Origin of the sequence: Microlunatus aurantiacus, assembly GCF_039536605.1 — a bacterium.
Classification (GTDB): Bacteria; Actinomycetota; Actinomycetes; order Propionibacteriales; family Propionibacteriaceae; genus Microlunatus; species Microlunatus aurantiacus.
Genome location: NZ_BAAAYX010000005.1, coordinates 55,795 through 113,465 on the forward strand (window position 1 = coordinate 55,795; position 57,671 = coordinate 113,465).

Genomic DNA, 57,671 nt, shown 5'->3' on the forward strand with positions numbered 1-57,671 from the left:
GCGCCAGCGGCGGTTGGTGAGGTTCAGCTCCTTCACCGCGTACGAGCCCTCGTCGGTGTCGAGCCGGTAGACCCGGTTGGCGAACCCGCCGTGGATCCGGGTCGGTGGCCGGAGCGGCGTGCCGAGCACGGACAGGTCCACGCCCGGCAATCTACGACGATCCTGGCCGCCGAGGGAGGGGTCGGAAGCCGCCACTGGTCGGAACATGGGCTGCCGTGGCGGCACGAGCGGGTGCGCAAGCCGCCCGTGGTCGGAAAGTCCCACCGGCCGCCGGCGGTTCGGCTGCGACCTGAGCCGTGAGCGCTCAGGGTGGAATAGTCCGGGTGGAGCCAGGGTTGAGTCAGGTACGCTCATGTACTAGGTTGAGCGTCACAGACTCAAGGAAACCCACTTCCACACCGGAGGATTGAAGAACTATGGCTCGTGCAGTCGGTATCGACCTCGGGACGACCAACTCGGTCGTCGCCGTCCTCGAGGGTGGAGAGCCCACCGTCATCCCCAACGCCGAGGGATCTCGCACCACGCCCTCGGTCGTCGCGTTCGCCAAGGGCGGCGAGGTGCTGGTCGGCGAGGTCGCCAAGCGCCAGGCCGTGACCAACGTGGACCGCACCATCCGCTCCGTCAAGCGCCACATGGGCACGGACTGGAAGGTCAAGATCGACGACAAGGACTACCGTCCCCAGCAGATCAGCGCCTTCGTGCTGCAGAAGCTGAAGCGCGACGCGGAGGCCTACCTCGGCGAGCAGGTCACCAACGCGGTCATCACCGTCCCGGCGTACTTCTCCGACGCCGAGCGGCAGGCCACCAAGGAGGCCGGCGAGATCGCCGGTCTGACCGTGGACCGGATCATCAACGAGCCGACCGCCGCCGCGCTGGCGTACGGGCTGGACAAGGGCGACACCGAGCAGACCATCCTGGTCTTCGACCTCGGTGGCGGCACCTTCGACGTGTCCCTGCTGGAGATCGGTGACGGCGTCTTCGAGGTGAAGGCCACCAAGGGCGACAACCGCCTCGGCGGCGACGACTGGGACTCCCGGGTCGTCGACTGGCTGGTCAAGCAGTTCAAGAACAAGAACGGCACCGACCTGAGCCAGGACAAGATCGCCCGTCAGCGTCTGCAGGAGGCCGCGGAGAAGGCGAAGATCGAGCTGTCGAGCGCGAGCGAGACCTCGATCAACCTGCCGTACATCACCCTCGGTGAGTCCGGCCCGCTGCACCTGGAGGAGAAGCTGACCCGGTCGCAGTTCCAGCAGCTCACCTCCGATCTGCTCGACCGCTGCCGCACCCCGTTCAACGCGGTCGTCTCGGACGCCAAGATCAGCGTCGGCAAGATCGACCACGTGATCCTGGTCGGCGGCTCCACCCGGATGCCGGCCGTCGTCGAGCTCGTCAAGGAGCTGACCGGCGGCAAGGAGCCCAACAAGGGCGTCAACCCGGACGAGGTCGTCGCTCTGGGCGCCAGCCTGCAGGCCGGCGTGCTGAAGGGTGAGGTCAAGGACGTCCTGCTGCTCGACGTCACCCCGTTGAGCCTCGGCATCGAGACCAAGGGCGGCGTGATGACCAAGATCATCGAGCGGAACACCACCATCCCGACCAAGCGGTCGGAGGTGTTCACCACCGCCGACGACAACCAGCCGTCGGTGATGATCCAGGTCTACCAGGGCGAGCGTGACTTCGCCCGGGACAACAAGTCCCTCGGCAACTTCGAGCTGACCGGCCTGCCGCCGGCCCCGCGCGGTGTGCCGCAGATCGAGGTCGCCTTCGACATCGACGCCAACGGCATCGTCCACGTCCACGCCAAGGACCTGGCCACGAGCAAGGAGCAGTCGATGACCGTGACCGGCGGGTCGGCCCTGAACAAGGACGACATCGCCTCCATGGTCAAGGACGCCGAGGCGCACGCCGAGGAGGACAAGAAGCGGCGTGAGTCGGTCGAGCTGCGCAACGAGGCCGACAACCTGGTCTTCCGGACCGAGAAGCTCCTCAGCGAGAACGGCGACAAGATCGGCGACGACGTGAAGACGCCGGTCGAGGAGTCGCTGGCCGAGCTGAAGACCGCGCTGGAGGGTGAGGACATCGACGCCGTCAAGGCGGCCGTCGACAAGGTCAACACCACCAGTGCGGCGGTGGGCCAGGCGATGTACGCCGCGGCTCAGGCGCAGAGCGCGTCCGAGGCTCCGGCGGCCGACGGTGAGACCACCGGTGGCGCCGACAGCACCAACGGTGCCGACGACGACGTTGTCGACGCCGAGATCGTGGACGACGACCAGAACACGGGGACCAAGTGACCGACCCAGCTTCGGAGACCGAGAACACCGGACCGACCATCCGGGACCGACGTCGGATCGATCCGGACACCTACCAGGTCCGGGAGCCGCAGTCCGCAGCGGCCCCCGGCCCCGGGGGTCCGGCCGACCCGGCGGGCGCGGACACCTCGGTGAGCAACGAGGAGGTCGCTCGGCTCACCCAGGCCCTGGCCGACCGCACCGGCGACCTGCAGCGTCTGCAGGCCGAGTACGTCAACTACAAGCGCCGGGTCGACCGTGACCGGGACGTCGCCCGCAAGAGCGGTGTCGAGGCCGTGCTCAAGGACCTCATGTCGGTGCTGGACGACGTCCGTTCGGCGCGTGAGCACGGTGAGCTCAGCGGCGGCTTCAAGGCCGTCGCCGACGAGGTCGAGCGGGTCACCGCCCGCTACGGCCTGGAGGCGTACGGCACCAAGGGCGATCCCTTCGACCCGCACATCCACGAGGCGCTGCTGCACGCGCACGCCGAGGGGATCGACGGACCGACCTGCGTGGAGATCCTGCAGCCGGGCTACCGGATCGGCGACCGCGTGGTGCGGCCGGCCCGGGTCGCCGTGGCGGAGCCGGACCCGAACGCACCGGCGGCCGGTGCCGCCTCGCCCGAGGCTGCGGCGGAAGCAGCCGATGTCCCGTCCGACGACGAGCAGCGCTGACGAGAGGGTGTCGGGTGGCCTCCACGCCGCCCGACACCCGACCATGGAGACGACGATGACCAGGACCGGGTCCACCGGTTCCGAGACCTTCGGGAGGAGGCGTCCGTGAGCACCAAGGACTGGTTGGAGAAGGACTACTACAAGGTCCTCGGGGTGGCGAAGGACGCCAAGTCCGACGAGATCAAGAAGGCCTACCGCAAGCTGGCGCGGGAGAACCACCCCGACCAGAACCCCGGTAACCCGGCGGCGGAGAAGCGGTTCAAAGAGGTCTCCGAGGCCAATGACGTGTTGTCGGACACCAAGAAGCGCAAGGAGTACGACGACGCCCGCAAGCTGTTCGGCGGTGGTGGGTTCCGCTTCCCCGGCGGTGGTGGTGCCCCCGGCGGCCAGGGTGGTCCCTCGGTGGACGACCTGTTCCGCAACGCGTCCGACAACGGCTTCTCCGACCTGTTCGGCGGCCTGTTCAACGGCGGCCAGACCCGGACCCAGCGCTACTCGACCGCGCGCGGTCCGCGCCGCGGCAGCGACGTCGAGGGTGAGGTGACCGTCGACTTCGTCGACGCCATCGCGGGTGTCACGGTGGGGATGCAGATGATCTCCGACGCGCCGTGCGAGGCGTGCCACGGGACCGGGGCGAAGGCCGGCACCGTGCCACACGTCTGTGCCACCTGCCAGGGCTCCGGCATGCAGACCTCCACCTCGGGTGGGGTGTTCGCGATGACCGAGCCCTGCAAGGACTGTCACGGGCGCGGCATGGTCGTGGACGATCCCTGCCCGGTCTGTCACGGCTCCGGTCGTGGTCGGTCGACCAAGACCATGCAGGTGCGGATCCCCGCCGGGGTCACCGACGGGCAGCGGATCAGGCTGAAGGGCAAGGGCGGCGCCGGCGAGAACGGTGGCGCGGCCGGCGACCTCTACGTCATCGTCCACGTCCGTCCCCACCCGGTGTTCGGCCGGACGGGCGACAACCTCACCCTGACCGCGCCGGTCACCTTCCACGAGGCGGCCGTCGGGGGCGAGATCGAGGTCCCCACGCTGGGCGGTCCGCCGGTCAAGCTGCGGCTGCCCGCCGGCACGCCCAACGGGCGCACCCTGCGGGTCCGCGGCAAGGGCGTGGCCCGTCGGGACGGGAGCAAGGGCGACCTGCTCGTGTCCGTCGACGTGGTCGTGCCGGCGACGCTGAGCGCCGAGGCCCGGCAGGCCCTCGACTCGTACGCCGAAGCCGAGGGAACCCAGAACCCGCGGGCGAAGCTGTTCGCCACCGGTTCGTGAGGGAGTAGGCGATGAGCGGAGCTGGTTTACCTCAGCAGATCGACTCCGACGCGCCTGTCTTCGTCATCTCGGTGGCGGCCCAGCTGGCCGGGATGCACCCGCAGACGCTGCGCACGTACGACCGGATGGGGCTCGTGGTCCCGCGGCGGCTGGCGAAGCGCGGCCGCCGCTACTCGGCCCGCGACATCGCCCGCCTCCGGCTGGTGCAGCGGCTGAGCCAGGACGAGGGCATCAACCTGGAGGGGATCCGTCGGATCCTGTCCATGCAGGACGAGCTGGACGGGCTCCGCCGCCAGCTGGAGGACATGGCGGCGCTGCTGGCGGCCGTGCACCAGGCCCCCGCCGGGTCGCGGGTCTTCACCGCCGACGGCACCGGCGGGGTGCACCTGGGCGGCGCCGGTGTCCGGCGCCCCCGGGGCGTCCTGGCGCTGCCGGCCCGGGAGAGATAGCTCCGAGTCGGTTCGCCGGGCTGCCCGCGCCCGTCGCCCGCCCTGTCAGGGCTGGCGGGACAAGCCCCTCAAGTGCCGGGACTGCGGCGGGCGCGAGCGCGCCGCTTGCCCTCGTGCATGGCCTGCACGCGGGCGATCGGGATCTCGTGGCCCTCAGCCACCAGATCCGCGGGGAGCGTCTGCGGTGCCGGCATCGAGGACCGCCAGGGGTCGCCCTCCAGCCGCGCCGCGGCGGTGGTCAGGGTGAAGTCCTTCGGACTGATCCGGTCCAGGTCGCTCCACGAGACCGGGAACGACACCGGCACCCCCGGCCGCGCCCGCGGGCTGTACGCCGCCACGACGGTCGCCCCACCCGACCGCGTCGAGTCGAGGAACACCTTGCCGGCGCGGTCGTCCTTGACGTACGCGGTGGTGGCCAGCGCAGGATCGAGGCGCTCCGACCGCGCCGCCAGCGCGCGACACGCGGCCGCCGCGTCGCTCGCGGCCGTACCCGCCGCCAGCGGCACGAACACGTGCACCCCCTTGGCGCCGCTCGTCTTCACCGCGCCCTCCAGCCCCAGCTCGGTCAGCGCGGTCCGCACCAGCTGGGCAGCGGCCACCACGGCGGCGAAGTCCGAGCCTTCCGGTGGATCGAGATCCATCACGAGGAAGTCGGGCTCGGCCGGCACCGCCAGCCGGAAGAGCGTGACGTGGTACTCGACCGCTCGCTGGTTGGCGAACCACAGCAGCGTCCGGAGGTCGTCGACCACCGGGTAGGAGATCTCCCGGTGGGAGGCCTCGGCCCAGATCGGGGTGCGTGACACCCAGTCCGGCGTGTACGTCGGCAGGTTCTTCTGCATGAACGCAGGCTGGCCCGGTCGGACCCTGATCACCGACAGCGGACGGTCGGCCAGCACCGAGAGGATCCGGTCGGCGACGGTCTCCAGGTAGTCGACGAGGTCCCGCTTGGTCGCGCCGGCACCGTCGAACAGCTCCTGGTCGAGGTGGCTGAAGGAGACACCGTGGCGTTCCTCGTCCGACACAGCGCTCTCCTCTCCCGGCGGTGAGATCACCCTACGGCCGGCGTCGCCCACGCCGTCCTCGATCCGCGCTGCGCCCCGCTGGATCAACAGCCCAGCGGGGCGCACGGACTCGGCGTGCTCGGGTCGCCGATCGCTGACGTGCGAAGAGCCGGCGTCAGAAGCCCTTGACGGCGATCATCTTGCGGACCTCGTCACGGAAGTCCGGCATCGGCATCAAGAACTTGGGATCGATCTTGTTGGTGACGCTCGTCTCCTTGTGTCCGCGGACGTAGCGGTAGCCATGTCCGAGCCGGGTGACGATGGCGGCGGCAGCCACGATCGACGCCGTCTTCTGGATGCTGCTCGGATTCTGGTTGAAGCTGCCGTCCGGGTTGACGCGGTAGTCGATCTCGATGCCGACGTACAGCGCGTTGCCGTCGCTGGTGGCCGGCAACGGCCCGCTGGCCCTGGCCGCTCCGGCGTTGTTCGTCCGACCGGCCGCGACGACCCAGCAGACGCCGTTGTAGTCGACCAGCACCTGACACAGCGGCCCGGGAAGGTCGGACCGACCGTTGATCACCGTGCTCAGCGACGGAGCGGGGTTGTCCCGGGAGGACCGGGCGCCGGCGGTGTGATGGATGAGGACGCCCTGGGGTGCGAAGGCGCCCGGCCGTCCGGCGGTGCGCCAACCGTCTATCTCGCCGACCCGGAGACCGGCGTTGGTGAGACGTCGTGCGAGCCAGGTGAGTGCCATCTCAGCTGCCCGCTTCCAGGTCGGCCATGCACTCGACCGTGGTCGCGTGCCGATCGGCATCGGCCGCCGCCGGGGCGGCGCCGGCGGAGGTCACCGCCACCGCACCGGCCGCGCCGGCGGCGAAGCGGAAGGCCGTCCGGCGGCTGAAGGTGACGGCCGGATCCTCAGGTGCCTGGTCGGTCGAGTGGTGCTGCGGTCGGTCCGCGTGGGTCATGGAAGGTCCTCTCGTGGGGCTGTGGATGCCCGCTACGCAATCAGCCCAGAGGGTCACGGTCCCGATGGCAGGTCGGTCCGCTCCGTCGCGCGGCGTCGGCCGCGAGGGACCCGGCGTCCACGCGGCACCCGGGGATCGGACCAGCCGACGTGGGTGAGAGGTCAGGGTCGGACCAGGTTGAGTCGACCTCACTCAAGGTGGAATACTGAAGGTGGCCCCAAAGTTGAGCGTAGTAGGCTCAACCTTGACTTCGATCACGAAGGACCCGCATGGACACCAACAAGCTCACCACCAAGAGTCGCGACGCCGTCTCCGCGGCGCTGCGCAACGCGTTGACGACCGGCAACCCGAGTGCTGAGCCGTCCCACCTGCTGCACGCTCTGCTGATGGTGCCCGGCAACACCGTGGCCCCGCTGCTGGCGTCGGTCGGCGCCGACCCCAGTGTCGTCGACGCCGCGGCCCAGGGGGCGATCACCAAGCTCCCGTCGGCCAGCGGCTCCTCGGTCAGCCAGCCCACGCTGTCGGGATCCTTCGCCCGGGTGCTGGCGGACGCCGAGACCCGGGCCGAGCAGCTCGGCGACAGCTACGTGGCCACCGAGCACCTGCTGATCGCGTTGGCGGCGGTGAGCTCGGACGCCAAGAAGGTCCTCACCGACCTGCACGTGACCGCCGACAAGCTGGTGACGGCGTTCAACGCGTCGCGCGGCGCGAAGCGGGTCACCAGCCAGGAGGCCGAGGGCACGTCGTCCGCGCTCGACCAGTACGGCATCGACCTGACCGAGCAGGCGCGGGAGGGTCGGCTCGACCCGGTGATCGGCCGGGACACCGAGATCCGTCGCGTCGTCCAGGTGCTGGCCCGCCGGACCAAGAACAACCCCGTGCTGATCGGTGAGCCCGGCGTCGGCAAGACCGCCGTGGTCGAGGGCCTGGCCCAGCGGCTCGTCGCCGGTGACGTCCCGGACTCGCTCAAGGGCCGTCGGCTGATCTCCCTGGACCTGTCCGCGATGGTCGCCGGCGCGAAGTACCGCGGCGAGTTCGAGGAGCGGCTCAAGGCGGTGCTGACGGAGATCCGCGACGCCCAGGGTCAGGTGATCACCTTCATCGACGAGCTGCACACAGTGGTCGGCGCCGGCGCGTCCGGCGACTCCTCGATGGATGCGGGCAACATGCTCAAGCCGATGCTGGCCCGGGGCGAGCTGCGGATGATCGGCGCCACCACCCTCGACGAGTACCGCGAGCGGATCGAGAAGGACCCCGCCCTGGAGCGTCGTTTCCAGCAGGTCTACGTGGGTGAGCCGAGTGTCGAGGACACCATCGCCATCCTCCGCGGCCTGCGCGAGCGCTACGAGGCGCACCACAAGGTGGCCATCACCGACGGCGCCCTGGTGGCAGCCGCGACCCTGTCGAACCGCTACATCACCTCCCGGCAGCTGCCGGACAAGGCCATCGACCTGATCGACGAGTCCGCCTCCCGGCTGCGGATGGAGATCGACTCCTCCCCGGAGGAGATCGACCAGCTGCGCCGGACGGTGGACCGGATGAAGATGCAGCGCTTCGCCCTGGCGAAGGAGTCCGACACCGGCTCGGTCGAGCGGCTGGCCCGCCTCGACGCCGAGCTGGCTGACGCCGAGGAGGAGCTGCGCGGGCTCGAGGCGCGCTGGGAGGCCGAGAAGCAGGGCCTGAACCAGGTCGGCGACCTGCGGCAGAAGATCGACGAGCTGCGCACCGAGGCCGACCGGCTGCAGCGGGAAGGCGAGCTGCAGCGGGCCGCGGAGATCCTCTACGGCGAGATCCCCGAGCTCCAGCAGCAGCTGGCGCGTGCCGACCAGGCCGAGAGCCAGACCGCTCCGATGGTGTCCGAGGAGGTCGGTCCCAGCGACATCGCCGAGGTGGTCTCCAACTGGACCGGCATCCCCGTGGGTCGGCTGCTCCAGGGTGAGAGCGAGAAGCTGCTGTCGATGGAGTCGCGGCTGGGGGAGCGGCTGATCGGCCAGCGGCCGGCGGTCAAGGCCGTCTCCGACGCGGTCCGCCGGTCCCGGGCAGGCATCTCCGACCCGAACCGCCCCACCGGCTCGTTCCTGTTCCTCGGTCCCACCGGCGTGGGCAAGACGGAGCTGGCCAAGGCGCTCGCGGAGTTCCTGTTCGACGACGAGCACGCGATGATCCGGATCGACATGAGCGAGTACTCCGAGAAGCACTCGGTGGCCCGGCTCGTCGGGGCCCCGCCCGGCTACGTCGGCTACGAGGAGGGCGGTCAGCTCACCGAGGCGGTCCGCCGGCGGCCGTACGCGGTCGTGCTCCTGGACGAGGTGGAGAAGGCGCACAGCGAGGTCTTCGACATCCTGCTGCAGGTGCTCGACGACGGCCGGCTGACCGACGGTCAGGGCCGGACGGTCGACTTCCGCAACGTGCTCCTGATCTTGACGTCGAACCTGGGCTCGCAGTTCCTGGCCGACCAGACCCTCGATGCCACGACCAAGCGGAACGCGGTGATGGGGGTCGTGCGGGGAGCGTTCAAGCCGGAGTTCCTGAACCGGCTGGACGAGGTCGTGCTGTTCGACGCGCTCGGCACCGAGGAGCTGGCCAAGATCGTGGAGATCAGCCTGCGCCGGCTCAACCAGCGGCTGGCCGATCGCCGGATCACCGTCGAGGTCACCCAGGCGGCCAAGGACTGGCTGGCCCTGACCGGCTTCGACCCGGTCTACGGCGCCCGTCCGCTGCGCCGCCTGATCCAGACCACCATCGAGGACCAGCTGGCCCAGCAGGTGCTGGGTGGGTCGGTGACCGACGGGGACGTCATCAGCTTCGACGTGGACGAGGCCGAGGACGGTCTCGTTGTCGTCGAGCCGACGCCGGTGACCGTCTGATCCTGCGGACGACGAGCCTGACCGAGGGGCCGGAACCGTTGGGGTTCCGGCCCCTCGTGGCGTCTCGGCTCAGCCCTGCGGGGCGCCGGGTCCGCTGATGTTGACCATCCAGTCGACCCCGAACTTGTCGGTCACCTGGCCGAAGTAGTCGCCCCAGGGGGCCTGCTCCAGCGGCATCGAGACCTGGCCGCCGTCGGCCAGCCTGTCGAAGTAGCCACGGATCTCGTCGGTCTCGTTGCCGCTGATGGAGACGGTGCCGTTGGGCCCCGCCTGACCGCCCATCATGGCCGGCACGTCGGCCGCCATCAGCGTGAAGCCGGACGGGGTGGCGAGCTGGCTGTGCATGATCTTGTCGGCCTCGTCCGCCTCGATACCGGGCATCTGGAAGTCCCCGAAGGTGGAGAAGGTCGGGTCCCCGCCGAAGACGGAGGCGTAGAACTGCATCGCCTCGCGGGTCGTCCCGCTGAAATTCAGGTAGGGGTTGAGCAGAGCCATGGTGGTCCTCCCGAGTGACGGCGTTGCGCCCAGTGTGGTGCGCAGCGGTGACAACCGGGTAGACCCGACGGACCGACCGAAGTCATCGGACGTGGAAGGATCGACGGCGTGACGACGAGGAGGCGGAGCTGAGCGGCGAGATCGAGCTGGACACGGGCTCGCAGCTGGTGACCCTGGTGGAGGACTCGGCCCGGCCGGGCGCGTACCTGGTCCGGATCGGGGGCACCGACCAGTCGTACGTGGACCTGACCGACCCGCTGCGACTCGAGTTCGACTACGTCCAGCGGATCGCCGACGTGATCGACGAGATCGCTGCCGACGGTGAGCGGATCCGGGTGGTGCACGTCGGTGGGGCGGCCCTCACCCTGCCCCGCTACGTCACGGCGACCCGGCCGAGCTCGGCGCAGATCGTGCTGGAGCCCGACACCGAGCTGACCGCGTGGGTCCGCGAGCACCTGCCGTTGCCCCGCCAGAGCGGCATCAAGATCCGGCCGGTCGACGGCCGTGCGGGGATCGCAGCCCTGCGCGACGAGTTCGCCGACCTGGTCATCGTGGACGCCTTCGCCGGCGCCCGGGTGCCCGCCGAGCTGACCACCGTCGAGTACCTCGCCGACCTCCGGCGGGTGGTGGGTACGGCCGGTGCGGTGGTGATCAACGTGACCGACAGCGGCGCGCTGGCCTACTCGCGCCGGGTGCTGGCCGGGCTGACCCGGGTGTTCGGGCACGTGGTCTACGGCGCCGAGCCGGCCACCCTGAAGGGCCGGCGGTTCGGCAACATCATCCTGACCGGCTCGGACGCCGCACTCCCCGAGCAGTCCCTGATCCGCCGCGCGGCCGGGTCGATGTTCCCGTACCGGTTGATGACGGGGAACCAGATCCCCCGCTTCGTCGGCAGCGCGGTCCCGTTCACCGACGACGACGCCGAGCCCTCACCGGACCCGGTGACCGGCGGCGCGCACTTCGGCTGAGGCCGGCCGGGCCGGGCTCAGCTCGCCCCCCTCCGGGTCCTTCGTGCCGCGCTGACGCCCTCGAGCCGGCCGGCCACGATGAGCAGCAGGAGCAGGTAGAGACCGAGCTGGGGGCTGACCAGACTCACCAGCAGGCACAGGGCGAACACCGCCGTCGTCAACCAGGCCAGGCCGAGCGGGAGGCCGACCGCCCGGTGGATCAGACCGGTCATGGCCAGGGTCAGGGTGGACAGGACCAGCAGCGTGCCGAGATAGAGCGGGCCGGTCACCCGGGTCAGCTCCCGGCCGATCATGGCGGTGGGAAAGGGAAGGAACGCGATCACCAGCAGCCAGCCCATGTTGATCATGCTCAGCCAGCGGACGGCGGGCCGGCCGGCGGCGGCCAAACGGGAGAAGAGGTTGCCGTGCAGGAGCCAGAAGGCGTAGATGACCAGGAAGCTGATCACGAACGACTGGAGCAGCTCGCCGTTCTCGGCCCAGACCGCGGCGACGTCGGTGAGGTCGCCGTCGTCGACCGCGTCGACCAGGGGCAGGATCAGCAGCGTCATGGCGATCGCCACCACCGCATCGGTCAAGGTGATGGTGCGTTCGACACCCGGACCACCGTCGTCGCTGCTCTTGTCGGCCATCCCGGCAATATGACCTACACCGCGAGCGCCGCGGCGAGCGGCACGCCCGGGCGGTAGGCCAGGTGGAGGTGGCTCGGGGCGTCGACGACCGCCAGATCGGCCGGCCCGCCGACGACGATGCGACCGATGTCGTCGCGACCCAGGGACCGCGCGGAGCCGGCGGTGGCGGCGTAGAGAGCCTGCGCCGGGGTCAGTCCCATCTCCCGGACGGCCAGAGCGATCATCAGCGGCATCGAGGACGAGTAGCAGGTGCCCGGGTTGCAGTCCGTGGCCAGGGCGACCGACACCCCGGCGGCCAGCAGCCGAGCCGCGTCGGGAAAGGGCGAGCGGGTGCAGAACTCCACCCCGGGCAGCAGGGTCGCCACGGTCCCGGAGCCGGCCAGGGCGTCCACGTCGCCGTCGGTCAGGTGGGTGCAGTGGTCGACGCTGGCCGCCCCGAGCTGGACGGCCAGCTGCACACCGGGCCCGGGCCCGGGCCCGAGCTGGTTGCCGTGCACCCGCAGCCCCAGCCCCGCCGCGCGTCCCGCCTCCAGCACGGTCCGGGCCTCGTCGGCGTCGAAGGCGTACGGCGATCCCGGCTCGCAGAACACGTCGATCCAGCGGGCGTACGGGACGGCGGCGCCGAGCATCTCGCCGGAGACCAGGTCGACGTAGTCCGCGCGGCGGTGGCGCCACTCCGGCGGCACCACGTGGGCACCGAGGAACGTCGTCTCGGTGGTCACCTCGGCGGCCAGCCGCAACGCCCTGACCTCGTCGGCGACGCTCAGCCCGTAGCCGCTCTTGATCTCCACAGTGGTGGTGCCCTGGGCCCGCATCTCGGCCACCCGGTGAGCGATCAGAGCCCGGAGCTGCTCGTCGGACGCAGCCCTGGTCGCGCTGACGGTCTCGGCGATGCCGCCGCCGTCGTACGGCTGCCCGGTCATCCGGGCCGCGAACTCGGCCGAGCGGTCACCGGCGAAGACGAGGTGGCTGTGCGAGTCCACGAAGCCGGGAACGAGGGCTCGCCCGTCGACGTCGATCCGGCGGTCGGCGGACGGAGCCTGTGCGTCGGGCCCGATCCAGGCCACGCGCCCGTCCTGGACCACCACCGCGGCGTCGGTGCGGATGCCCAGCCGGTCGTCCGTGCTGTCGTCGCAGGTGACGAGCTCGGCGATGCCGGTGATCACGGTCGCGGTCACGAGGGGTCCCCCAGGTCGGTCAGGGCGGCCGTCAGCAGCGAGCCGATGTCCCCGAGTCGGTGTGTTCCGTCGCGCACGACGTGCCGCCCGCCGATGATCACGTCCCGCACGTCGGACGCGGCGGCGCTGTAGTGGATCTGAGCCGGGTGGGATCCGGCGGTGCGGACCGAGGCAGGGTCGATGATCACCAGGTCGGCGGGTGCGCCGACGGTCAGTCGACCGCCACGGTCCCAGCCGAGGGCGGTGTGGCCGTTCGCCGCCGCGATCGTCACCAGCTCGGCCGGGGCGAAGCGGCCCCGCTGTCCGGTGCTCAACCGTTCGTGCATCTCCAGCCCCCGGAGCTCCTCGAACCCGTCAATCACGGCGTGCTGGTCGCTGCCCAGGCAGAGCGGGCTGCCGGCCCTCCCCAGGGCGTGGGCGGGGCCGATGCCGTCGGCGAGATCTCGTTCGGTGGTGGGACAGACGCAGACCCCGGTCCGGGTGCCGCCGAGCAGGAGGACGTCGGACGCACGCAGGTGGGTGGCGTGCACCGCGGTCGTGGCCGGTCCGAGCAGACCGGTGCGGTGCAGCAGCTCGGTCGGGGTGCAGCCGTAGAACGCCCGGACGGCGGCGTTCTCGGCCGGCTGCTCGCTGAGGTGGACGTGCAGCGGTCCGTCCGGACGCACGGCGGCCAGCCGTGCGAGACCGGGTTCGGGCACGGCGCGCACGGAGTGGACGGCGGCGGCGACGCGGACGGTGGCGGAGCCCGCGTGGCGGTCGGCGAAGGCGCCGACCCGATCCGCCCAGCCGTCCACGGTGACGTCGGAGAACCGTCGCTGGACCGGGTCCAGGGACTGGTGACCCGCCTCGCTGAGACCGCCGCTGAGGTAGCAGACGTCCAGCAGGGTGAGCCGGATACCGGCCTCCGCGGCGGCGGCCACCAGGGTCTCGCCCATCGCGTTCGGGTCGACGTAGCGAGACCCTCGATCATCATGGTGCAGGTAGTGGAACTCCCCGACCACCGTCATCCCCGCCAGCACCATCTCCGCGTAGACGGCGCGGGCGAGGGCGAAGTAGCGGTCCGGGTCCAGGCGGGAAGCCAGCGCGTACATCTGCTGCCGCCAGGTCCAGAAGGTGCCGCCGTCGGCGTGCGTCCGACCGCGGAGGGCCCGGTGGAAGGCGTGGCTGTGGGCGTTGGCGAGCCCGGGCACGGCGATGCCGTCGAGGAGGGAGTCGGTCCCCGCCGGGTCGACGCCGCCGGCGACCCCGGTGATGACCCCGGCCTGCTCGGTGATCCGGACCCGTGCGGCGACGCGGTCGGGGAGATGGGCCGCCGGCACCCAGTAGCTGGTCACGGGGTGGTCCCGACCAGCGCGGTCAGCACCTCGGCGAGCGCCGTCACCCCGGCGAGGCAGTCGATCCGGTCGGCGTGCTCGACGGGGGAGTGGGAGATCCCGGTCGGGTTCCGGACGAAGATCATCCCGGTCGGGATCCCCGCCGCAGCGAGGATCCCGGCGTCGTGGCCCGCGCCGGTGCCGAGCAGCGGAGCGGCCGGCAGCACCCGTCGCAACCGGCCGAGCAGCTCGTCGTCGAAGCGGGTGGTCGGGGTCCAGGACTCCTCGGTGACGCACCCGCCCGCGTCGGCGACGATCGCTGTCACGTCGCGCACGGTGCGCCGCACCGCCGCCACGTCGGCCCCGCGGGCGTCGAGCCAACCGGTGGCCGCCGACGGGATGGCGTTGACGCCGCCCGGCACGATCACGGTCTTGCCCACGGTCGCCACGCACCCGTGCTCGGTGGCGGCTGAGCGAGCCGCGAGCACCGTCGTGGCCAGACCGATCAGGGCGTCCCGCCGATCCTCCAGCCGGGTGGTGCCGGCGTGGTTGGCCTCCCCGGGGAAGTCCAGCCGCCACCGGCCGTGCGGCCAGATGTCGGTGCCGAGTCCGACCGGCTGCTCGAGATCGACCAGTCCCCGCCCCTGCTCGACGTGCAGCTCCACGAAGGCACCGACGCGGCGCAGGGTCTCCGGATCGGGCCCGAGCTGCTCGGGGTCGCGACCGGCGGCCCGCAACGCCTCGTCCATCGTGACCCCGTCGCCGTCCCGCAGACCCCGGGCGTGTCCGGGGGTGAGCGCGCCGGTGAGCACCCGTGAGCCGGCGCAGGCGACCCCGAACCGGGCGCCCTCCTCGTCGGCGAAGTTGACGATCCCCACCGGGCGCTGCGGTGCGAGACCCCCGGCCAGAAGACGATCCAGGGCGAGGAACCCGCTGACCACCCCGAGCGGGCCGTCGTACGCGCCGCCGTCGGGCACGCTGTCCAGGTGGGAGCCGGTGACGACTCCCGGAGTCGTGTCCGGGTCGCCCCACCACGCCCACTGGTTGCCCATCCGGTCGGTGGTCAGGTCCAACCCGCGGCGGATCGCCTCACCGGCGAACCACTCGCGCAGATCGTGGTCCTCCCGGGTGAGGGCGTACCGACGGTAGCCGCCGGTAGCGGGACGACGACCGATCTCGGCGAGCTCGGCCCACTGGCGGTCGAACGAGTGGGTCGCCTCGCTGGTCACGCGCCCTCACGCTGCGCAGACGGAGCGCTCTCGCACAGCGCAGACGGAGCGCTCTCGCGCAGGGGCACCCGGACCCCGCGCTCCACGGCCACGTCGACGGCGGCGTCGTAACCGGCATCGACGTGCCGGATGATTCCCATGCCGGGATCGTTGCTCAGCACCCGGGCGAGCTTCTGGGCGGCCAGCTCGGTGCCGTCGGCCAGGCAGACCTGCCCGGCGTGGATGGACCGCCCGATGCCGACGCCACCACCGTGGTGGATGGACACCCAGCTGGCGCCGGACGCGGTGTTGACCAGGGCGTTCAGCAGCGGCCAGTCGGCGATCGCATCGGAACCGTCGGCCATCGCCTCGGTCTCGCGGTAGGGACTGGCCACCGAACCGCAGTCCAGGTGGTCCCGCCCGATCACGACCGGGGCGCTGACCCCACCGGAGGCCACCAGGTCGTTGAAGGCGAGTCCCGCCCTGTCGCGCTCGCCGTAGCCGAGCCAGCAGATCCGGGCCGGCAGGCCCTGGAAGGCGATCCGCTCCCGGGCGCCGCGCATCCACTTCTGCAGCCGGTCGTTGTCCGGAAACAGCTTCAGCACGGCCTCGTCCGTCGTGTGGATGTCCTTCGGATCACCGGACAGGGCGGCCCAGCGGAACGGACCCTTGCCCTCGCAGAAGAGCGGTCGGATGTAGGCGGGCACGAACCCGGGGAACTCGAAGGCGCGCTCGTAGCCGCCCTGTCGGGCCTCGTCCCGGATCGAGTTGCCGTAGTCGAAGACCTCGGCACCGGCGTCGGCGAACTCCACCATGGCCTGCACCTGGCGGGCCATCGACGTTCGCGCCCGATCCGTGAACTCCTCGGGCTTGGCCGCGGCCAGCTCGGCCCAGTCCTCCAGGCTGACGCCCTCGGGGAGATAGGAGAGCGGGTCATGGGCGCTGGTCTGGTCGGTGACCACGTCGATGGCCACTCCGCGGCGCAGCAGCTCGGGGAACACCTCGGCGCAGTTGCCGACCACCCCGATGGACCGCGCCCGCCGGTCGGCCTTGGCCTGCAGCACCTGCTCCACGGCGGAGTCGAGGTCGTCGGCGATCTCGTCGAGATAGCGGTGGTCGACCCGCCGCTGCAGGCGAGCCCGGTCCACGTCGACGATCAGGCAGACCCCGTCGTTCATGGTGACGGCGAGCGGTTGGGCGCCACCCATGCCGCCGCAGCCCCCGGTCAGGGTGAGGGTGCCGGCCAGCGTGCCGCCGAACCGCTTCTCGGCCACCGCGGCGAACGTCTCGTAGGTGCCCTGGACGATGCCCTGGGTGCCGATGTAGATCCACGAGCCGGCGGTCATCTGCCCGTACATGGTCAGCCCCTGCTGCTCGAGCCGCCGGAACTCCGGCCAGGTGGCCCAGTCCGGGACCAGGTTGGAGTTGGCGATCAGCACCCGCGGAGCCCACTCGTGGGTGCGCATCACCCCGACCGGCCGGCCGGACTGGACCAGCATGGTCTCGTCGCCCTCCAGGTCGCGCAGCGTGCGGACCATGGCGTCGAAGGAGCGCCAGTCGCGGGCGGCTCGACCGGTGCCGCCGTAGACGACCAGGTCGTCGGGCCGCTCGGCGTTCTCGGGGTCGAGGTTGTTCATCAGCATCCGCAGCGGGGCCTCGGTGGCCCAGCTCTTGGCGGACAGCGTGCTGCCGCGGGCTGCGCGGACGGGACGGGCGCCTTCCATAGCGAGAGATCCTTTCGGGAGCAGGAGTTCAGTTCAGAGGTCCGGTGACCGATTCCGCGGCGGTGACGACACCACCACGTGCCACCAGCTGGACGGCGATCTCGATCTCCGGCGCCAGCCAGCGGTCCGGACCGGGGGCGGGAGCACCCGCGGCCCGGAGTGCGGTGATCACGGCGGCCGTGGCCGGAGCGGGGGTGAGGGGCGCTCTCAGCTCGAGCCCGCGGGCGGCGGTCAGCAGCTCGACGGCCAGCACCCGGGTCAGGCCGTCGACGGCCCGTCGCAGCTTGCGCGCCGACGACCAGCCCATCGAGACGTGATCCTCCTGCAGGGCCGAGCTGGGGATCGAGTCGACCGACGCCGGGGCGGCGAGGCGCTTGAGCTCGGAGACGATCGCGGCTTGGGTGTACTGGGCGATCATGTGCCCCGAGTCGACCCCGGGATCGTCGGCCAGGAAGGCGGGTAGACCGTTGTTGCGGGCCCGGTCCAGGAACCGGTCGGTCCGGCGCTCGGCGATGCTGGCCAGGTCCGCGACCACGATGGCCAGGAAGTCCAGCACGTAGGCGATCGGCGCCCCGTGGAAGTTGCCGTTGGACTCGACCCGCCCGTCCGGGGTGACGACGGGGTTGTCGACGGCGGAGGCGAGCTCGATCCCTGCCACCGTACGGGCGTGGGCCATCGTGTCGCGGGCGCCGCCGGCCACCTGCGGCGAGCAGCGCAGCGAGTACGCATCCTGCACGCGGGTGCACTCGTGCGTCCGGTGAGACTCCCGGATCACGCTGCCCGCCAGCAGCCGACGGAGGTTGGCGGCCGAGGCGGCCTGGCCGGGGTGGGGCCGCAGCTGCTGGAGATCCTGGGCGAACACGTCGTCGGTGCCGAGCAGACCCTCCACGCTCATGGCGGCGGTGACGTCGGCCACCGTGACCAGGTTGTCCAGGTCGTGCAGGGCCAGCACGAGCATGCCGAGCATCCCGTCGGTCCCGTTGATCAGGGCCAGCCCTTCCTTCTCGGCCAGCACCACCGGCGTGATGCCGGCGTGCGCCAGGGCGTCGGCGGCCGGGAGGATCTCCCCGCGATGATCATGGACCGTGCCCTCGCCCAGCACGGCCAGCGCGCAGTGGGCCAGCGGAGCAAGATCACCGGAACAGCCCAGGCTGCCGTACTCGTGGACGATCGGGGTGATCCCGGCGTTGAGCAGGTCGGCGTACGTCTGCAGCACGACGGGACGGACCCCGGTCCGACCGGTGGCCAGCGTCGAGAGCCGCAGCAGCATCAGGGCGCGGACCACCTCGCGCTCGACGGGCGGTCCCGAGCCGGCGGCGTGCGAGCGGATCAGACTGCGCTGCAGCTGGGTGCGCAGGGCGGTCGGGATGTGCCGGGTGGCCAGGGCCCCGAACCCGGTGGAGACGCCGTAGTGGGGGCGGGGATCCTCGGCCAGGGCCTGGATCACCGCCCGGGTCCGGGACACCTCGGCGATCGCGTCGTCGGCGATGCGCACCGAGCCGCCGTGGCGAGCCACGGCGACGACCTGGGCGGGGGTGACCGGACCACGACCGATGACGACGGAGCAGGTCGAGGTGGGCATGCCTCATTCCACGCGACCGGACCGGGCGCCGACCAGGGGTCGCAGGCCCAACCCGTCTCATATCTGAGACTCTGGGGTCATGTCCCTGGCTCCCGCCGCAGACACCGTGCTGAAGATCCTCGTGCTGCTCGCCCGACAGGTCGAGCCGGTCCCCGCGGCGGCGGTGGCGGCGGGACTGGGGCTGCCCCGCTCCACCACCTACCGGCTGCTGGGCGCGCTGGTCGAGCAGGGCTTCGTCAGCTACCTGCCCGAGGAACGCCGCTACGGGCTCGGCGTGGTCACCTTCGAGATGGGCTCCAGCTACTCCCGGCAGATGCCGTTGCGCCGGGTCGCGCAGCCGGTGCTGACCCGGCTGGCCGCGACCGCGAAGGAGAACGCTCACCTGGCGGTGCTGCACGGCCCCGACGTCTACTACGTGATCGAGCAGCGGGCCCCCCGCCGCCGGACGCTGGTGAGTGACGTCGGGGTGCGGCTGCCGGCCACGGTGACCGCGTCCGGGCTGGCCGTCCTGGCGGCGTTGCCGGCCGCCCAGGTCCGCGCCGTCTTCCCGAACCGCGACGCCCTGGTCACCCGCGACGGACACGGGCCGGCCACCCCGGCGGAGCTGCGGTCCCTGCTCAGCGCCGTCCGCGCCCGCGGCTACGCGGTGGAGGACGGGCTGGTGACGGCCGGGCTCGCCTCGGTCGGGGTGCCGGTGCTGGACCGGACCGGCTACCCGGTGGCGGGCATCTCGGTCACCTTCGAGGCCGACCGGGTCGACGCCGAGCGGCACGCGCGCCTGGTGGCCGACGTGCGCCGGGCCGCCGCCACCCTGACCCGGCGGTTGGGCGGCTGAGCGACTCCGCGGGTGCTGCGGCGCCCGTGGAGTCGTGGTCGGTCAGCCGGCCACCGTCACCGGCTCCTGCAGCTCGGTCCGCCACGGCTCGGGCATGCCCTCGCCGTACGCGTGGTAGACCTCGCGGTTGTAGCCCTGCGACCGGTAGCCGTGGTCGGCGATCCAGCGACCGAGGGTCTGGATGGTCGGCAGCACGCCGTCCATCGGACCCTCGTGGATGATCGACGCCGCGGTGATCTCCGGCAGCCGGGTGATCACGACGCCGGTCGGGGCGACGTCCTCGGCGATGGGGGCGGCGGCATGGGCGATCAGGCCCTCGCCGTCAGCGGCGTCCTCGTAGTACGCGATCGGTGCGGCGATGCAGGCGACTCCGGCCTCGGTCAACCGCCCCATCAGCCGATCGAACAGCGGACCGAGCACCGGGGTGATGAACTGTGGCTCGAAGCCCCCGACCGGGGCGGTGAGCTCGGCGACCCGGACGGCGGGCACGGTCTCGATGTGGATCTGGTCGTGTGACATGGCGTCTTCCCTCTCGATGATGTGGAGCCTCGCTTCGACCCGGGACAACCGCGCCGTGTCCGCCGCGATCTGCTCCCGCAGCTCGGCCTGCCGCGATCGCAGCAGGGCGCGGAGCCGGTCGACCTCGATGTCGTCGTCGACCAGGCTGGCGACCTGGTCGAGGGTGAACCCCAGATCCTTGAGGGCCACCACCCGGTTGAGTCGGGCCAGCTGCTCGGGCCGGTAGGTCCGGTAGCCGGTGGACGGGTCGACGAAGGCGGGTCGGAGCAGACCGATGGCGTCGTAGTGGCGCAGCATCCGCACCGACACGCGGCCGGACCTGGCGAAGTCTCCGATGCTGAACATGATGTCTCCAGGAAAGGGCCTGACACGGTGTCAGGGTCAACCGCCGACCTCCAGTCTGTCCGCCCGGCCGTGCGGTGGGCGCACCTAGGCTGGGTGCCATGTCGCAGTACCCGGGGTATCAGGTGCCCGGCCCGCCAGGTCCGGCCCGGCTCGGGCCGCCAGGTGCCCAGCAGCCGGGTCCACAGGGGGCTCCCCAGTTCGGCCCACCCGGGAGCTGGCCGACCGGCCCGGTCCCCACGGGGCACCCCGGCCAGCCGTACGGGGACCCGCCCCGCCCGGCCCAGGTGCCGATCTGGGTCGGTCCGCAGCAGCCGTACGCCCCGCCGTCGCGCCCGCAGCGTCCTGCGGTGATCGCCATGGCCGCCACGATGACGGTGACCGCCTCGCTCCAGTGGCTGTGCGCCCTGTCGTTCGCCTGGCTGGTGGCCACGGCGGGTGCCTCGGGGCTGTCCACCAGCAACGCCGAGGCGCCGCTGTTCCACCTCCTGCGGCGGTTCCACCTGCGCCTGGTCGAGGGGTTGGCGCTGCCGCTCTACGCCTTCCCCACACTCGCCTTCTTCCTGGGCTTCGTGATCCTGGCCCCACGCCTGTGGGCCCGGCTCGCGCTGACCCTGACCGGGGTGGCGTCGTTGGCGTGGTCCGCGTGGTGGCTGCGAGCCGACATCGTGTGGTGGCTGCCGATTGCCACCTACATCGGGATCGTCTGCCTGATCCTGTGGACGCCGGGCGCGACCCAGTGGTACCGGCGACGCGCGGCGGGCTGACCCCTCCCGGTCGCCGGGCGCGGGGTCCGGTCAGGAGGCGTTGAGTCCGGCGAGCCGTCGCGCTGCCTCGTCCAGCACCGGGTCGGACTTGCAGAACGCCCAGCGGACGTACGGACGGCCGGCCCCGGTGCGGGCGTAGAAGACCTGGTGGGGGATGGCCACCACCCCGCAGCGGTGCGGCAGGTCGCGGCAGAACGCCACCCCGTCGTCGTAGCCGAGCGGTCGGACGTCGGTGGTCATGAAGTAGGTGCCGAGGGGGATGGCCGGCTGCAGGCCCACCGACCGCAGCCCCTCGGCCAGCCGGTCGCGCTTGCCCTGCAGCTCGTCCCGGGCGGCGGCGACCCACGCGTCGCCCTGGTCCAGGGCTAGCGCGATCGCCGGCTGGAACGGTGCGCCGCTGACGTAGGTGAGGAACTGCTTGACCGCCGTCAGCTCGGTGACCAGCTGGGCCGGCCCCAGGGCCCAGCCGATCTTCCAGCCGGTGGCCGAGAACGTCTTGCCCGACGAGGAGATCCGGAGCGTCCGCTCCCGCATCCCGGGGAAGCCGGCCAGCGGCAGGTGCTCGACGCCGTCGAAGACCAGGTGCTCGTACACCTCGTCGCAGACCACCAGCAGGTCGTGCTCGACGGCCAGCTCGGCGATGGTCGCGAGCTCGGGACGGCCGAGCACGGTGCCGGTCGGGTTGTGCGGTGAGTTGACCAAGATCATCTTGGTGCGGGGGGTGACGACCGCCCGCAGCTCTTCCAGGTCGAGCACGAAGTCCGGCCCGAACACCCCGACACCGACGATCCGCCCGCCGGCCAGGGCCACCGAGGCCGCGTAGGAGTCGTAGAACGGCTCGAGCGCGATCACCTCGTCGCCGGGATCGACGAAGGCGAGGATGGCGGCGGCCAGGGCCTCGGTCGCCCCGGTGGTGATGATCACCTCGCGCTCGGGGTCGTAGTCGAGGCCGTAGTGGCGGCGGCCATGGTCGACCACCGCCTGCCTCAGGGCGGCGGTGCCACGACCCGGCGGGTACTGGTTGACGCCCTCGGCGATGGCCCGCTCGGCCGCAGCGAGCATGAAGTCCGGGCCGTCGTAGTCCGGGAACCCCTGACCCAGGTTCACCGAGTCGGTGGCCACGGCGAGCGCGGACATCTCGGCGAAGACCGTGGCGGCGGTGGACCCCACCCGCCCGGCCTTGAACCGGGAGCTGCTGACGTCGACGGTGGCCATGACCGTCACCCTAACCACCGGCGGGCGACCCCCCGATCGTGCTCAGGAGACGCGCAGGCCCTGCATCGCCTGCTTCGCGGGCGCGTTGTACTGCGGGGAGTTGCCCGGCACCGAGGAGGCGAACAGCCCGGCGGAGCCGTTCTCCAGGTCGACGATGACCACCGTGAGGAGCTCGTTGGTGGCCTCCAGCCCGGGGATGGAGAAGCTGAGGTCGGACTCCATGATCCAGGCCTCGTGGCCGTCCACCGTCATCGCCTGGCTCCTGGTGTCGTTCCGAGTCACCTCGGCGTCGCCGTAGAAGGTGCCGGTGACGCACTTCAGGACGATCTCCGCGCCGTCCTTGGGCTCGAAGAAGCCGTCGCCGGCCACCAGCTCCCCGACCATCACCGCGGCTCCCCAGCGGATCTTCGGGGTCTGCTCGGTCTGCACGAACTGCTGCAGCACGTCCCGGCCGAACGGGACCTGGGTGTTCGGCAACGGCTGCTCCCACGGTGCGGGCAGCTGCGGGTAGGAGAGCGGACCGCTGTGGACGCGACCGTCGGCCGGCTGCGGGGTCGGGCTGCTGTTCGCCTCGGGCTGCGGGCAGGCGTTGCTGCTGGGGTCGCCGCCCGGCAACCCGGGGACGCCGCCCAGCACCCCGCCCAGACCGCGGACGACGAGGGCCACGACCACCACCAGCGCGACGGCCACGGCGATCAGCCCGATCAGCCAACGGCGGCTGCTCCGCCGGGGAGCGGCTGCGTACGCTGCTCCCGGTCCGGAGCCGGCCGCGCCCGGCGCGGGGGACCAGGTCGGGCCGGCTGAGCTCGCGGCGGGCCCGGGTGCGCCGCTCGACGGAGCCGGGGACGGCGTGCCGCCGGGCTGCGACGTCAGCTGGTTGGTCCAGCCGCTGCCGTCCCAGTAGCGGAAGGCGCCGGGCTGGCCACCCGGATCGGGGTACCAGCCGGGAGTGCTCATGGCCCCCGAGTCTAGGGGCGGCCCCGGGCCGCAGCAGGCACAATGGCGGGGTGGCCCAGTCCCTCGCGGATGACGTCGCCGACCCGGAGCGGACTCCGAGCGGTCGGCGACCCCACCGCGGGGTGTCCGCGCTCACCGTCCTCGGAGTGCTGCTGCTGGTCGCCGGACTCGGCTGCCTGGGCTGGGTCGCGTGGCAGTACGTCGGGACCAACGTGACGTCGGAGAAGGCGTTCCACGAGGAGACCTCCGAGCTGCGGGAGAAGTGGGCGCGGCCGGCGGAGGATGCCGATCCGGCGGAGCGTGACACGAGGGCAGGCGGCGAGCTCACCCCCGCCGTGGTGCCCGGCGACGCCGTCGCGCTGCTGCGCATCCCGGCTTTCGGTGCCGACTACGAGGTCCCGATCCTGGCCGGCACCGACCTGTCCATCCTGGATCGCGGGGTCGGCCACTACACCGGCACCGCCGACCCGGGGCAGATCGGCAACTTCGCGATCGCGGGTCACCGGATCACCCACGGGGAGCCGTTCGCCCGACTGCTCGAGCTGCAGGCCGGCGACGAGGTGATCATCGAGACCCGGACTGCCGTCTACACCTACGTCATGGACGGGTCTCCCGCGAACCTCACCGTGGACGACACCCAGACCTGGGTGCTCGACCCGGATCCGCGGAACCGCGACGACGAGCCGACCACGGCGATGCTCACGCTGACCACGTGCCAGGACCTGTTCAGGTCCCCGGATCGATCGGTCGGGTTCGCCCACCTGGCCACGACGGTCGGCAAGCCCTGACCTGATGCGGCCGAGCGGTCGCCCCGTTGCCCTCGGGGCCGACCGAGCGCTATGCTGACTAACAATTAGTGCACTAATGAATAGGACGCGAAGTGACGGTCAGCAGAACCCCGGAGCAACAGGCCTACGCGGCGGCGGACGAGCGGAGCCTCGACTTCGTCCAGCGCCTGATCGCGTCGTCGGCCATCGGGTTGTTCATCGGTTCGCTGGCCGTGGTCCTGGCGGGCTACCTCGTCGTCAGCGGCGTCGACGACCTCCCTCGGGACAGCGTCATCGGGCTCTGGGTGATGACCGGGGTGATCGGGCTGGTCACGGCGGCCGCCGTGCTCGTGCTGCACCGGCGAGCGTGGTACTCGCCGTGGGTGCTTCTCGGTCTGCTGCCGGCGGCGGTCTCCGCCTACTGGATCCTGTGAGCGGCGCGGCCGTACGAGGCGTGGTGACGTGACCGCCGAGACGACGCCACAACCGGACCTGCTGGCGTTGGAGAGTCAGGTCTGCTTCGCGCTGGCCGTCGCCTCGCGGCGGGTGATCGGGCTCTACCGCCCGGTGCTCGAGCCGCTCGGGCTGACCCACCCGCAGTACCTGGTGATGCTCGCGCTGTGGCAGCACGAGCCGCTGTCCGTACGCCGGCTGGGGGAGCTGGTCAGTCTGGAGCCTGCCACCTTGTCGCCGCTGCTGAAGCGGCTGGAGGCGGTCGGCTACCTGCACCGCACCCGGGACGCCGAGGACGAGCGGAGTCTCCGGGTGATCCTCACCGCGACCGGACGCGCCCTGCGGGAGCGGGCGCTGGAGGTTCCGCCGGCGATCATGGCGAAGCTGGAGATGGACGTCGACGAGCTCCGGACGCTGCACACCGCTCTGACCGACGTGATCGCCCACACCGAGGGCAAGGCCTGAGCCTGCCCCCGGTGCGGGCGACCCGGGCGGGTCGGGCACCCGGGTGATCAGCTGGTCAGGCGAGCAGCTTGGCCTTGGCCGCCGTGAACTCCTCGGGAGTCAGCACCCCGGCCGCCTGCAGCTGGGCGAGCTGCTGCAGCTGACCGAGCAGGTCACCGGCGCCGGCGGCCGCGGGAGCGGGCGCCGCCGGCGGGGCCGCGGGCGGGGAGACCGGCGCCGAGGCCTGGGCCGCCTGAGCCACCGCCTGCTGCGCCGCTGCCTCCAGCCGGGCCTGCTCGGCCGCTGCCTGGGCCGCGGCCTGCTGCTCGGCGGCGGCCTGCTGCTGGCCGAACCTGGCCTGCTGCTTGTTGCTGACCGCGTTCGCGGTGCCGACGACGACGGCGGTGCGGGCGGCGGTTCCGATCAGGCCGGGACGGCCTCCGCGACGACCAACGGGCATGTGGTTTCTCCTCGAGTGAGCTGGGTCGATGGGATGAGCTGGGTCGATGGGGTGAGCTGGGTGGTGCGGGACGTGGCGGTGAGGGGTCAGGCGGAGACGCCGGCGAGCTCGGCGACCTCGTTGACGACGTCCGCGGGGAACCGCTGGGCGGAGATGACCACCGCCCCGGTGTCGCGGACAGCGGCGGCGATCGAGCGGGCCCACGTGTTCTCGAACAGGAAGACCAGCACCGACGTGCCGGGCTCCACCTCCTCGATCAGCTCGTCGATGTCCTCCTGACCGACCAGGCCGCTGCCGGATGTCTGGACCAGGTCGAGGTCGAACTCCTCGCCGAGGCTCTCGATCTCCAGGACCTCGGTGCTGCCGTCGGCCGCGCGGCGGACCAGGACGAGGTCCAGCAGCGTGATGACACCACTGCTCAGGGTGGTCAGGACCGCCTCGCGGATCTGACCGGGCACGTGCTCGGAGGGGAACGCCACGACGTACAGATCCGCCGGGCCGTAGGTTTCCACTGTCACTGTCGCTCACTCTCGGGTGATGGACGGCCGGGGTGGCCGAGGTGACTGTATCGCCGCCCTCCCCGCGGGACCCGGTCCCGCGTCGGCACCGTGGGGACGGCACGCCGGCGGTCGCGAGACCACTAGGGTCGACTCCCGTGACGCCCCTCGCCGGAACCGCCGACCACCGCTCCCTCGTGCAAGCCGTCCGGGAGCTCGCCGTGATCCACGGCGAGGTCCGCCTGGCCAGCGGGAGGACCGCCGACTACTACGTCGACCTGCGCCGGGTGACCCTCGACGGCGGCGCCGCCCCGCTCGTCGGTCGGGTGATGAGGGAGCTGGTCGCGGACTGGCAGTTCGAGGCGGTGGGTGGTCTGACGCTGGGTGCCGACCCGGTCGCGACCGCGATGCTGCACGCCGCGGCCGCGGAGGGTGGCCGGCTCGACGCCTTCGTCGTCCGCAAGGCCGAGAAGGCGCACGGTCTGCAGCGTCGGATCGAGGGGTCGCCGGTGGAGGGTCGCCGGGTGCTCGCGGTGGAGGACACCAGCACCACTGGTGGCTCGGTGCTGACCGCGGTCGAGGCGCTGCAGGAGGCCGGCGCGGAGGTGGTCGGCGTCGCCGTCATCGTGGACCGCGGCACCGGCGCCAAGGAGAAGATCGAGGCGCTCGGCCTGCCCTACCGGTACGCGATCTCGTTGGCCGATCTCGGGCTGTCCTGACCGGACGCCCCGGGCCGTGTCCTAGGGTGGGTGCACCCCTGAGCTTAGGAGCACCCCGATGGGTACAGCCATCACCGTGATCATCATCCTGCTGGTGATCGTGGCCGTCGTCGCGCTGGTCGCGATGAGTGGCTACAACGGCTTCGTCAAGTCCCGGAACCTGATCCAGGAGTCCTGGCGACAGGTCGACGTCGAGCTGAACCGGCGTTACGAGCTGCTCCCGAACCTGGTGGAGACCGTCCGGGCGTACGCCGCCCACGAGCGGAACACCCTGGAGGACATCACCCGGCTGCGCAGCCAGGCGCAGCAGCTGTCGCAGTCCGAAGGTGGTCTGCCGAGTCAGCAGCGGGCCGACGTGGAGGCGGAGCTGTCCGGCGCGGTGCGGAACCTGATCGTCAGCGTCGAGGCCTACCCGGATCTGAAGAGCAACACGAACTTCCTCGAGCTGCAGCGCCAGCTGGCGGAGACCGAGGACCGGATCGCCAACGGTCGGCGCTACTACAACGCCAACGTGCGGGTCTACAACACCAAGGTCGAGTCCGTGCCGACCAACATCATCGCCAACGTGTTCAAGTTCGAGAAGGCGACCTACTTCGAGGTGAACGACCCGGCGGTGCGGCAGGCACCCAACGTGAGCTTCGGCGAGATCGCCTACCGCGGCGACCAGCAGCAGCCGCCGGCGGGGCCGTCGCAGGGTCAGCTGCCGCAGCAGGACCCGGGTCACAGCAGCCTCCCGAACCCGCAGCAGCAGTACGGCCAGCCGCAGCAGCCCCAGTACCAGCAGCCCCAGTACCAGCAGCCCCCGCAGCAGCAGTCGTACGCCGAGCCTCAGTACCAGCAGCCGCCGCAGCACTCGGCCCCGCCGCAGCACTCGGCCCCGCCCCAGCAGGCCGGACAGCCCCAGCACTACGCCCCGCCGCAGACGGGCTCCGGGCAGCCGCAGTCGAGCCCGTCGGGCCAGGGCGGCTACGCGCCGCCCCAGTCCAGCGACGAGCCCGGGTCGTCGTCGGACTCCCAGTCCTCGGGCGGCTACCAGCCCCCGAACACGCAGTAGTCCCGAGCCGGCTGGCCCGGCACGCCCCGATCGAAGGAACCTCGTGATCTACCAGCAGCTCGGCACGTCGGGTCTCACCGTCTCCGTGGTGGGGCTGGGGTGCAACAACTTCGGTGCCCGGATGGCTGACGAGGACGTGCCGTCGGTGGTCGGCTCGGCCATCGACGCGGGGATCACCCTGTTCGACACCGCCGACGTCTACGGCAACGCCGGCGGCTCGGAGACCCTGCTCGGCGAGGCTCTCCAGGGTCGCCGGGACGAGGTGGTCATCGCCACCAAGTTCGGCATGGACATGGGTGGGAGCAACGGCCCGGACTGGGGGGTGCGGGGCTCGCGCCGCTACATCCGGATCGCCGTCGAGAACAGCCTCCGGCGCCTCGGCACCGACTGGATCGACCTCTACCAGCTGCACCGACCGGACCCGCACACGCCCATCGAGGAGACGCTGGCGGCGTTGTCGGAGCTGGTGACCGAGGGCAAGGTCCGGTACATCGGCTCGTCCAACCTGACCGGTTGGCAGGTGGTCGACGCCGACTGGACCGCCCGGACGGGCGGCTACGAGGCGTTCGTCTCGGCTCAGAACGAGTACAGCTGGCTGCACCGCGAGGCCGAGGCCGAGCTCGTCCCGGCTCTGGAGCACACCGGCCAGGGTCTGCTGCCGTTCTTCCCGCTCGCACGTGGGCTGCTGACCGGCAAGTACCGGCGCGGCGCCGACGCACCGGACGGCACCCGGCTGGCGTCGCAGTCCGAGGTTCTCGCGGCCGCCGATTTCGACACCGTCGAGGCCCTGCAGTCGTTCGCCGACGAACGGGACCTCACGCTGCTGCAGATCGCCATCGGTGGGCTGGCGGCGATGCCGGCGGTCGGCTCGGTGATCGCCGGGGCCACCAAGGTCTCCCAGATCGAGGCGAACGTGGCGGCGGGCCTGTGGGAGCCGAGCGCCGACGAGCTGCTGACCCTGATGGAGCTCACCGCCTGAGTCCGGTGCTCACCGCCTGAGTCCGGTGCTCACCGCCTGAGTCCGGTGCTCCACGCCTGAGTCCGGTGCTCCACGCCTGAGTCGGCGGTCGGCGCCCGAGCGGCCCGCCGACCCGATGTCTCCGCGGATCCGGAAGACACCCATCCGGTCCGGCCATCGCTCCGAATGTACGGATGCAGGACGAAGTATCGGGGGCTTCGCGGTGATCCGTGGACGAAGGGCTCATGACGATGCTGGATGCGACTGTCGTCGTACTGACCGTGCTGGCGGCCGGACTGTTCCTGACCGCCCGGCACCGGGGTGCCTCCCGGGCTGATCTGCCGGGCTCGCTGCAGCACGTGGGTTTCGCGCTGACGAGCCTGGCCGCTGCGCTCCTGCTCTCGGGGCCGCCCACCTGGCTCGCCCTGCTGGTGCTCGTCCCGGCGGCCGGGTCGTTCGCCGCGGCCGGCGTCGGGCGAGCGTTCGAGGAACTCACCCACGCGGCCCTGGTGGAGCACCACGGGGGACCGGTGCTCGGCCGGAGCCGGGCCGCGGTGCCGGGAGTGACCGCCGCCGTGGCCGCGCTCGGTGCCGGCCTCGTGGTGCACCTGGGGCCGGTCGACCCGTCCTGGTCCCCGCTGGTGCTGGTGACCACGGTGGTGCCGTTCGTCATCGCGGGAGTCGCGCGGCGCGGGAGCGATCGGCGCCAGCGGTCGGCGACCGCTGGCTACGAGCACGAGCTCGCGTTCTGGGCCTGGGAGCTCGGTGAGGACGAGCTCACGGCCCTCGAGGTCCGGTTGGAGAACGCCCGGCTGGCGCGGGCGCTCGGGCTGGCCCCGCTGCTCGTCGGTGAGCCGGCTCGCCCCCGTCCGGATGCTCATCGAGCCGCCGGAGCACGGGCGTCGGGTCGGTGAACGCAGTCCGGGTCGGGATTGGGGCGGTTCGCTAACGTCGGACCATGAGCGCGCCGCCCGGCTGGTACCCCGATCCGGCGGGTGCCCCCGGCCGGTTCCGGTTCTGGGACGGGCAGCGTTGGGGTGCCGCTACCACCGATCGGCCCGACGCCCGGTTCCCGCCGGAGTCGGCCCCGCACGTTCAGCCGATCCAGCGGCCCTCGGTGCCGCCGTCGGCGCACCCCGGCGGCACGGCGGCCGGTACGGCACCCGGCGCGCAGCCGGTCGGCGCCCCGCGCCGCCGCCCCTGGGGGTGGTGGCTGGCCGCCGGTGTCGTGCTCCTCGCGGTGGCCGTCGTCGCCGTCCTGGTCGTCCGGTCGGTCGCCGGTTCGGTCGGCCCGGGCCCGGTGGAGGACCCGGGTCAGGACTCCTGCCCGCGGGCGACGGCGGTGAGCTCACCGGCGGCCCCCTCGACCGGAGACCGGGTTCGCAGCGGTCTGCTCTCCTACCCCCGGCTGGCCGAGCCGTTCAAGGCACCGGGGGACGACGACCGGACTCCGTTCGGGCACGACGTGCAGAGTCAACAGGCGTTCGTGGAGCGCTCAGCGGACGGACAGACCGAGTGGGTCGCCTGGGCGCTGATCGCCCGGTTGCTGGCCGGCGACGGTTTCTACGGGCCCGAGCAGGGCGCCGGGGTGGTCGCCGACTGCGTGGTGGCGCTGTTCTACGACGACCACGAGATCAAGCGGACGGACACCCGGCGGGCGGCGATCACCGTCGACGGCCACGAGGCGTACGTGATCGAGTCCCACCTGACCTTCGACATCCCCGGCATCAAGGCCAAGGGGGAGACGATGATCGTGGTGGTCGTCGATGTCGGCACCGGCGAAGCGGGCCTGTTCTACGGGACCATCCCGGACAACGCCCCCCAGTTCCTGCCGCCGATCCGGCGCGCGATGGCCGATCTGCGCGTCAGCTGACCACCCGACCGGGGGCGGCCGGCGTCACCGGTCGGCGTCACCGGTCGGGCGACTCGGCGGTGGGGGTCGCGGCTGCGGCGGCGATAGCCTGCTTGGCCCGACGCTTGTGCAGCACGTACTCCGCCACCATCGGGATCACCGACACGAAGACGATCAGGATCAGCGCCGCCTCCAGGTTGTGCTGGATGATCGGGACCCGACCCAGGTAGAACCCGAGGATGGTGATCCCGCAGGCCCACAGGACGCCGCCGATGGCGGTGTAGGTGATGAACTTGCGGAAGTCCATCCGGCCGACACCGGCGACCAGGGTGACGAAGGTGCGGACGATCGGCACGAAGCGGGCCAGGATGAGGGCCCGGTTCCCGTACCTCTCGAAGAAGACGTGGGTCTTGTCGACGTAGGACTGCTGGAAGATCTTGCCCATCACGCCGGTCCGCGGCTTGAACAGCGGCGGCCCGATGAGTCGTCCGATCCAGTAGCCGCACACGTTGCCCAGCACCGCGGCGATGGTGAGCACCACGCAGACGAAGAACAGGCTGTGGTGGATGATCCCCAACGAGGTGAACAGACCGGCGGTGAACAGCAGCGAGTCGCCCGGCAGGATGGCGAACAGCCCGCACTCGGCGAAGATGACGAAGGCGACACCCCACAGGGCGTACGGTCCGAAGAAGTTGATCAGGAACTCGGGGTCCATCCAGGACGGCAGCAGCATCGGCGTCAGCAGGGCGGCGTCGAGTGCGGTCACCGGGTAGAGGATACCGTTCGGCCTCGTGGAAACCCCAGGAAACGGCGACGTGAGCCTCGGCTCACCACCAGAGGGTCCGGTGGGCCACGGGGTGGGCCCCCACACCGGTCCGTGGCCGGAGGGCGCCGGCTGGGACGTCGAGCTGCTGGCCGACGGGGACCGACGCAACGTCGTCGACGAGTTCCGCTACCGGACGGTCGAGGCGATCGTCGCGGAGCTGGACACCCACCGCCATCAGCTGCGGGTCGCGATCCAGAACTGGGAGCACGACTTCAACATCGGCTCGATCGTCCGGACCGCCAACGCGTTCAACGTGGCCGGGGTCCACATCCTCGGTCGGCGTCGCTGGAACCGGCGCGGCGCCATGGTCACCGATCGGTATCTGCACGTGCACCACCACGCGGACGTGGCCGCCTTCACCGCGGCGATGGCCGCCGACGGGTACGCGATCGTCGGCGTCGACAACCTCCCCGGAGCGGTGCCGCTGGAGTCGACCCGGCTGCCCGAGCGGGTCTGTCTGGTCTTCGGGTCCGAGGGCCCGGGCCTGAGCGAGGAGCTGGTCGAGAGGTGCGAGCGGCTGGTGTCGATCAGCCAGTACGGCTCGACCAGGTCGTTGAACGCCGGTGCGGCGGCCGCCATCGCGATGTACCACTGGGCGCTGCAGTGGGCCGCGCCCGACAACGTGTGAGCTGAGGGGCCACGACGACCCCGGATCTCACACGCTCGTGCGACCCGGCCGCAGCAGGACCCCGAAGACCGCCAGACCGACGACCGGGAGCAGCGGCCAGACCGGGTTCAGGCCGCCCGGCCCGACCATCCCGGCCGAGGCCATCACCGCCAGACCCGCGCAGACGCAGACGGCGGCGGCCACCGGTCGCCAGGTGGCCGGGGCGGGTCGGGGATCGGCCCGCGGTGATTCGAAGCGACCGAAGACCAGCACCAGGCCGTACGTGACGGCCAGCAGCACCAGCCACCACACCGGCCGGGTCGCCCACCACAGCGGGCTCAGCGGCGCGAGACCCAGACCGATCCCGCCGAGGGCGACCAGCAGCGAGGACACCGCCACCATCGCGGTGAGGTGCCACAGGAACCAGGTCATGATCCGGGAGTTCAGCACCACGGTCACGAACCAGACGCGCGGTCGCTGCAGCCAGCGCGTCAACGGCGCCTCGGTCGTCAGGACCAACCCGGCCTGCAGCATGCCCAGGAAGGCCATCGTGACCCGGGTGGGGCTGGAGTTGCTGATCTCGTCGCCGGCGGCGGTGATCATCGACACCGGGTACGGGCCCAGTCCGACCAGCACGGCGAGACCCACGGCGCCGATCCCGGCCAGCAGCAGCTTGCGGCGGAGAGTGGCCAGGCGGCCGTCCAACCAGGCGTACCCGAACTGGTGGAAGCTCGCCCAGACGATCAGGTAGTTGGGGTAGCCGGCCAGCTCCGAGCCGGTGCCGATGCTGATCAGGTCGACCACACCGGCCAGCACCACACCCCCGGCGATCGACCACCAGCCGAACCGCTCCCAGAGCACCAGGCAGGCGGGTGCGACGGCGATGACCAGCAGGTAGGCGGCCAGGAACCAGGTCGGGATCAGGGCCATCTGCGACAGGACCTGCACCCGTTCGGGTGTCATCCCGGCGGCCAGCATGATCACGCAAGCGGCGAGCCAGACCAGCAGCAGCGGGATCAGCGGCAGGCCGAGACGGCGCAGCCGCGCACGGAGCCAGCCGCCGTAGCCGACGCCCTTGCGGCGCGCGGACCGCCAGGAGATCCCGTTGGCGTACCCGCCGACGAGGAAGAACACCGGCATCACCTGAAACACCCAGGTCAAGGGGTGCGACCAGGGGGCGTTGTCCAGCACCCCGTGCGGTTGGATGCCGTTCCGGTCGACCGCCACGATCGTCCAGTGGCCGAGGACGACCACGGTGATGGCGGCGGCGCGGAGGAAGTCGATCACCCGGTGGCGGGTGGGCGGGGTGGCGGCGGCGACCCGCTCGGCCCGCGACAGCACCGGTTCGACGGTCGCTCGCGACGACCCCGATCTCTCCGTGGACATGGAGGTCATGGTGCCACCGCCCCGTGCTCGGGGCGGGTGGTTCGGCCCGCAACCGTAGACGTGTGTCGGTGGTCACATCTAGGTTGTCTCGTGCGTCGCCCGGGGTGCCTCGACCGGGAGTCGTTCGGGGGTGTCGGTCGATCCTCCGCGTCCGGTCCAGCGAAGGAGCTCCACGTGCGCCGTCCCTCACCCTCACGTCGGCCGAGCGGGACGGCTCGCCTGGCGCTCGCGGTCACGCTGGCGCTGATCGCCGCGCTGGGACTGGTCAGCCTGCCGCCGGCGCCGACCGCGCGGGCCGCCGAGCGGACCGCGGCCTGGGTCGGCAGCTTCCAGTCCGAGCTCGGTTGCCCGGGGGACTGGCAGCCGACCTGCACCCGGACCGAGCTGGCCAAGGACCGCGCCGGAAACACCTACAGCGCGGTCTTCACCGTGCCGGAGGGGCGCTGGGAGTTCAAGGTCGCCCTGGACGACGCGTGGGAGGAGAGCTACCGCGCCGACGGCACCAAGGGTGAGGCCAACACCCCGCTGGTGCTCGCCGGGCCGACCGACCTCCGAGTGGTGTACGACGACACCACCCACAAGACGACCATCACCCCGACCGATCTGGGCGGAGACCGCGTCACGGCCGCGGACCGGCAGCGCGCCACCGACAGCCTGCGCAACGGTCTGACCAAGGAGCGGTTCTACTTCGTCATGGCCGACCGGTTCGCCAACGGCTCCACCGCCAACGACCGCGGCGGTCTGACCGGCGACCGCCTGACCACCGGCTACGACCCAGGAGACAAGGGCTTCTACCACGGCGGCGACCTGAAGGGGGTCACGGACAAGCTCGACTACATCAAGGGCCTCGGGACGACCTCGATCTGGTTGACGCCGTCGTTCAAGAACCGTCCGGTGCAGGGCAGCGGAGCCGACGCCAGCGCCGGCTACCACGGCTACTGGATCACCGACTTCACCCAGATCGACCCGCACCTGGGCACCAACGCCGAGATGAAGACCCTGATCGACAAGGCGCACGCCAAGGGCATGAAGGTCTTCTTCGACATCATCACCAACCACACGGCTGACGTGATCGACTACGCCAACCCGAACGAGGGCGGCACCGTGCCCCGCACCTACATCAGCAAGGCGCAGAGCCCGTACAAGACGGCGGACGGCACGGTGTTCGACGACCGGGACTACGTGAACAAGCCGTTCCCGAAGCTGGACCCGGCGACCTCGTTCCCGTACCAGCCGGTGTTCGACCAGCCGGGCGACGCGACCGTGAAGGTCCCCACCTGGCTCAACGACCGCACCCTGTATCACAACCGGGGTGACTCGACCTACACCGGCGAGAACTCCACCTACGGCGACTTCTCGGGTCTGGACGACCTCTTCACCGAGAACCCGAAGGTCGTCTCCGGCATGGAGGACATCTACCAGGCCTGGGTCGACCTCGGCATCGACGGCTTCCGGATCGACACCGTCAAGCACGTGAACCTGGAGTTCTGGCAGCAGTTCTCGCCGGCGCTGTTGGAGCACGCCCGCACCAGGGGCAACGACGACTTCTTCATGTTCGGCGAGGTCTACGACGCCAACCCCGCCTACACGAGCACCTTCACCACGGCCGGGAAGCTGCCCGCCACCCTGGACTTCGGTTTTCAGGGCGCGGCGCAGCAGTTCGTGGCCGGCAAGAACGCCACGGTGCTGAGGGACCTGTTCGCGGGCGACGACTACTACACCGACACCGATTCCAACGCCTACGAGCTGCCGACCTTCCTCGGCAACCACGACATGGGTCGGCTCGCCGCCCTGCTGGGCAACGCCGACGACAAGCTCGAGCGGGTGGAGCTGGCCAACCAGCTCATGTTCCTCACCCGGGGCCAGCCGGTCACGTACTACGGCGACGAGCAGGGCTTCATCGGCGCGGGCGGGGACAAGGACGCGCGGCAGGACATGTTCGCCACCAAGACGAAGCAGTACGCCGACGAGGCCAACCTGTACGGCTCCTCGGCCGCCGGGTCCAAGGACCGCTACGCCACCGACACCGACCTCTACCTGCTGATCTCGGAGCTCTCGAAGCTGCGCAGCAGGCACCCGACCCTGGCCGACGGCGCCCAGATCAGCCGCTACGCCGACGCCGGACCTGGCGTCTACGCGTTCAGCCGGATCAACCCCGCCGACGGCCGGGAGTACCTGGTGGCGGTGAACAACGCGGACAAGACCGCCACGGCCGACTTCGACACCTACAGCGCGAAGATGCTCTACCGACCGGTCTACGGGACCGACACCGCCGTGCCGTCCCGGCGGGACGGCCGGGTGAAGGTCAGCGTGCCCGCCATGGGCGTCTCGGTCTGGAAGGCCGAGCGTCGCGCCGACGCCGGCACGGGGGCTCCGGTGCTGCTGGCCCGCGCGCCCGGCAGCGGGGCCGACTTCACCGGGCGGGCCAAGATCAGCGGAGCAGTCGCCGACGATCGGTTCGCCCAGGTGACGACCTCGTGGCGGCTGGCCGGGGACGCCGAGTGGACCGCGCTCGGCACTGACGACAGCGCCCCGTTCGCGGTCTACCACGACGTCTCCGACCTGCCGGACGGCTCGCTGGTGGAGTACCGGCTGGTGGCCGAGGACCTGCGCGGTCGGTACGCGGTGGCCACCACCTCCGGTCTGGTGGGGACGAAGGGCACCGACACCGAGGGTCCGGGAACGGGCGCCGGTCCGGTGACCCAGCCCGCCGCCGCCTCCGTCCCGGGAAGCCACAACTCCGAGATGGGCTGCCCGGGTGACTGGCAACCCGCCTGCGACCAGGCGCAGCTGGAGCGGGACCCCGCCGACGACATCTGGAAGACGACCATCCCCGTGCCGGCGGGCTCCTACGCCTACAAGGTAGCCATCGACAAGGCGTGGGACGAGAACTACGGGGCAGGGGGCGTCCCCAACGGGGGCGACATCGGCTACACCGCTCCCGGCGGCGAGGTGACCTTCCTCTACGACCACCGCACCAAGAACATCCAGAACACCGCCCAGGGTGATCTGGTGGCGGCGGCCGGCAGCTTCCAGTCCGAGCAGGGTTGTCCGGCGGACTGGGCGCCGTCCTGCCTCCGCGCCTGGTTGGGTGATCCCGACGGCGACAAGATCTTCACCTGGACGGGTGCCGACATCCCGAAGGGCGACTACGCGTTCAAGATCGCGTTGAACCGGGCGTGGGACACCAGCTACGGCGAGGGGGGCGGCAGTGCCGACATCGCGTTCAGCGTCCCCGCCGACGGTCTCACCGTGCAGTTCCGCTGGGACTCGACGACCAAGGTCCCGACCGTCGTGGTGAGCGAGCCCGCCAGCTCGACCGACCTGACCAAGGCGAAGGCCTACTGGGTGAAGCCCGGTCTGCTCGCCTGGCCGGCGGACGCGGTCCCGCCGGCCGACCAGCCGGGCATGATGCGCTGGCTGCTGCAGGCCTCCAGGGACGCCGGCATCACCGTCGACAGCGAGCGGATCCTGGCCGACCAGGCCCTCGACCTGCGCTACGACCCGCGCGGGCTGCCGGCCGAGGTGGTGCGGGACTTCCCGTACCTGAAGGGGTATCTGGCGTTGCGCCTCGACGCGTCGAACGCCCGGGTGAAGAAGCTGCTGCAGGGCCAGGTCGTCGTCGGTCAGTACAGCGACGGCTACCGGCTGCGGGACGGCACCGGCGTGCAGACCGCGCTCGTCCTGGACTCCCTCTACGGACGCGAGGCGAAGAAGCAGACGTACGGGATCAGCTGGAGCGGGGACCGGGGGACGTTCCGGGTCTGGGCGCCGACGGCGCACACGGTCTCGCTGCTCACCTGGCCGGCCGGCTCAGCGGCGAGCTCCCCGGCCTCGGCGGCGACCAGGACGGCGCTGACCGCGCAGTCCGACGGCTCCTGGACGGGGCGTCCCGCGGGCTCGGCCCGCGGTGTCCGCTACCTGTACGAGGTCACCACGTACCAACCGCAGACGCGCAAGGTCGAGACGGGTCTGGTCACCGACCCGTACTCGGTGGCGCTCACCCTGGACTCGACCCGCTCGGTCGCGGTCGACCTGGCCGACCGGGCCCACCAACCGGCGGCCTGGCGGACCACGGCCTCACCGAGGTTGGCCCGGGGAGTGGACTCGACGATCTACGAGCTGCACGTCCGTGACTTCTCGATCGGCGACCCGAGTGTGCCCGCCGACCACCGCGGGTCCTACCTCGCCTTCGCCGACCGGCAGGGAGCCGGCTGGAAGCACCTGCGCACCCTGGCTCAGGCGGGTCTGAACACGGTGCACCTGCTGCCCACCTTCGACATCGCCTCCATCCCCGAGGACCCGGCCGACCAGAAGACGCCGGACTGCGACCTCGCCTCCTACGCCCCCGACGGGGAGCAGCAGCAGGCCTGCGTCACGGCGGTGGCCGGTGCGGACGCCTTCAACTGGGGCTACGACCCGTGGCACTGGATGGCGCCGGAGGGCTCGTACGCCTCCACGGCGGCCAAGGCCGACGGGGGTGCCCGGGTGGCCGAGTTCCGGACCATGGTGGCCGGGCTGCACGCGGCCGGTCTGCGGGTGGTGCTGGACCAGGTCTACAACCACACCCCGACCTCGGGGAACGCGAAGACGTCGGTGCTCGACAAGGTGGTGCCCGGCTACTACCAGCGACTGGACGCGAACGGTGCGGTGACCACGTCGACCTGCTGTCAGAACGTGGCCACCGAGAACACCATGGGCGAGAAGATCATGGTCGACTCGACGGTCCTGTGGGCCAAGCACTACAAGGTCGACGGCTTCCGCTACGACCTGATGGGGCATCACAGCAAGGCCAACATGCTGGCCGTCCGGTCGGCCCTGGACAAGCTGACGCTGCGCAAGGACGGCGTCGACGGCAGGTCGATCTACGTCTACGGCGAGGGCTGGAACTTCGGTGAGGTGGCGGATGACGCCCGCTTCACCCAGGCCACCCAGGGCCAGCTGGGCGGCACCGGGATCGGCACCTTCTCCGACCGGCTGCGGGACGCCGTCCGCGGTGGGGGACCGTTCGACGAGAACCCGGGCAAGCAGGGACTCGGCACCGGTCTCGGGACCGACCCGAACGGGGTCGACCCCGACGACGCCGCCGAGGTCAAGGCGCGGCTGGCCAACTCCACCGACCTGGCCCAGCTGGGACTGGCGGGCAACCTCCGGTCCTTCGTGTTCCGGACCTACGCCGGCGACGTGAAGCGGGGCGACGCCATCGCCTACAACGGCCAGCCCGCCGGCTACGCCGACCAGCCCGACGAGGTGGTCAGCTACGTCGACGCCCACGACAACGAGACGCTGTTCGACGAGCTGACCTACAAGCTGCCCCGGGACACCCCGATGGACCAGCGGGTGCGGGCGAACACGGTGGCTCTCTCGTTCACGGCGCTGTCCCAGACCCCGTCGCTCTGGCACGCCGGCACCGACCTGCTGCGGAGCAAGAGCCTGGACCGGAACTCCTACAACTCCGGCGACTGGTTCAACACCCTGGACTGGACCGGCGCCGACAACGGCTTCGGCCACGGTCTGCCACCCAAGGCCGACAACGACGCCAAGTGGACGTACCAGAAGCCGCTGCTCGCCGACCCGGCGCTCAAGCCGACGGCGGCGGAGGTGGCGACCGCGACGGCTCAGGCCCAGGACCTGCTGAAGCTGAGGTTCTCCACCCCGCTGTTCCGGCTCGGCTCGGCGGACCTGATCCGGCAGAAGGTCTCCTTCCCGGTCTCCGGCACCGCCGCGGCGCAGGACGGCGTGATCGTGATGCGGATCGACGACACGGTCGGGCGGGACGTCGACCCGCGACTGCGGGGCGCGGTGGTCGTGTTCAACACCGGACCGCAGGCGGTCGCGCAGCCCGTGCCCGGGCTGTCCGGGGCCTGGACGCTCACGCCGGTGCAGTCGGGCGGCTCCGACCCGGTGGTCAAGACCGCGGCCTGGGACGCCCGGGGGGCCACGCTCACCGTTCCCGGTCGGACGGTGGCGGTGTTCGTGCAGAACGGGTGACAGGTGATTCGCGGTCGTAACATGAGAAACCTTGACCAAGTTCTCAGTTAGCGCCAGTGTGGAGCCATGGGGAACCTGTCCGACAGCCGTACAGCTGGTCTGTCGGTGTTCCCCCGTCAGTCAGCAGTCGGTTTCGTCCTGGACGATCTCCGGGACGGCATCGCTGCGGGCGTCATCCGGGTCGGTGACCGGCTCCCGTCCGAGGCGGCCCTGGCCGCGCGCTACTCGGTCAGCCGGTCGGTCGTCCGTGAGGTGCTGAGGGCCAGCGCGGCTCTCGGTCTCACGGTCACCCGCACCGGCAAGGGCACCTTCGTCGTCGGCCGGCAGGCGGGCGACCTCGTGTTCGGTGACTACTCCTCGGCGGACCTGCTCGAGGTGCGACCCCACGTGGAGGTCCCGGCCGCCGGCCTGGCCGCCCTGCGGCGCACCGAGGACGACCTGGAGCAGCTGCAGACCCTCATCGAGGGGATGGAGAACGAGACGGACCCGACGGTCTGGATCGGTCTCGACGCCACCTTCCACGTGATGGTCGCCGAGGCGTCGAAGAACCCCGTGTTCGCGCAGGTCGTCCGGTCCATCCGATCGGCCCTGTCCGAGCAGTCGGCGATGCTCAACGACCGGTCGGGGCCACGCCGCGGCCGCTCCGACTCCGAGCACCGGGGCATCACCACCGCCATCGCCCGCGGGTCGGCGGTCGAGGCCGAGGACGCCATGCGATTCCACCTCGACCAGGTCCACGACGCCGTGGTCGACTCCCTCTCCGACCTGCCGCCTCCCTGAGGCGGTCGACCCACCCTCTCCCCGCCGACACCGCTGGTCGGCTCGCCGACCGGCCGCTCGCCGGCGGCACTCGACACCCTCCGCCCCCTGGACGGGTGACCTCCACGCCTGACTCGACTCGTCCGCACGGGCGAGCATCCCCCCGAATAGAGGCACTGTGACCCAAGTCGACAACCCGCCCGCCGGCGCGAGCGGGAGCGCGAACGACCACCTGAACGCCGAGCAGGTCGGCTACAAGCAGACGCTCAGCCGTCGCCACGTCCAGATGATCGCCATCGGCGGCGCCATCGGCACCGGCCTGTTCCTCGGCTCCGCCTCCCGCCTCCACAACGTCGGCCCCGCCCTCCTGCTCAGCTACGCGTTCGTCGGGGTGATCGCCTACTTCTTGATGCGGGCCCTCGGCGAGCTCGTCCTGCACCGGCCGACGTCCGGCGCCTTCGTGTCCTACATGCGCGAGTTCTACGGCGAGAAGGCCGCGTACGTCACCGGCTGGATGTACTGGCTGAACTGGGCCCTGACCGGCATCGCCGAGCTGTCGGCCGTCGGTCTCTACGTGCAGTACTGGGTCCCGACCATGCCCACCTGGGGCACCGTGCTGATCGCCCTGGCCGTGGTGCTGATGATCAACCTGCTGTCGGCCCGCGCCTTCGGCGAGTTCGAGTTCTGGGCCGCCATCGCCAAGGTCGGCGCCATCGTCGTGTTCCTGGTGGTCGGCCTGATCGTGGTCGTCTTCGGGCTCAACGTCGGTGACCACAAGGCCGGCTTCTCCAACCTCTGGAGCAACCCGGGCGGCTTCTGGCCGACCATGGACCCGTACAACTGGTACGGCCCGCTGCTGGTCATGTCCGGTGTCGTCTTCGCCTACGCCGCCATCGAGATGGTCGGCGTGGCCGCCGGTGAGATGGAGGACTCCGAGCGCGAGGTCCCCAAGGCCGTCAACGCGGTGATCTTCCGGATCGGTGTCTTCTACTGCGGCTCCATCCTGCTGCTGGTCTGCATGCTGCCCACGCAGGACTACACCGCCGGCACCAGCCCGTTCGTCACCGTGTTCTCGCAGATGGGTCTGACCTGGATGGCCACGGTGATCCAGGCCATCCTGATCGTCGCCGCCATGTCCAGCCTGAACTCCGGTCTCTACTCCACCGGTCGGGTGCTGCGCAGTCTCGGTATGTCCAAGCAGGCCCCCGCCTTCACCTTGAAGATGAGCAGCCAGGGTGTCCCGTGGGCCGGCATCGTGATGACCTCGGTCGTCTTCGTGCTCGGCGCGGTGCTGAACTACCTGGAGCCGGACGCCTTCGAGATCGCCCTGGAGGCCGCGGCCATCGGCGTCGTGTTCACCTGGGCCACGATCTTCCTCAGCCAGCTGCGCTTCCGCTCGCTGGTGCGGCGCGGCGTGGTGCCGGCGAGCAAGTTCCCGGCACCGGGCTACCCGTGGACCAGCTACGTCGGCCTGGCCTTCCTGGCCTTCGTCCTGGTCGGCATGTGCATCTCCGGGTGGCAGTCGTCGCCGTACTTCTGGCACAAGACGACCTTCATCGTGGTGGTCATCGGCATCCCGATCCTGGTGGTCCTGCTGGTGATCGGCTGGATGGTCGTCCGCGGCAACGTGATGGCCCACACCAACGGCCGGATCAAGGCGGTCTGGTCCAACGACGGTCCCACCTACCCGGGTGTGACCCCTGACGAGCTCGACCAGCTGAACGACCCCGGCACCAACCCGATCGACCCGGAGGTGAAGTGATGAGGACCACGATCGCACGGATGCTGGCGGCGGCCGTCGCCTGCACGGCCCTGGCCACCGTGACCGCGTGCGGCGCCGGTGAGATCAACGCCGACCCGGCCGTCGTCCCCGGGGCCACGCCCGGTGGGACGCTGCGCATCGGCATCTCGTTCGACCAGCCCGGTCTCAGCCAGAAGACCGGTGACACCTACGCCGGCTTCGACGTCGACACCGCCACCTACGTGGCCAAGTCGCTGGGCGTCCCGGCGGAGAACATCACCTGGATCGAGGCCGATCCCGGCAACCGCGAGAGCCTGCTCACCAGCGGTGCGGTCGACCTGGTGTTCTCCACCTACTCCATCACCGACGAACGCAAGCAGCAGGTGGACTTCGCCGGTCCGTACTTCGAGGCCCACCAGGACCTGCTCGTGCGCCGCAACGAGGAGGAGATCAGCGGACCGGAGACGCTCAGCAACCGGGTGCTCTGCTCGGTGGCCGGCACCACCTCCGCGGCGTTGGTCAAGGAGAAGTTCAAGGGCACCATCGACCTGCGGGAGTACGCCAAGTTCTCCGACTGCGTCGCCGCTCTGGACCGCAGCGAGGTCGACGCCGTCACCACCGACGACGTGATCCTGGCCGGGTTCGCCGCGGAGGACCAGTACAAGGGCAAGCTCAAGGTGGTCGGCAAGGGCTTCTCCGACGAGCTCTACGGGGTGGGCCTCAAGAAGGGCGACACGGCCATGGTCGACAAGGTCAACACCGCCCTCAAGGCCTACATCGACGACGGCTCCTGGAAGGCCTCGCTGGCGAAGAACGTCCGTCCGTCCGGCTACGACATCCCCAAGCCGCCGACACCGGGGAGCTGATCGAGGCCCGGTCAGTGGGTGAGGGAGGAGCTCCCGTGGATCACCGTTCGCGCCCGCTCCAGGAGTTCCTGGAGCAGCACGAACCGTTCGCCTCGCTCGATCCGGCGGCCGTCGCGACCATCGCGGCGGCCGCTCGGGTCGAGCAGTTCGGTGCCGGAGAGCTGATCATCGACGCGTTCGTCGACCCGAACAGCCGGCTGTTCGTCGTCATGGAGGGCGAGGTCGGCGTCTGGAACGACCGGGACCGGCTTCTGCAGGTGCCGGACGAGCGTCTCGCCGAGGGCGACGTGTTCGGCTTCTCCTCGATGCTGACCGAGCGCTCGGTCGGCCCCCGGGCCGTGGCCTCGGGTCCCACCACGGTGGCTGTCATCCCGGGATCGGCCGTGACCCCGGCCTTCACCTCGACCGTCGGGGCCCGCTTCCTGGCCGAGCACATGTCCGCGGCGATCCAGCGGGGGGCGCAGCGACCCACGTACACCCTGGTCGACGACCTGATCGGCACCGAGCCGCTGGTCGTCGACCCGACCGAGTCCGCGTACGAGGTGGCCCGCCGCCTGACCGAGCGCCAGCTCACCGACCGCCATCTGCCGTGCGCGGTGATCGAGCTGGGCGACGGCCGCTACGGGATCGTCGGTGACGCCCAGCTGCGCCGCCACCTGATCGTCGACGGGCGGCCGGGCAGCACCCCGGTGGGTCAGCTCGTCGTGACGCCCGCTCCGACCGTACGGCTGGGGGACTCCGCCACAGAGGCGCTCATCCTCCTGCTGGAGCAGGACGCGGAGTTCCTCGTCGTGGTCGATACCCACCGCCGGCTGCGGGGGGTGGTGGCGCCCCGTGACTTCGCCGTCTCGCCGACCACAGCCGGTGTCTCGCTGCACGAGCAGCTGCGGCGTGCCGCCGACACCGAGGAGCTGCTCGACCGGGCCCGTCGGGTGGTGGCCACCCTGGACGACCTGCTGGCCGGGGGACTGACCGCGGACCGGGTGATCGCGGTCTACTCGACCCTGCTGGACACCCTGGTCCGGCGGGCGATCACGCTGGTCCTCGCCGCGCACCCGGACCTGACGGTGGACGCGTTCACCTGGCTGTCGCTCGGCAGCAACGGCCGGCGCGAGGCGGTGCCGAGCTCGGACGTGGACACCGCTGTGGCGTTCGCCGACGGGGTCTCCCCGGCCGAGGTCGCGGCCTACCGGGTCGCCTTCGGCGAGGTGCACGACGTGCTCGCCCGCGCCGGTCTGAGCGGGGACCACCACGGGGCCACTGCTTCGCGGCCCGCGTTCTCCCGGACCAACGCGGAGTGGCGGGCGGCCGGACGGGAGTGGATGTCGGCCCCGGAGAAGAACCAGGGGGCGGTGATGGCCTCGCTGCTGGTGGACGGGCGGCCGATCTTCGGCGACCCCGGGTTGTCCGCCGTGGCCCGGGTCTTCTCCGAGCTGCGGCGTCACCACGGGACCATGCGGCTGCTGCTCCAGGAGTCCCTGTCCCACCGGGCGCGGATGCACTCGGTGCTCGACGTCCTGGTCCGCCGGGACGGCACCTTCGACATCAAGGCCGGAGCGATCCTGCCGGTGGTGAACCTGGCGCGGTGGGCCGCCCTCAGCGTGGGGTCGGCGGTGCTGCCGACGGTGGAGCGGCTGCGGGTCGCCTCCGGATCGGCCATGCTGCCGGCCCGTCGGGCCCAGAACCTGGTCGAGGCCTTCGAGGTGCTGCAGCGGCTGCGGCTGCGCTACCAGCTGCGTGAGCTGAGCCAGGGGCGGCCCACGTCGGACGTGCTGGTGCTGGAGTCGCTGTCGCCGATCGACCGCAGCATGCTCACCCAGGCCGTACGGGAGGTCGCGGCCGCCCAGCGACGGATGGACAACATCGCCCAGTACGTGCCGATCGACGCCTGGACGTCGCCGGAGGAGTCGTGACCGCACCGTCGACCGGGGCGCACCGGGTCGCCGTGATCGGGGACGTGGGCGGCCATCTGGCCGAGCTGCGGCGGGAGCTGGTCCGGCTCGGCGCGGACGAGGCCACCGGTGAGCTGCCTCCCGACCTGACGGTCGTGCAGGTGGGCGACCTGGTGCACCGCGGGCCCGACTCGGCGGGCGTGGTCGCGCTGGTGGACCGCCACCTGCGGGGAGGTCCCGGGCGGTGGATCCAGCTGGTCGGCAACCACGAGGCGCAGTACCTCGCCGCTCCGGCCTTCAGCTGGCCCGAGCGCCTGGACGACGGGACCGCCGACCTGGTCCGCGGCTGGTGGGCCGACGGTCTGATGCAGGTGGCGGTGGTCGTGGCCGGCCCCGGCGACCGCGACGTGCTCATCACCCACGCCGGTCTGACCGCGGGCTACTGGCGTCAGATCCTCGGCGCGCCCGACGACGCGGTGCGCGCCGCGGACGCGCTCAACCACCTGATCGGCGACCACGACCCGGTGCTGTTCCGACCGGGGCAGATGCTGACCGGGCGAGGTCCGGAGCTCGCGGCCGGACCGCTGTGGGCGGCGGCCGCGACGGAGCTGGTGCCCGGGTGGCTCGGCGCGGGGATGCCGTTCGACCAGCTGCACGGGCACACCTCGCTGTACGCCTGGAACGAGCGCCGCTACGCCGCCCGGGAGGAGATCGCCCGGCGCACGACGCTGGACGAGTCGGCCCGGCACGAGAGCACCAAGCTCGGTGGCGCCCGGATCATCGGCATCGACCCGGGTCACGGCCGGGTGGCCAGCCCGTCGTGGCGCGCCTGGGAACCGACCGGCTCCCGCTGAGCCCAGCCCCCTAACCCCCGACGTGTCACTCTCGGTGGTCGTCCGGGCGACCACCGCCGCTGACGACCCGGGTGGCTCGCACGGTGGTCCACACGTCGGCCACGGTCTTGAGCCCGACCAGCATCAGGACCAGCCAGACGTCCCGACCGGCGAGAGCGCCCATCGCCGCCACCGTCGGCCGCAGCAGGTCGGGCACCGCCGCCGGGCCGAGCTGGCTCAGGCTGACGGCGAAGGCGATCAGCACCGCGACGTGCAGCACGATGATCCGCGGGTAGGGCTGGACCATGGCCCGGGCCGGGGACACCACGTCCCGCTGGCCGGCTCCGAACCACACGGTCGAGACCTCGACGGTGTAGCGGATGACGACCAGCACGATCGGGAGACCGAGGACGAGGAAGCTCGCCTGCACGCCCAGGGTGTACGCCACGAAGCCGGTGAAGACCGCGTGCACCAGGCAGAACAGGCCGTAGTGGACGCAGAAGAACAGCGCCAGCGGCACCGGTGTCGGGGCGGTGCGGCGGCCGTTGACGGTGAGCCGGACCGGACGCTCACCCCGCCCGTCGCCGCGGGCCGTGACGATCCGGACGACGTTCCACGCGCCGATGACCGCGTTCTCCACCCAGAAGAGCACGAACACGTTGCCGGCCGGCCAGCCGAGGGCGACCACCCCCAGCACCGTGACCGCGTTCAGCCCGACGGCCAGGGCCACGGGCAGCAGCCAGGGACGGGAGGTCGGCCCGGACCCGTCCCGGTCGGGGGAGGTCGACAGCTGGCTGCCGACGACGCGCTCAGTCAGTCTGGGTCACCTTCTTCAGCCCGCGCGGGGCGTCGGGGTCGAGACCGAGCCGGCGGGCGAGCCGTTCGATCGTCACCTGGGCGGGGATCGCGAGCACCAGCGGTGCCAGCAGCTCGCTCAGCGTAGGTCCGGGCAGGGCCACGTCGCAGGCCGCCCGAAACGCCTCGTCACCCCCGATCCCCAGCACGGGGCTGCCCTTGCCGCGCACCGTGGCCGCCAGCTCGACCAGCCCCGGCAGGGTCGGACCGGAGGGTCCGGCCACCAGCAGGGTGACCAGCTCGTGGTCGACGATGGCGATCGGACCGTGCTTGAGGTCGGCGTACGAGAGACCGCGGACCGGGCGCAGGCAGGTCTCCTCGAGCTTGAGGGCGACCTCCAGGGTGGTGCCGAAGCAGAGCCCCCGCCCGCTGGCCAGCACTTCCTCGGTGCGCGCCAGCGCGGCCACCATCGCGTCCAGGTCACCGGGGGCGTCGAGCAGGGTCTGGGCCTGGGCCGGCACCTCGGCGAAGCCCGCGTCCAGCCGCCCGGGCTCGGGCGCGATCGCGTCCACCGCCACCGCCAGCGCCGCGACCTGGGTGGTGTAGCTCTTGGTGGCGGGCACGGCCCTCTCGGGCCCGGCTCCGGTCAGCAGGGCGATGTCGGCGGTCCGGGCCAGCGGGGAGTCGTCCACGTTGGTCACGGCGATGGTGGCCGACCCGCAGGTCCGGGCCCAGTCGAGGGCCTCGACGATCTCCTGGGTCGAGCCGGACTGGCTGACCCCGATGGTGACGGTGTCGGCCAGGTCGAGTCGGGCGTCGTAGAGGGTGGCGACCGAGGGTGCGGCCAGCGACGCCGGGACACCGGCGTGCACCTCGGCCAGGTAGCGGGCGTAGATGGCCGCGTTGTCCGAGGAACCCCGGGCGATCAGCAGCAGCCGGTGCCGGCCCCGGGCCAGCCGGGCGATCTCGGCCCGGCGGGGGAGCAGACTGCTCAGGGTGCGGTCCAGCGCCAGGGGCTGCTCGGCGATCTCCCGCGCCATCTGGGTGACGTGGTCGTCCTTGTCCGGCACGGGGTGCTCCTCCATACTGGTCTGCGGTGGTCTCATCATCCGACCCCCGCCGGCTACAGCTACGGAGACGTCGTGGAGCGTGAGTTCGGGGGCACTGCCTTCGGAACCTACCGGGTGGAGCGACCGCTCGGATCGGCCACCACGAAGCGCGCTCAGGTGCGGGCGATCCTCGAGCAGCTGATCGACGCCGAGCTCAGCCCGGGGGACGCGATCCCCTCGGAGCGGGTGCTCGTGGTCCGGCTCGGCGTCAGCCGGGTGACCATCCGGCAGGCCATCGCCGACCTGGTCGACGCCGGCGTGCTCGAGCGCGTGCACGGCAAGGGGACCTACGTCACCGGCCCGCAGATCGACTCCCGGCTGCACCTCACCTCGTTCTCCCGGGAGATGCGCGACCGCGGTCTGATGCCGGCCACCGTGGTGCTGTCGGCGAGCGAGGAGGCGGCCGACGACGACGTGTCGTACGCGTTGCGGATCCGTCCGGGCCGCCCGGTGATCCGGGTCGAACGGCTCCGCACGGCCGACGGGACCCCGATGGCGTACGAGGTCGGCTACTACCCCTCCAGCCTGTTCCCCGGTCTGCTCCAGCGGGAGCTCGGCGCCCTCTACGACGTGTTCGCCAGCGAGTACGGCGTGGTGGTGACCAGCGGCGAGCAGACGGTGCGGGCCGAGGCCGCCGACGCGCAGCAGGCGCGGGTGCTGGGCACCACCAAGCGGGCGCCGCTGCTGGTGCAGGAGCGGGTGACGTACGCGGGGGAGCGGGCGATCGAGCTGTCCACCTCCTGGTACCGGGCCGACCGCTACCGGATCCACATGGCCATCACCCCGCGCGGCGCCCGCGAGAACTGACGACCCCGGCGTCGGTGAGACTGCCCGGACCATGGATGTCCTGTTCACCCTGTTCTCCTCGCTGGTGCCGTCGGCGGTCACCGTCGCGGCCGTGGTCGTCCTGGTCCTGGTGCTGAAGGACGCCGACCGTCCGCCGGTCCAGATGCTGCTCCGCGCTCCCGACGGTGGTTGGCGTCCGCTGGGCGGTCCGGGGCTGCCGGGGGTCTACTGGCACGTGCTGCTCGGCCAGCAGGGTGACCCGTTCGCCCGCCGTTTCGGCACCCTGTGCCTGCGCGACGGCCACGCGTGGTTCGCCGCCGACCACCCGGAACCGGTCCGGGAGTGGCGGCCCGAGCACCTCGGCCCGATCGCCGGCTGCTTCGTGCTGCGCCGGCCCCTGTTCAGCCTGCACCGCGGCGACGTCGACTGGTGGATCGGCCCGCACCGGCTGCGGGTGGTGGTCGGACGGACCCGGATCAACCGGTGGATCGACAACGACCTCAAGGACTTGGCCTCGCGCCGGGAGGCGCATACCTTCGTGTCCATGCTGATGGCCAACGGGGCGCGCCCCGGTCCGCCTCCCGTCCTGCCGGAGCTGCGATGAGCTCCGAGCTCGACGACCGCGTCCCGCGGTCCCGGCCGACGGCGGCCGTCCCCGTCGATCAGCGGGGGGTCCGACCCTGGTTCACGAGCGGGTCGCCGTACGAGGAGCTGGGTCTGCCCTACGACCCGACCGCACCGCAGCAGCGGGTGGCCAAGCGCCGGAAGCGGTTCGTCTCGCGGGTGATCAGCCTGGTCCTCACCCTCGCGATCATGGTCGGCCTCTACCTGTGGCAGCGCGAGCAGTTCGCCTCGTCCGCCCCGTGGGTGCTCTACGGGATCGTCGTCGGTGTCTCCCTGGTCTTCCTCCTGGTCGCGTTCCTCGCCTGGCGCCAGGCGAAGAAGATCCTGGCGGGTCTGGGTCAGGGACTCGCCCTGCGGCTGGGGCGGCCGGGCGTGGAGATCGCCGGGGCCTACGTGTCCTGGGACGACCTCCAGGGTCTGGCCGTCACCAAGGGCAAGCTCGGTCACGGCCCCCAGCTCACGGTCACCCGCACCGACGGCTACTCGCTCTCGGTGCCGCTGGACCAGCTCGACGTGTACCCCGCCACCCTCGACAGCACCGCACGGGCGTACTCGGGCGGTCGGTTCGGTGTCGATCTCACCGCGCTGGAGAACTGAGCCCGGCTCCGCGCGGGTCGGTAGACCATCGCCCGCGGTGGTCGTACGCCCGCAGACCCGCTCGGCACCCCCGGGTCCTTGCTGCAAGACTGACCCTTGCCGGCCCGGCGCCGGCGGTTCGTTTCCCGCGCAGAAAAGAGTGACGCATGCCCATCGCAACTCCCGAGGTCTACGCCGAGATGATCGACAAGGCGAAGCAGGGCCACTTCGCCTACCCCGCGATCAACGTCAGCTCCTCGCAGACCCTGAACGCGGCACTGCAGGGCTTCGCCGAGGCCGGCTCCGACGGCATCGTGCAGGTGTCCACCGGCGGCGCGGAGTACGCGTCCGGCCCCACGATCAAGAACATGATCTCCGGCAGCGTCGCGCTGGCGGAGTACGCGCACGAGGTGGCCAAGAACTACGGCGTCACCATCGCCCTGCACACCGACCACTGCCCGAAGCCCAAGCTGGACGGCTTCGTCCGGCCGCTGCTGGCCATCTCCACCGAGCGGGTCAAGAACGGTCAGAACCCGCTGTTCCAGTCCCACATGTGGGACGGCTCGGCCGTGCCGGTGGAGGAGAACCTGGCGATCGCCGACGAGCTGCTGGCCCTGACCAGCGCCGCGAAGATCATCCTGGAGATCGAGGTGGGTGTCGTCGGTGGTGAGGAGGACGGCGTCAGCAACGAGATCAACGACAAGCTCTACACCACCGTCGAGGACGGGCTGCGGACCATCGAGGTCCTCGGGTCCGGCGAGAAGGGCCGCTACATCACCGCCCTCACCTTCGGCAACGTGCACGGTGTCTACAAGCCGGGTGCGGTCAAGCTGCGTCCCGAGGTGCTCAAGGAGATCCAGGAGCAGGTGGGCGCCAAGATCGGCAAGGAGAACCCGTTCGACCTGGTCTTCCACGGCGGCTCGGGCTCGACGCTGGAGGAGATCCGCGCCGCGGTCGACTACGGCGTGATCAAGATGAACATCGACACCGACACCCAGTACGCGTTCAGCCGTCCGGCCGCCGGTCACTTCTTCACCAACTACGACGGTGTGCTGAAGGTCGACGGCGAGGTCGGCAACAAGAAGGCGTACGACCCGCGCGCCTGGGGCAAGGCCGCCGAGGCCGGCATGGCCGCGCGCATCGTCGAGGCCTGCGAGCACCTGCGCAGCGCCGGCACGTCGCTGAGCGCCTGATCGCCCCAGACGCTTCGATCCCGCTCCCACCCCGTGGGAGCGGGCAGACTGGCCCCGTGACCACAGCAACCAGTCGTGAGGAGCTCACGGGGCCGGTCCCGATCAGCCGCGTCTGGTCGGGGACCAAGGTGCTCGCCGAGGACCTCGCCGGGGAGGACCTCGGCGACGTCCTCGACCTCCACGACGACGCCTCGGCCTGGTGGGTGCTGGACCGGTCCAGCGACTACGCCCGCGACGAGCTGGAGCGGGTCATCGCCGAGTTCGGACTCGACCGGTTCGCCGTGCACGAGCTGCTGGCCGACGACCACCGGGCCAAGTTCGAGGAGATCGGTCAGGCGCGGCTGGTGCTGACCAACGCCGTGTCGCTGGACCGCGAGACCGCCCAGGTGACCGTGCACCCGGTGAGCCTGCTGGTCACCGACCGGGCAGTGGTCTGCCTGGCCGACGTGTGCCCCGAGGTCGACCCCGGCCGCTGGCTGGCGGTGGCCGGCGACCGGCTGGCCAAGGGCGGGAGCGAGGCCGCCCTGCAGATCATCATGATGGCCGTGGTCGACACGTACGCCGGCGTCGCCGACTGGCTGGAGCAGTCCGGGGACGACCTGGCCGACGACCTCTTCGGTGGTCGCCCGCTGTCCAAGGAGCGGCAGCTGTGGGCGTTCCGGTTGCGGACGGGGCTCACCACCCTGCGCCGGGTCACCGCGCCGATGCGCACCGTGATGACCGACCTGCGCGACCGGTTCCAGCAGGCCCCGGTGCCGAAGGGTCGGCGGAAGGACCCGCTGGTCGCCCGTCGGTGGAACCTGATCGCCGAGCACCACGAGCGGGTGGCCGCCGCCGCCGACACGTTGCGCGAGTCCCTGGCGACGGTGCTGGAGACCAGCCTGGCCCTGGCCGACGTGCAGCTGAACGTGATCATGAAGAAGCTGACCGGCTGGGCGGCCATCATCGCCGTCCCCACCCTGATCACCGGCTTCGTCGGGATGAACGTCGGCTTCCCGTTCGACGGGACCACCGTGGGCTTCTGGGTCTACCTGACGATCATGGTGGTCAGCGCGATCGTGCTCTACCTGACCTTCAAGCGACGAGACTGGATCTAGAGGTCCAGGGCGTCGATCGGCCGGAGGGTGTCGAGGCTGACGGACTGGAGGGCCTGATCGGAGAGGACGAAGACGTCGTCGCCGATGACGAACGACCGCTGGGCCGTGCCGCCGTCTGCGGACACCCGCACCTTCCCGAGCTCCTTCAGCCCCTCCTCGCTCGCGCGCAGCAGCACCACGCCGCTGAACGCCCCCCGGCCCCGGTCGTCGCCGTACACGTCGACGGGAGCGATGACCAGATCGCGCGGCTGCCAGGAGAGGAACGCCTTCGGGTCGAACTCGGCGACCGCTGACCCCGCGCCGTAGGTCTGGGTGCCGACGCGGCGCGGTGCCTTCGGGTCGCTGACGTCGAAGACGGAGAACTGCACGCCGGTCACGCCGTCGGGACCGGACTCGGCCCCGCTCTGCCCGACGCCGAGCAGCAGGTTCTCCCCGACCGGGTGCAGGTAGCCCGAGTAGCCGGGGATCTTCAGCTCACCCAGCACCGTGGGAGCAGCCGGATCGCGGAGGTCGAGCACGTACAGCGGATCGGTCTGGCGGAACGTCACCACGTAGCCGCGGTCCTCGATGAAGCGGACGGCCCGGATCGACTCGTTGTCCTTCTTCCCGAGGCCGCCCACCCGACCGAGCTGGCGCAGCGCTCCGTCCCGTTCCTGCAGGGTCGTGACCACGCCCTCGGTCACCTCGCGGGGATTCACCCAGCCGCGCCGTTCGGTGACGGTGGAGGCGACTCTGAGGACACCCTCGTACTCCGACATCGCGTACTGGTTGAGCAGCGTGCCGGGGACGTCGCCGGACCCCCGGTAGCTGCTCATGCCCGACGTCGCGGTGCCGAAGGCGTGCAGGCTCGTGGTCGCGGGTGTCCCGTCGCGGGTCCACGCCGTGGTCGACACGTACGTCGCCGTGCCGGTGGCGTAGATCTGCTCGCCGCCGGCGACCAGCCCCGCCGCGTACCGGGACTGCAGCGCGGAGGTCATGTCGAAGGAGGACAGGGCGACGGTGTCGAGCCCGGAGAACCGGTCGGGCCGGGCCAGGTCGTCGCAGTCCACCAGGTGGCCGCTGGCCACCTGGGCGCCCCTGCCGTCCTGGAGGACGTACGCGGGGATCCAGTCGTCGATCCTCGACGTCGCCACGGCGGCCCGCAGCCTCGCCTCGGACTTCTCGGTCAGCCGTCCACCGGGGGTGAAGTCCGGGGCCGGCACGTCGAGGTCCGGCGACGCCACCGTCACCACCCGCACCTGCGTGCCGACCAGACGGGCGTCGAGCACGGTGCCGTCGACGGTCAGGGTGGCCACGAGCTGCGGATCGCTGAGACGGGAGACGTCGTACATGGTCAGCGCGGCCCGCGCGCCGAACCAGGCCGTGCCGTGGTCGTCGGGCTGGGCCTCGAGATCGCTGAAGACCAGCAGGCGGTCACCGGACAGGAACACGTTCCGCGCGGACGACCCCGGCAGGGTCTCCTCGTGCGTGAGCTCGCCCCGCACCGCGCTGATCAGGTGGACCCGGCCCTGGGCGACGGCGACGATCCGTCGGCCGTCGGTCTTGACGATGTCCGGCTCGTCGACGCCGGCCTCCTGCAGGTTGGTGTCCGAGTGCGCCGGCGCGCTCGCGGACACCTCGGCGCCGGCCGCCGAGGCCGAGTCGGCCTCGGTCGGCATCGGGACCCGCCAGAACGGCCCGCCGCCGGAGTCCGCGCCACCGCCGACGCGGTCGATCAGCTCGTCGGGGGCGTGCTCCCGGAAGTACGCCAGGACGGTGTCGCAGGTCGGGAAGGGCGTCAGGGCCCCGGTCAGCGCGAAGGTCCGGTCCTCCCCGGCCGACCCGTCAGGACCACTGGCCGACCCGCCAGGACCACCGGCCGCCCCGTCGTCGCCGGCACCCGCCCCACCCGTGCCGCCGGCACCCGCCCCACCGGCGCCGCCGGTCGCGACACCATCTCCGCCCAGGGTGACCCCACCGCCGAGCATCGGCACACCGATCGCGACCGCACCGACCAGGACCGCGGCCGCGACCGCCAGGCGGCCGACGGTGCGCGTCGGTGGCCGCTGCGCCCGCCGGAGGCCCTCCTCCTGGTGGGTCGGAAGCTCGGCGAGCTGACGCCGGACGGCATCGGCCGCCGCTCGGGCTCGGGTCTCGAAGTCACTCATCGGGGGTCTCCAGCTGCAGGTGGCGCGCGACGGAGGCGCGCGCTCGGCTCAAGTGGGTCTTCACGGTGCCCTCGCTGCAGTCCAGGACGGCCGCGATGTCGCGCACGCTGCAGTCCTCGAAGTAGTAGAGCGCTACCGCTTGTGCTTGCCGTGCCGGCAGCCGACGAACCGCCCGCCAGAACTCGGCGTCGCCGGTCTCGAGCTCGACCGAGCCCGGGGTCCGTCGGGCCAGCCGCACCAGGGCCTTCGCCTCGACGAGGCGACGGCGCCGCACCGAGGCGCTGCGGTTGCAGGCGACGCGGCGGACCCAGGCGCCCGGTGAGTCGCACGCAGCCACGCGACGCCACTGCCGGAACGCGGCCGTGAAGGCGTCCTGGGTCACGTCCTCGGCCACCGCCAGGTCCCCGGTGAGCACGTACGCCAGGCCCAGCACCTTCCGCTGCTCGTGGCGGTAGAAGTCCTCGAACGACAGCGCCTCGGCCTCCGTGGCCGGACCGGGGACGACGGCGAGCACCGGCCGTCCCGGTACGGAAGGCGAGGCGTTGCCCACGATCGCTGCTCCTTGGCTGTCCATCACCGAGTCACTCGCTCCAGGCGGCTCCCCGGTTGACACGGCGAGGGGATCTTCTCTGACGGGCTCGTTCCTGGAGGGCTGGAGGCTGAGCAGGTGGTGACGCAGAGGTGGGTGACAGCCGCGTGGGCCGGCTCGATGGATCGTCATGATCGCCCGCTCGGCGGATCGGGTCAATCGGCGACGCGCTCTACCGCACCGGTCACGGCTCGGGGGCGCAGCGACTGCCCGGAAGGGCAGCCGACGCTGCCCGGGTCGCCAGGTCGGTGGCCCTACCCGACGCACCCGGTCGGCGCGCATGCTGGCGGGGGAGCTCGAACCGAGGAGAGTCGTGGCGGAGACGATGCGGGCCACCCGGGTTGAGGACACCGCGAACGGTCGTGCCACCGCGAAGGTGCCGCCCACCCTGCCGGCCGGGCCGGGCGGGCTGAACGGCTACGTCCTCGCGCTGCAGGGAGCGGCCGGGAACGCCGCGGTCCAGCGTCTGCTGGCCCCCACGCCGAGAGCACCCGGTGCCGACCCGGCGTCGGAGGGCCGGGGAGCGCCGCCGGAGCAGGACGAACCCAGGTCCGCCCCGCAGGCCGATGCCGGCGACACCGTGGCCATCACCCTTCCGGATCCCGTCGCCGAGCACGAAGCCGCGATCGACCACGACACCGCGCTGTCGATCAACGCTGTACGGGTCGCGTCGCACGGGAACCGTGCCCAGCTCGCCGCCGACCAGACACAGGTCATCGGCGGCGTCGACGCCGGGTTCGGCGGCGCTGTCGCACGAGCGGGCTCAGCCGTCGGGGGCGCCATCGCTCGGGTGGGGTCGTGGCTGCGGGGCACAGCCGGGTCCGCTGTTCGCTCCGTGACCGACGTCGCCGCTCGGACCGCCGGGATGGCGGCCGGCGCCGCCGGTCAGGTGCGGGCCGGGGCGGCGGCCGCGCGGAACCTCGTCGAGTCCACGGTGGGCGGCGTCGCCTCGGGAGTGCTCTCGTTCGCCCGCGGGCTGCCGATCCCCGACCTGCCCGGCGTCGGCCGGGTGCGGTCGTGGATCCTGGGTGCGGCCGAGCGTGTCGCCGGAAAGGTCCGCTCCACGATCGGGCAGGTCACGGGGTTCATCGCCTCGATCGTGGGCGAGACCGCCGGGTTGGTGGAACGGACCGCACGAGCGGCCCAAGCGGTGGTCCGGCGGATCGGCGATGCGCTGCGAGCGATGATCGATCGCGGGATCGCGGCGATCACCACCGCCCTGAGGCGGGTCACCGAGTCCGTGACCGGGGCACTGCGGTCCGGCTGGGCCGCGGCGAAGTCGGCTGCCCGCGACCTGTTCGGGACCTCGGCCGGCCACCTCGCGGCCACCGAGCGGCTGGCCGTCGAGCGCATCGAGGCGAACCGGACGGACGGCCGCGCGAACCTCGACGTGGGGCCCGATCCGGCGACCGACCTCGAGGAGGTGGCTCTGGTCCGTGCCGAGAACGCGGCCACGGTGCAGGAGGCCCGCCGCGTCCAGAGCGGGGTGGTCGCCGCCACACGGGCCTCGGCCGGTGAGTACCTCGGTCGGATCCGGGCGGGGATCGCCACGATCGCCCAACGGCTCCTGCAGATCGGCGCGGAGGTCGTCGCCCGAGCCCGGGAGGCCGTGACGGCCGTGGTCCGCCAGGCTCTCGAGCTGGTCCGTGGCTACGCCTCGCGGGTCGCCGGTGCCCTGCGGGACATCGCCTCGACGGTGCTCGGTCTCATCCGGGCCCCCGTCACCGCTCTCGGGAACGTCGCACGATCTGTCGTCGAGGGGGCGCGGTCGCTGCTGCGATCGGTCGTCGGCCGGATCCGCCAGCTCGTGACGGGTGGTTCGATCGGGAGCGACGACGCGGCGGTCACCTCCCCGCTGCAGGACTTCACGGCCTCGCGACTGCGCTCGGCCGCCCAGATGGCCTCGCCGCCCGCCGCCGCGGCGGCCATCGCCATCCCCGTCATCATCGGGGTCGAGCTCGCGGTCATCCTCTGGTGGCTCGGGATCGCGCTGCTGGTGGTCGCCGTCATCGTGATGCTGTACCTGCTGATCCGCGAGCTGGTGAGGGCGCGGCCGCGGCCGATCCCCCGCGATCGCCCGCGGGAGCGGGCCCGGCGCCGGCGGAAGCGGGGCGCGAAGCCGTTCCGCTGGAACCTGCGGTTCCTCGGCGGGATCCTGGACTGGAACGGCCGGCTCGACCGCGGTCCGCAGCCCATCCACGGGCACCACTCCTGGCCCAAGTACGTCGGCGGTGCGCCCGAGCAGCCGTTGATGCAGGTGCGCCACGACATCCACCTGCACGTCATCCACCCGGAGCTGCACGCCGCGATGGCCACGTTCGCGGCGTCGAAGGGCTTCCCGATCGTGGAGAACGCCTTCGCGACCGCGTTCATCGCCCACCTGCGCACCAACCCCGGTGACAAGGCGACCTTCGTCGGGGTGATGACCGCGTACTACCTGCTGCTGCACAGCCAGACCGATCCCGGCATCCCGCCCACGGCCTACGGATCCGGCATCGCCTACTCGGCTGCCAGACTGCGGTGATCGTGGCGTACCGGACGAGGCTGTCGTGAAGCGGATCTGGACCGTGGCAGCCGGCCGCAACGGGCAGTCGGACGCGGAGTGGGGGGAGGTCGGCGTCGCGGCCAGGACGGTGGCCGGCGCGCACGCGGTGACGCAGGTGGGCGAGATCATGTGGCTCGTCGACACGGACTCGGCCACGGCCGACGCCACGGCCGCGGCCCTGGCCCCCTTCGGCGCGGACCTCATCCGCTCGGCCCGCACCGTCTACGAGGAGCGTGACTACGCGGAGGCGGACCTGATCGGAGTGACCGGGATCGACCTCAGCCTCGACCCGCCGTTCGTCCGCAACGCCGCCCGGGCCTACCGCGTCGATCCTCCCTGCCCGGTCTGCGGGCACCACGACGCGTTCGACAGGACGCCTCGCCGACCCGTACGCATCGACGAGGCGATGCTCGACGAGCCGGCCCCGGACGGGTCACGTCCGGGACCGTACGGCTGGGAGCTGGTCAACCTCCCCGACGGTGCCCTCATGATGTCCCTGCGGCTGGTCGCGCTCTTCCGCGACGCCGGGATCGCGGGCGTGGTCACCGAACCGGTGCAGGGTGCGCGCGGCACCTCGACCCGGATGGCCGTGCTGCGAGCGACGGTCGACGTGCTGATGCCCTGTCCGCGCCACACCCAGATCGACGGGCCCCCGTCGTGTCCGGCCTGCGGGACGACGCACGGCAGCGTCGACGGATCGACGTGGCTCCCGGGATCGGCCGTCGGCGGTGCGGAGATCGTCTCGCGCCACCCGCACCGGCGGGCGATGATCGCCGTCAGCCCCCGCGCCTACCGACTCCTCGAGGGTGTGTCCGGGACACGGCGGGGAGAACCGCTCCGGGTCTGCAACGACTGAG

Annotated in this window: 52 protein-coding genes (1 of these 52 running past the window's edge); 30 read left to right on the top strand and 22 right to left on the bottom strand. The window is 71.6% G+C overall.

What is annotated here, in order from left to right:
- Positions 1–141: the beginning of a phosphotransferase gene (locus ABD714_RS10735; protein ID WP_344812330.1), read on the bottom strand. Its footprint begins 783 nt before the window's first position; only the first 141 of its 924 coding nucleotides appear in the window; it begins with the start codon at positions 139–141; its stop codon lies off the left edge, out of view.
- A gap of 275 nt (positions 142–416) precedes the next feature.
- Between ABD714_RS10735 and dnaK the strand changes: the two genes are divergently transcribed.
- The 4 genes from dnaK to ABD714_RS10755 all read left to right on the top strand — a co-directional run bounded on the left by dnaK (position 417) and on the right by ABD714_RS10755 (position 4,680).
- Entirely contained in the window at positions 417–2,288 is a 1,872-nt protein-coding gene (gene dnaK, locus ABD714_RS10740) for a molecular chaperone DnaK (protein WP_344812331.1), read from the top strand.
- The gene (grpE, locus tag ABD714_RS10745) at positions 2,285–2,959 is read left to right on the top strand and encodes a nucleotide exchange factor GrpE (protein WP_344812332.1); all 675 of its coding nucleotides are present in this window, start codon (positions 2,285–2,287) and stop codon (positions 2,957–2,959) included. The genes dnaK and grpE overlap by 4 nt, the downstream gene beginning before the upstream one ends.
- Before the next feature lie 105 nt (positions 2,960–3,064).
- Positions 3,065–4,231 (top strand): molecular chaperone DnaJ, encoded by a 1,167-nt coding sequence (gene dnaJ / locus ABD714_RS10750; RefSeq protein WP_344812333.1) that lies wholly within the window; start codon positions 3,065–3,067, stop codon positions 4,229–4,231.
- An 11-nt stretch (positions 4,232–4,242) separates the two neighbouring features.
- The gene (locus ABD714_RS10755; RefSeq protein WP_344812334.1) at positions 4,243–4,680 is read left to right on the top strand and encodes a heat shock protein transcriptional repressor HspR; all 438 of its coding nucleotides are present in this window, start codon (positions 4,243–4,245) and stop codon (positions 4,678–4,680) included.
- A gap of 68 nt (positions 4,681–4,748) precedes the next feature.
- On the opposite strand, the gene ligD is transcribed toward ABD714_RS10755, so the two are convergent.
- The 3 genes from ligD to ABD714_RS10770 all read right to left on the bottom strand — a co-directional run bounded on the left by ligD (position 4,749) and on the right by ABD714_RS10770 (position 6,649).
- Positions 4,749–5,702 carry a non-homologous end-joining DNA ligase gene (gene ligD / locus ABD714_RS10760; protein ID WP_344812335.1) on the bottom strand — a complete coding sequence of 318 codons (954 nt, stop codon included), beginning with the start codon at positions 5,700–5,702 and terminating at the stop codon, positions 4,749–4,751.
- Between the two features lie 154 nt (positions 5,703–5,856).
- Positions 5,857–6,435, bottom strand: coding sequence for an N-acetylmuramoyl-L-alanine amidase (locus ABD714_RS10765; protein ID WP_344812336.1), 579 nt, complete (start codon positions 6,433–6,435; stop codon positions 5,857–5,859).
- Position 6,436: 1 nt separating this feature from the next.
- The gene (locus ABD714_RS10770; RefSeq protein ID WP_344812337.1) at positions 6,437–6,649 is read right to left on the bottom strand and encodes a hypothetical protein; all 213 of its coding nucleotides are present in this window, start codon (positions 6,647–6,649) and stop codon (positions 6,437–6,439) included.
- 269 nt (positions 6,650–6,918) lie between these two features.
- On the opposite strand from ABD714_RS10770, the gene clpB reads away from it, so the two are divergent.
- Entirely contained in the window at positions 6,919–9,516 is a 2,598-nt protein-coding gene (clpB, locus tag ABD714_RS10775) for an ATP-dependent chaperone ClpB (protein ID WP_344812338.1), read from the top strand.
- A 69-nt stretch (positions 9,517–9,585) separates the two neighbouring features.
- On the opposite strand, the gene ABD714_RS10780 is transcribed toward clpB, so the two are convergent.
- Positions 9,586–10,011 (bottom strand): VOC family protein, encoded by a 426-nt coding sequence (locus ABD714_RS10780; protein ID WP_344812339.1) that lies wholly within the window; start codon positions 10,009–10,011, stop codon positions 9,586–9,588.
- Positions 10,012–10,175: 164 nt separating this feature from the next.
- Between ABD714_RS10780 and ABD714_RS10785 the strand changes: the two genes are divergently transcribed.
- Positions 10,176–10,979, top strand: a complete 804-nt coding sequence (locus ABD714_RS10785; protein ID WP_344812455.1) for a spermidine synthase — start codon at positions 10,176–10,178, stop codon at positions 10,977–10,979.
- Between the two features lie 17 nt (positions 10,980–10,996).
- Here ABD714_RS10785 and ABD714_RS10790 read toward each other — a convergent pair whose 3' ends face one another.
- The 6 genes from ABD714_RS10790 to hutH are packed head-to-tail and all read right to left on the bottom strand — an operon-like array spanning position 10,997 to position 18,613.
- Complete coding sequence (locus tag ABD714_RS10790) at positions 10,997–11,608, bottom strand: TMEM175 family protein (protein WP_344812340.1); 612 nt, start codon at positions 11,606–11,608, stop codon at positions 10,997–10,999.
- A 14-nt stretch (positions 11,609–11,622) separates the two neighbouring features.
- Positions 11,623–12,786, bottom strand: a complete 1,164-nt coding sequence (hutI, locus tag ABD714_RS10795) for an imidazolonepropionase (protein WP_344812341.1) — start codon at positions 12,784–12,786, stop codon at positions 11,623–11,625.
- Positions 12,783–14,120 (bottom strand): formimidoylglutamate deiminase, encoded by a 1,338-nt coding sequence (locus ABD714_RS10800; RefSeq protein ID WP_344812342.1) that lies wholly within the window; start codon positions 14,118–14,120, stop codon positions 12,783–12,785. The genes hutI and ABD714_RS10800 overlap by 4 nt, the downstream gene beginning before the upstream one ends.
- A complete protein-coding gene (locus tag ABD714_RS10805; protein WP_344812343.1) occupies positions 14,117–15,328 on the bottom strand; it encodes an allantoate amidohydrolase in 1,212 nt (403 codons plus the stop codon). Before ABD714_RS10805 ends, ABD714_RS10800 begins: the two co-directional genes overlap by 4 nt.
- Complete coding sequence (gene hutU / locus ABD714_RS10810; RefSeq protein WP_344812344.1) at positions 15,325–17,031, bottom strand: urocanate hydratase; 1,707 nt, start codon at positions 17,029–17,031, stop codon at positions 15,325–15,327. Before hutU ends, ABD714_RS10805 begins: the two co-directional genes overlap by 4 nt.
- 28 nt (positions 17,032–17,059) lie before the next feature.
- The gene (gene hutH / locus ABD714_RS10815) at positions 17,060–18,613 is read right to left on the bottom strand and encodes a histidine ammonia-lyase (protein WP_344812345.1); all 1,554 of its coding nucleotides are present in this window, start codon (positions 18,611–18,613) and stop codon (positions 17,060–17,062) included.
- Positions 18,614–18,692: 79 nt separating this feature from the next.
- Here hutH and ABD714_RS10820 point away from each other — a divergent pair, with 79 nt between their 5' ends.
- Positions 18,693–19,448, top strand: coding sequence for an IclR family transcriptional regulator (locus ABD714_RS10820; protein ID WP_344812346.1), 756 nt, complete (start codon positions 18,693–18,695; stop codon positions 19,446–19,448).
- A gap of 42 nt (positions 19,449–19,490) precedes the next feature.
- Here ABD714_RS10820 and ABD714_RS10825 read toward each other — a convergent pair whose 3' ends face one another.
- On the bottom strand, positions 19,491–20,312 hold the full coding sequence (locus ABD714_RS10825) for a MerR family transcriptional regulator (RefSeq protein ID WP_344812347.1): 822 nt from the start codon (positions 20,310–20,312) through the stop codon (positions 19,491–19,493).
- 98 nt (positions 20,313–20,410) lie between these two features.
- Between ABD714_RS10825 and ABD714_RS10830 the strand changes: the two genes are divergently transcribed.
- Entirely contained in the window at positions 20,411–21,076 is a 666-nt protein-coding gene (locus tag ABD714_RS10830) for a hypothetical protein (protein ID WP_344812349.1), read from the top strand.
- A gap of 30 nt (positions 21,077–21,106) precedes the next feature.
- On the opposite strand, the gene ABD714_RS10835 is transcribed toward ABD714_RS10830, so the two are convergent.
- Both ABD714_RS10835 and ABD714_RS10840 read right to left on the bottom strand, forming a co-directional pair.
- The gene (locus ABD714_RS10835) at positions 21,107–22,291 is read right to left on the bottom strand and encodes a pyridoxal phosphate-dependent aminotransferase (protein ID WP_344812350.1); all 1,185 of its coding nucleotides are present in this window, start codon (positions 22,289–22,291) and stop codon (positions 21,107–21,109) included.
- Positions 22,292–22,333: 42 nt separating this feature from the next.
- Complete coding sequence (locus ABD714_RS10840; RefSeq protein ID WP_344812351.1) at positions 22,334–23,248, bottom strand: DUF2510 domain-containing protein; 915 nt, start codon at positions 23,246–23,248, stop codon at positions 22,334–22,336.
- Between the two features lie 50 nt (positions 23,249–23,298).
- Between ABD714_RS10840 and ABD714_RS10845 the strand changes: the two genes are divergently transcribed.
- The 3 genes from ABD714_RS10845 to ABD714_RS10855 all read left to right on the top strand — a co-directional run bounded on the left by ABD714_RS10845 (position 23,299) and on the right by ABD714_RS10855 (position 24,933).
- Complete coding sequence (locus tag ABD714_RS10845) at positions 23,299–24,036, top strand: class E sortase (protein ID WP_344812352.1); 738 nt, start codon at positions 23,299–23,301, stop codon at positions 24,034–24,036.
- Between the two features lie 92 nt (positions 24,037–24,128).
- Complete coding sequence (locus ABD714_RS10850; RefSeq protein WP_344812353.1) at positions 24,129–24,449, top strand: hypothetical protein; 321 nt, start codon at positions 24,129–24,131, stop codon at positions 24,447–24,449.
- Positions 24,450–24,477: 28 nt separating this feature from the next.
- On the top strand, positions 24,478–24,933 hold the full coding sequence (locus ABD714_RS10855) for a MarR family winged helix-turn-helix transcriptional regulator (RefSeq protein WP_344812355.1): 456 nt from the start codon (positions 24,478–24,480) through the stop codon (positions 24,931–24,933).
- A gap of 55 nt (positions 24,934–24,988) precedes the next feature.
- Here ABD714_RS10855 and ABD714_RS10860 read toward each other — a convergent pair whose 3' ends face one another.
- Positions 24,989–25,372 (bottom strand): SHOCT domain-containing protein, encoded by a 384-nt coding sequence (locus ABD714_RS10860; protein ID WP_344812356.1) that lies wholly within the window; start codon positions 25,370–25,372, stop codon positions 24,989–24,991.
- Positions 25,373–25,458: 86 nt separating this feature from the next.
- Entirely contained in the window at positions 25,459–25,890 is a 432-nt protein-coding gene (locus ABD714_RS10865; RefSeq protein ID WP_344812357.1) for a DUF6325 family protein, read from the bottom strand.
- 137 nt (positions 25,891–26,027) lie between these two features.
- Between ABD714_RS10865 and pyrE the strand changes: the two genes are divergently transcribed.
- From pyrE to ABD714_RS10890, 5 genes are all read left to right on the top strand, one after another.
- On the top strand, positions 26,028–26,588 hold the full coding sequence (gene pyrE, locus ABD714_RS10870; protein ID WP_344812358.1) for an orotate phosphoribosyltransferase: 561 nt from the start codon (positions 26,028–26,030) through the stop codon (positions 26,586–26,588).
- A gap of 58 nt (positions 26,589–26,646) precedes the next feature.
- Positions 26,647–27,642, top strand: a complete 996-nt coding sequence (locus tag ABD714_RS10875) for a LemA family protein (protein WP_344812359.1) — start codon at positions 26,647–26,649, stop codon at positions 27,640–27,642.
- A 43-nt stretch (positions 27,643–27,685) separates the two neighbouring features.
- Entirely contained in the window at positions 27,686–28,621 is a 936-nt protein-coding gene (locus tag ABD714_RS10880) for an aldo/keto reductase (RefSeq protein WP_344812360.1), read from the top strand.
- 224 nt (positions 28,622–28,845) lie between these two features.
- The gene (locus ABD714_RS10885; RefSeq protein ID WP_344812361.1) at positions 28,846–29,514 is read left to right on the top strand and encodes a hypothetical protein; all 669 of its coding nucleotides are present in this window, start codon (positions 28,846–28,848) and stop codon (positions 29,512–29,514) included.
- 44 nt (positions 29,515–29,558) lie between these two features.
- On the top strand, positions 29,559–30,473 hold the full coding sequence (locus tag ABD714_RS10890; protein ID WP_344812362.1) for a DUF2510 domain-containing protein: 915 nt from the start codon (positions 29,559–29,561) through the stop codon (positions 30,471–30,473).
- 37 nt (positions 30,474–30,510) lie between these two features.
- On the opposite strand, the gene ABD714_RS10895 is transcribed toward ABD714_RS10890, so the two are convergent.
- A complete protein-coding gene (locus tag ABD714_RS10895; RefSeq protein WP_344812456.1) occupies positions 30,511–31,185 on the bottom strand; it encodes a DedA family protein in 675 nt (224 codons plus the stop codon).
- Positions 31,186–31,267: 82 nt separating this feature from the next.
- On the opposite strand from ABD714_RS10895, the gene ABD714_RS10900 reads away from it, so the two are divergent.
- A complete protein-coding gene (locus tag ABD714_RS10900; protein WP_425562384.1) occupies positions 31,268–31,906 on the top strand; it encodes a TrmH family RNA methyltransferase in 639 nt (212 codons plus the stop codon).
- A 27-nt stretch (positions 31,907–31,933) separates the two neighbouring features.
- Here the strand turns inward: ABD714_RS10900 and ABD714_RS10905 are convergent, their stop codons facing one another.
- Positions 31,934–33,271, bottom strand: a complete 1,338-nt coding sequence (locus tag ABD714_RS10905; protein ID WP_344812363.1) for an acyltransferase family protein — start codon at positions 33,269–33,271, stop codon at positions 31,934–31,936.
- A 174-nt stretch (positions 33,272–33,445) separates the two neighbouring features.
- On the opposite strand from ABD714_RS10905, the gene pulA reads away from it, so the two are divergent.
- From pulA to ABD714_RS10935, 6 genes are all read left to right on the top strand, one after another.
- Positions 33,446–39,262 carry a pullulanase-type alpha-1,6-glucosidase gene (gene pulA / locus ABD714_RS10910; RefSeq protein WP_344812364.1) on the top strand — a complete coding sequence of 1,939 codons (5,817 nt, stop codon included), beginning with the start codon at positions 33,446–33,448 and terminating at the stop codon, positions 39,260–39,262.
- A 66-nt stretch (positions 39,263–39,328) separates the two neighbouring features.
- Positions 39,329–40,042: a FadR/GntR family transcriptional regulator gene (locus tag ABD714_RS10915; RefSeq protein ID WP_344812365.1), complete on the top strand. Its 714-nt coding sequence runs from the start codon at positions 39,329–39,331 to the stop codon at positions 40,040–40,042.
- 157 nt (positions 40,043–40,199) lie between these two features.
- The gene (locus ABD714_RS10920) at positions 40,200–41,783 is read left to right on the top strand and encodes an amino acid permease (RefSeq protein ID WP_344812366.1); all 1,584 of its coding nucleotides are present in this window, start codon (positions 40,200–40,202) and stop codon (positions 41,781–41,783) included.
- Positions 41,783–42,628, top strand: a complete 846-nt coding sequence (locus tag ABD714_RS10925; protein WP_344812367.1) for a glutamate ABC transporter substrate-binding protein — start codon at positions 41,783–41,785, stop codon at positions 42,626–42,628. The genes ABD714_RS10920 and ABD714_RS10925 overlap by 1 nt, the downstream gene beginning before the upstream one ends.
- Before the next feature lie 35 nt (positions 42,629–42,663).
- Positions 42,664–44,541 (top strand): putative nucleotidyltransferase substrate binding domain-containing protein, encoded by a 1,878-nt coding sequence (locus ABD714_RS10930; protein WP_344812368.1) that lies wholly within the window; start codon positions 42,664–42,666, stop codon positions 44,539–44,541.
- Complete coding sequence (locus ABD714_RS10935) at positions 44,538–45,374, top strand: metallophosphoesterase (protein WP_344812369.1); 837 nt, start codon at positions 44,538–44,540, stop codon at positions 45,372–45,374. Before ABD714_RS10930 ends, ABD714_RS10935 begins: the two co-directional genes overlap by 4 nt.
- Positions 45,375–45,399: 25 nt before the next feature.
- On the opposite strand, the gene ABD714_RS10940 is transcribed toward ABD714_RS10935, so the two are convergent.
- Together ABD714_RS10940 and ABD714_RS10945 are read right to left on the bottom strand one after the other, a co-directional pair.
- Complete coding sequence (locus ABD714_RS10940; protein WP_344812370.1) at positions 45,400–46,083, bottom strand: DUF6498-containing protein; 684 nt, start codon at positions 46,081–46,083, stop codon at positions 45,400–45,402.
- A gap of 79 nt (positions 46,084–46,162) precedes the next feature.
- Positions 46,163–47,218, bottom strand: coding sequence for an SIS domain-containing protein (locus ABD714_RS10945; RefSeq protein ID WP_344812371.1), 1,056 nt, complete (start codon positions 47,216–47,218; stop codon positions 46,163–46,165).
- Between the two features lie 72 nt (positions 47,219–47,290).
- Here ABD714_RS10945 and ABD714_RS10950 point away from each other — a divergent pair, with 72 nt between their 5' ends.
- The 5 genes from ABD714_RS10950 (at position 47,291) to ABD714_RS10970 (ending at position 51,533) form a co-directional block, all read left to right on the top strand.
- Positions 47,291–48,064 carry a GntR family transcriptional regulator gene (locus tag ABD714_RS10950; protein WP_344812372.1) on the top strand — a complete coding sequence of 258 codons (774 nt, stop codon included), beginning with the start codon at positions 47,291–47,293 and terminating at the stop codon, positions 48,062–48,064.
- Positions 48,065–48,095: 31 nt separating this feature from the next.
- Positions 48,096–48,647: a hypothetical protein gene (locus ABD714_RS10955; RefSeq protein ID WP_344812373.1), complete on the top strand. Its 552-nt coding sequence runs from the start codon at positions 48,096–48,098 to the stop codon at positions 48,645–48,647.
- Entirely contained in the window at positions 48,644–49,264 is a 621-nt protein-coding gene (locus ABD714_RS10960; RefSeq protein ID WP_344812374.1) for a hypothetical protein, read from the top strand. Before ABD714_RS10955 ends, ABD714_RS10960 begins: the two co-directional genes overlap by 4 nt.
- A 146-nt stretch (positions 49,265–49,410) precedes the next feature.
- Positions 49,411–50,436, top strand: coding sequence for a class II fructose-bisphosphate aldolase (gene fbaA / locus ABD714_RS10965; RefSeq protein WP_344812375.1), 1,026 nt, complete (start codon positions 49,411–49,413; stop codon positions 50,434–50,436).
- A 56-nt stretch (positions 50,437–50,492) separates the two neighbouring features.
- Positions 50,493–51,533 (top strand): magnesium transporter CorA family protein, encoded by a 1,041-nt coding sequence (locus ABD714_RS10970; RefSeq protein WP_344812376.1) that lies wholly within the window; start codon positions 50,493–50,495, stop codon positions 51,531–51,533.
- Here ABD714_RS10970 and ABD714_RS10975 read toward each other — a convergent pair.
- A complete protein-coding gene (locus tag ABD714_RS10975; RefSeq protein ID WP_344812377.1) occupies positions 51,530–53,680 on the bottom strand; it encodes a beta-propeller domain-containing protein in 2,151 nt (716 codons plus the stop codon). The genes ABD714_RS10970 and ABD714_RS10975 overlap by 4 nt on opposite strands.
- Positions 53,673–54,230 carry an RNA polymerase sigma factor gene (locus ABD714_RS10980; RefSeq protein WP_344812378.1) on the bottom strand — a complete coding sequence of 186 codons (558 nt, stop codon included), beginning with the start codon at positions 54,228–54,230 and terminating at the stop codon, positions 53,673–53,675. Before ABD714_RS10980 ends, ABD714_RS10975 begins: the two co-directional genes overlap by 8 nt.
- Before the next feature lie 352 nt (positions 54,231–54,582).
- Here ABD714_RS10980 and ABD714_RS10985 point away from each other — a divergent pair, with 352 nt between their 5' ends.
- Together ABD714_RS10985 and ABD714_RS10990 are read left to right on the top strand one after the other, a co-directional pair.
- Positions 54,583–56,793: a hypothetical protein gene (locus ABD714_RS10985; RefSeq protein ID WP_344812380.1), complete on the top strand. Its 2,211-nt coding sequence runs from the start codon at positions 54,583–54,585 to the stop codon at positions 56,791–56,793.
- A gap of 25 nt (positions 56,794–56,818) precedes the next feature.
- Positions 56,819–57,670 carry a hypothetical protein gene (locus tag ABD714_RS10990; RefSeq protein WP_344812381.1) on the top strand — a complete coding sequence of 284 codons (852 nt, stop codon included), beginning with the start codon at positions 56,819–56,821 and terminating at the stop codon, positions 57,668–57,670.
- The last annotated feature ends 1 nt before the right edge of the window (position 57,671 follow it).

Bases quoted from the DNA above. Each gene is read 5' to 3' on its own strand.
- dnaK (WP_344812331.1), top strand. From the start codon at position 417: ATGGCTCGTGCAGTCGGTATCGACCTCGGGACGACCAACTCGGTCGTC.
- ABD714_RS10755 (WP_344812334.1), top strand. From the start codon at position 4,243: ATGAGCGGAGCTGGTTTACCTCAGCAGATCGACTCCGACGCGCCTGTC.
- ABD714_RS10765 (WP_344812336.1), bottom strand. From the start codon at position 6,435: ATGGCACTCACCTGGCTCGCACGACGTCTCACCAACGCCGGTCTCCGG.
- ABD714_RS10770 (WP_344812337.1), bottom strand. From the start codon at position 6,649: ATGACCCACGCGGACCGACCGCAGCACCACTCGACCGACCAGGCACCT.
- clpB (WP_344812338.1), top strand. From the start codon at position 6,919: ATGGACACCAACAAGCTCACCACCAAGAGTCGCGACGCCGTCTCCGCG.
- ABD714_RS10780 (WP_344812339.1), bottom strand. From the start codon at position 10,011: ATGGCTCTGCTCAACCCCTACCTGAATTTCAGCGGGACGACCCGCGAG.
- ABD714_RS10790 (WP_344812340.1), bottom strand. From the start codon at position 11,608: ATGGCCGACAAGAGCAGCGACGACGGTGGTCCGGGTGTCGAACGCACC.
- hutU (WP_344812344.1), bottom strand. From the start codon at position 17,031: ATGGAAGGCGCCCGTCCCGTCCGCGCAGCCCGCGGCAGCACGCTGTCC.
- hutH (WP_344812345.1), bottom strand. From the start codon at position 18,613: ATGCCCACCTCGACCTGCTCCGTCGTCATCGGTCGTGGTCCGGTCACC.
- ABD714_RS10820 (WP_344812346.1), top strand. From the start codon at position 18,693: ATGTCCCTGGCTCCCGCCGCAGACACCGTGCTGAAGATCCTCGTGCTG.
- ABD714_RS10825 (WP_344812347.1), bottom strand. From the start codon at position 20,312: ATGTTCAGCATCGGAGACTTCGCCAGGTCCGGCCGCGTGTCGGTGCGG.
- ABD714_RS10830 (WP_344812349.1), top strand. From the start codon at position 20,411: ATGTCGCAGTACCCGGGGTATCAGGTGCCCGGCCCGCCAGGTCCGGCC.
- ABD714_RS10835 (WP_344812350.1), bottom strand. From the start codon at position 22,291: ATGGCCACCGTCGACGTCAGCAGCTCCCGGTTCAAGGCCGGGCGGGTG.
- ABD714_RS10840 (WP_344812351.1), bottom strand. From the start codon at position 23,248: ATGAGCACTCCCGGCTGGTACCCCGATCCGGGTGGCCAGCCCGGCGCC.
- ABD714_RS10860 (WP_344812356.1), bottom strand. From the start codon at position 25,372: ATGCCCGTTGGTCGTCGCGGAGGCCGTCCCGGCCTGATCGGAACCGCC.
- ABD714_RS10875 (WP_344812359.1), top strand. From the start codon at position 26,647: ATGGGTACAGCCATCACCGTGATCATCATCCTGCTGGTGATCGTGGCC.
- ABD714_RS10885 (WP_344812361.1), top strand. From the start codon at position 28,846: ATGACGATGCTGGATGCGACTGTCGTCGTACTGACCGTGCTGGCGGCC.
- ABD714_RS10890 (WP_344812362.1), top strand. From the start codon at position 29,559: ATGAGCGCGCCGCCCGGCTGGTACCCCGATCCGGCGGGTGCCCCCGGC.
- ABD714_RS10895 (WP_344812456.1), bottom strand. From the start codon at position 31,185: ATGCTGCTGCCGTCCTGGATGGACCCCGAGTTCCTGATCAACTTCTTC.
- ABD714_RS10905 (WP_344812363.1), bottom strand. From the start codon at position 33,271: ATGTCCACGGAGAGATCGGGGTCGTCGCGAGCGACCGTCGAACCGGTG.
- ABD714_RS10915 (WP_344812365.1), top strand. From the start codon at position 39,329: ATGGGGAACCTGTCCGACAGCCGTACAGCTGGTCTGTCGGTGTTCCCC.
- ABD714_RS10925 (WP_344812367.1), top strand. From the start codon at position 41,783: ATGAGGACCACGATCGCACGGATGCTGGCGGCGGCCGTCGCCTGCACG.
- ABD714_RS10955 (WP_344812373.1), top strand. From the start codon at position 48,096: ATGGATGTCCTGTTCACCCTGTTCTCCTCGCTGGTGCCGTCGGCGGTC.
- ABD714_RS10960 (WP_344812374.1), top strand. From the start codon at position 48,644: ATGAGCTCCGAGCTCGACGACCGCGTCCCGCGGTCCCGGCCGACGGCG.
- fbaA (WP_344812375.1), top strand. From the start codon at position 49,411: ATGCCCATCGCAACTCCCGAGGTCTACGCCGAGATGATCGACAAGGCG.
- ABD714_RS10975 (WP_344812377.1), bottom strand. From the start codon at position 53,680: ATGAGTGACTTCGAGACCCGAGCCCGAGCGGCGGCCGATGCCGTCCGG.